The following is a 57,671-nucleotide window of genomic DNA, read 5'->3' on the forward strand; positions in this document are numbered from 1 at the left end:
AGGTGTTCAAGGTAACACAGGCGCTACCGGGCCTCAAGGCATTCAAGGACCAACGGGTGCTACCGGCGCTACTGGCATAGGAGTTACTGGACCTACTGGACCTTCTGGTGGACCTACCGGACCTACTGGGCCTACTGGACCTAGCTTCCCTATAGCAACAATTGTTGTAACAAACAATATTCAGCAAACAGTACTGCAATTTAATAATTTTATTTTTAGTACTGCAATTAACGTAAACAATATTATCTTCAACGGCACAGATACAGTTACTGTTATTAACGGTGGTATTTATGTAATTAGCGTATCCATTTCTACAACTGCGCCAGGATGCGCTCCACTCGGAGTAGGAATTTCAATTAATGGAGCAGTCGCAACTGATAATTTCTCTTCAAATTTAATAGGCGACTCACTTTCATTTACTACAATAGAAACATTAGCAGCTGGTGCAAGAATCTCTGTCCAATCTACACTTAATGAGATTACGATCCCTGCAACAGGAAATACTAACATCCGCCTTACTGTATTTAGAATCGCTTAAATTTCACTATATATTGTTTATGACAAATAAAAAAAGAGCGAGGAAACTCGCTCTTTTTTGTTATGTACAATAATTCATTACTATTCTAATTCAATTGAAACATTTTTTTGTGGTACAAATGTAGAAATTGCATGTTTATAAATAAGCTGTTGCTTACCTTCTGTTTCCAGCAGGACTGTAAAATTATCAAATCCTTTAATTAGTCCACGAAGCTGGAAACCATTTAATAAGTACAGCGTAACAAACGTATTTTCTTTACGGAGTTGATTTAAAAACTGATCTTGAATATTGATTGATTGCTTCATGTCGAATCCTCCTCTTTTTCTCTACTTACTATTATTCGACTTTACTTGTAACTTTCCTTCTATGTATCGTAAAATTTCTGACGTTTTTTCACCGTTTGTAACATCAAACCACGTGACATCCATTTTATTACGGAACCACGTTAATTGACGCTTTGCATAACGACGCGAATTCGTCTTTAATTGTGATACCGCATCTTCTAAAGAAACTCGATTCTCAAAATAATCATAGATTTCTTTATATCCAATCGCTTGAATAGATTGACAATCTCGTATCCCTCTATTATACAGCCCTTCTACTTCCTCTAATAGGCCTTGTTCCATCATCAAATCCACTCGTAAGTTAATGCGATCGTATAGCATTTCTCGATCCATTGTCAAGCCAATTAATGAAACATCATAGAGTAACTCTTTTTCTTGTTTCTCAATTTGTTCACTCATTTTTTCACCCGTTGTGCGAAAAATTTCTAAAGCCCGAATGACACGTCGTACATTATTTGCATGAATACGCTCCGCACTTTCTGGATCTACTTCTTGCAATTTTTTATGTACATATTCCACACCGCGTTCTAAAGCTAACTTTTCCATTTGCTCTCGGTATATCACATCACCAGCATCATCTGTAAACTGATAATCGAATAAAACAGATTGTATATAAAGACCGGTCCCACCAACTATAATTGGTAATTTACCACGTTCTGTAATTTCTCGAATATGCTTGCGAACACGTTCTTGAAATTCCGCGACAGAAAATGAATCTTCCGGATTTTTTATATCGATCATATAATGTGGAATTCCGTCCATCTCTGCTTTTGTTACCTTTGCAGTTCCAATATCCATCGTTCGATAGATCTGCATGGAATCACCACTAATAATTTCACCGTTCAACGCTTTGGCAAGATTGATACTTAACTTCGTCTTTCCAACAGCAGTTGGTCCAATGATGACAGCAACTTTTTCACGTTGCACTTCTCCCATATCATTCAACTCTCTTTATGTAATATACTCCATCTATTGATTATACCCAATCTTACCAATTTTAACGGCATGATTGCAAGTTCTTTCATTTCGGTACATGAAATTATACAGAAAAAAGAACATAGTTTGTCCAATTCTGCATATACATGATAAAAATAGTTTCGAGAGGATGAGTTAACTATGAAACAATCCACCCTCAATTTTTCATCTTTGACAAAAGACCTCATTTTAGCTACTTCTATAAAAGAACAAAATTGTTCACAAGAGGAATTATATTTCGCCCTAAATTGTTTACTACGGGCTTTTCATTCTACCCTTCATGAAACAACATTACATCCAGAAAATAAAAATACAGAATATATACAAACGCAATTTTGCAGTGCATATAAAATTATTACAGGTAAAACTATTTATCCATTTCAATAATCCATAAAAAGCGGCTGCTTACATAATTTCAAGCAACCGCTTTTTATATTAATATCGATAACCTATTGTATAACTTTCACTTTTACAGATTTGCGCCCCCAGCTATTAGCACTACCATCTGAACCGACTAATACATCAATACGATTTCCTTTAATCGCACCACCAGTGTCTCCAGCAATCGCTTCTCCATATCCTTCTACCCATACTTTTGATCCAAGCGGAATTACTTTCGGATCAACAGCAATTACTTTCATATTTGGATTTGCTGTTAAATCATGCCCCATTGCAGTTAATACACGACCACCATACGAACCATTCTCACTCGGATCTGCTGTATATGCCGTCGCTTCTACTGTAATTTCACGACCACCAGTAGGCGCACTTGTTTCAGTAGATTTTGCAACTGGTTTTGCAGCCGGTTTTTCTTTTACCACAGGTTTACTTGATTCTACATTCTTAATAGAATCGTTACTCTTAACAGACTCTTTATTCTTAACTACTGTATTATTTTTAACCGGCGTATTTGTTCTAGCTGGCGCTTCTTCTTGAGCTACAACCTCTTTCTTTTCGATTACAGGTGCTGTTCCTGTTAAAAATGGCACGTGAACATATCCAACTTTTCCATTGTAGTCAAATTGCAACCATTCATTTTGAACTTGATTCGTCGTTTCAATCACATCATTTTTATTAAGTTTACCTAAAATTTCAGAATCAGTATTCGCTCCAGCACGAACATTTAATACGCCCGCCGTTACATAATATGTGCTCTTTGTAAAATCGGCACTTACAAACGCTTCCTTACCGTTCAACTTAATTTTTGTCCATCCATTTTCTGTATTTATAACATCTAGTGTATTCCCACTTAACACTTTACCTACAAGCTTTGACTCTACATTTGGGTTTTCTCTAACATTTAATACGTCTGTTGTTACAATTGTTTCCGCTTTAGCAGAACCCGCAAAAATCCCAAGACCAAAAACTGCTGCTGTTGCTATACCTAATAATTTTTTCATGAATAGCCTCCATTTGCTTTGTTTTCGTATTTTCATTATAGCAACAGATTTTTAGAATTTTTAGAAATCACACAATTACAAAGCATTCGTAATATACGATTAACGAGTTGTAACATAAATTTCCATATTAATAAAATGTATTTCTCATACAATCTCCAGTGGTTTTCATATATTTTTCATATACGAGCACAAGAACTTTTTTCCAGAAAAAATTACAGTGTTACTTTTTTGTTACAAAAAATTCACAATTCGTTATATCTTTTACCAAAAAACATCAATATTTAATTGTTAACCTATTTTTTTGTAATAAAAAGAGAGCAGCTACTAAAAGCTGCTCTCTTTTCATTTGTTATTGAACTTTCTTTTTCCAAACACCTAGCATAATAGCCGAGACAATCGTTCCAATTAATATAGAGAAAATATATAGTAACGGTTTATTTACTAACGCTATTACAAATAATCCACCATGCGGTGCTGGTAATGTAATTTGGAATAACATAGATAACGCACCTGCAATACTTGAACCAACAACACAACTTACAATTACTCGAACCGGATCTGCAGCTGCAAACGGAATCGCACCTTCTGTAATGAACGATGCTCCCATAATATAATTTGTTAAACCAGATTTACGTTCCGCTTCTGTAAACTTTGATTTAAAGAATGTAGTTGCAAATGCAATCGCAAGTGGCGGTACCATACCACCAGCCATAACTGCTGAGTGCACTCCAAAATTCTGTGCTTCTATTGCAGCAATACCAAACGTAAACGCCGCTTTATTAATTGGACCACCCATATCAATTGCCATCATACCACCTAAAATAAGACCTAGTAATATAGCATTCGTACCGTTTAAACCATTTAACCACCCTGTCAACATTTCATTTAATGCTACTACAGGCGGAATCACTGCTTTTTGCATTACAACTCCTGTAATCAATAATCCAAAGACTGGATATAACAAAACAGGTTTAATTCCTTCTAATTGTACTGGTAGTCCTGAAAATAATCTTTTCAACCCTAAAACAACATATCCAGCTAAGAAACCAGCAATTAATCCACCTAAAAAGCCAGCATTCGCATTCGCCGCTAAAAATCCACCTACAACACCAGGCATAAAACCAGGACGATCAGCAATAGAACTTGCAATAAATCCAGCTAAAATTGGTACAAGGAATAAAAACGCACCTGTTTTTCCTCCACCAATTGACATGAACAATTCAGCTAAAGGACCTTCCGCCTTTATACCACCAAACGAAAACGCTAGCGCTATTAAAATCCCGCCGCCAACAACGAATGGAAGCATATTACTTACGCCATTCATTAAATGCTTATAAATTCCTAATCCTTTTTCTTTTTCCGTACTTTCTGCCTTTCCATCTTCTTTTACACCTTTAAAGATTGGTGCATCTTGCTTTACAGCTCGATTAAGAAGCGTTTCCGTTTTTCTAATCCCATCAGCGACTGGTACTTGAATGACATGCTTCCCAGCGAAACGGTTCATTTCTACTTGTTTATCTGCTGCTACGATAATAGCTGTTGCTCGTTCAATGTCTTCTTTTGTTAAACCGTTTTTTATACCTGTTGATCCGTTCGTTTCAACTTTAATTGCGATTCCTAGCTCTGCTGCTTTTGCTTTCAAGCTATCTGCGGCCATATACGTGTGAGCGATTCCAGTTGGGCAAGCCGTAACTGCCAATACGTACGGTTCATTTCCTTCTGGTTTGGCGACTTCAATCTCTTCTTCTTTTTCATTCTCTTTTTCATCAAATAGTTGAAGAAGCTCACTTTCATCCTTCGCTTCTAATAGTTGCTTGCGAAGCCCTTCATCCATTAATAATGTCGATAAACGAGACAACGTTTCTAAATGAGTATTATTCGCTCCTTCACTTGCAGCAATCATAAAGAATAAGTGTGCAGGCTGTCCGTCGAGCGACTCATAATTGATACCGCTTACACTTCTACCAAAACAAATCGATGGTTGTTTAACAGCCTTTGTCTTCGCATGAGGTATTGCAATACCTTCCCCTATTCCAGTCGTACTTTGGGACTCCCGCTTTAAAATAGCTTCTTTAAATTCCGTTTTATTATTTAAACGATTTGCCCCATTTAATTTCTCAACTAATTCATCTATGACAGCTTCTTTATTTGAAGCTGTCAAATCCATAATGACTGTATCCCTTTTTAATAGTTCTGTAATTTTCATATGTTGCTTCCCCCTATCGCTTAGCTACAATTACTTGCGACAATAATTCTTCTACTTTTTCCTTCTTACATAAATCAGCTGAAAATGCTGTTGCACTCCCTGTTGCAACGCCGTATTGAAATGCCTTTTCAATATCTTTTGTCTGTTCATATTTGCCTACAAACCCTGCAACAAGAGAATCTCCGGCCCCAACTGAATTAATTACAACACCTTTTGGAACAGTCGCTTCATATATACCTTCTGCCGTAAATAATAAAGCTCCCTCTCCAGCCATCGATACGATAACGTGTTTTACACCTTGTTCAATTAATTTTCTTCCATAAGGTAAAACGTCCTCTACTGTTGAAAGCTCCACATCAAACAACTCACCAAGTTCATGATGGTTTGGCTTAATTAAAAATGGCTTATTTTTAATTACATGCTGCAGTGCACTTCCGCTCGCATCAACTACTACTCGAATACCTTTTTCAGCTCCGAGCGCTGCGATTGATTCATAAAAGGTAGTTGGGATAGATGCAGGTACACTTCCAGCTAGCACAACGCAATCTCCCTGCTTCATACTTTCGATTTGTTTCATTAATTGTTCAAATTGCTCATTTGTCACATTAGGACCTTGCCCATTTAATTCTGTCTCTTCTTGCTCTTTTATTTTCACATTAATTCGGGAATCTCCGTCTACTTGGATGAAGTTTGTCATTACGCCTTCCGCCTGTAATACACTTTTAATAAATTGACCGGTGAATCCACCAGTAAATCCAAGTGCTACATTTTCCACGCCTAAACGATGGAGAACGCGAGAAACATTAATCCCTTTTCCCCCAGGAAACTTCATATCTTTCTCTGCTCGATTGACTGCGCCTAAATCAAAGGAATTAACTTGTACTACATAATCAATAGATGGGTTTAAAGTAACTGTATAGATCATTGTTTATCAGCCTCAATTACATTGGTTTGTCTTTTATATTTTTCTAAATCAATTTCTAAATGGTTTGTAATAATATTTGCTTCTTCAACATTTGCAATTTTCGTAAATGCAACTTCTGAAAACTTACTTTCATCAATTAAGAAATATCCTTCGTTTGCTAATGTTAATGCCATTTGTTTTAAGAGCGCTTCTTCTGGATCTGGCGTTGTAAAGCCAAGCTGTTCATGTACACCATTTGCACCTAAAAAACATTTATCAAAACGATACTTCTGCATACTTTCCTGTGCCATAGCACCGATTAAAGCTTTCGTCCTACTCTTCATCATTCCACCTAGTAAATACGCACGAATATTATTTTCAACTAAAGCTTCAATATGCATAAGTCCATTCGTAACGACAGTCACATCTTTATTTATTAAAAATGGAATCATTTCAAATGTTGTACTTCCTGCATCTAAATAAATACAATCACCTTGTTCAACAACGCTAGCCGCATAATTAGCAATTTGTTGTTTTATTTGAATGTTTTTGGATGATTTTTCAACCATCGTTGGTTCTTGCCCTTTTCCTGTTAAAACAGCGGCACCACCATGAACTCTCTTTAATAACCTTTGTTTTTCCAATTGCGCTAAATCACGACGAATTGTTGATTCAGAGCTTTCTGTTCTTTCCACCAATTGTTGTAATTTAACAATCTTCTGCTCTTTTACAAGTTGCAATATCATTTGATGACGTTCAGGAGTTAACATTTTATTCACCTCTTCTTTGATTACAGTATAATGAAAACGATCACAAAAATCAACCATAAACATTCATAAATAACCAAAATCAATCACAAACAGTTATAAATAACAAAAAAAGAAACCCATTTGATCGTTATATCAAACGGGTTTCTTTACTCGATTCACTTATAAAGAAGATTTATATATGCTTAAAACATCGTCTTTATTTAATTTTTTAAAGTTACCAAATTCACCATAAGCCATTGCTTTATCCGCCATTAAATCAATTTCATTTTCTCCAATAGCATAATCAGATAATGTTACTGGTGCCTCAATTGAAGTCCAAAATTGACGTAACGCCTGAATTCCTTCTAACGCAATTTCTCGCTCAGTCTTTCCATCTGTTTCTACATTGAATACGCGAATAGCAAACTGTTTAAAACGACTTACATTTTCATCTACGACATGCTTCATCCAGTTAGGGAATAGAATTGCTAAGCCGCCTCCATGCGGTATATCATGAACAGCAGAAACTGCATGCTCAATATTATGAGTTGCCCAGTCTCCTTTAACTCCCATCGCTAAAATGCCGTTTAACGCCATAGTACCACAATATAAAATAGTTTCTCTATGCTCATAATTTTCTAAATCACTTAAAAGCTTAGGAGCTGTCTCAATTACTGTTTTTAAAACAGATTCACAATAACGATCTTGTAGTTCTGTATTCGTTCCGTTGTGGAAATATTGCTCTAATACGTGCGACATAATATCTACCATACCGTAAATTGTTTGATCCCTCGGCACAGACGCAGTATGAACTGGATCTAAAATTGAAAACTGCGGGAAAGTAACCGGGCTACCCCATCCATACTTTTCATTCGTTTCCCAGTTTGTAATTACCGAGCCTGCATTCATTTCAGATCCTGTTGCTGCAAGAGTAAGTACAGTACCAAATGGTAATGCCTCATTAGCAAATGTTTTTTTCGTTACAATATCCCATACATCTCCATCGTACTTACTACCAGCTGCAATTGCCTTCGTACAGTCGATCACACTTCCTCCACCAACTGCTAAAATAAATTCAACACCATTTTCTTTACAAATTTGAATCCCTTTCTTTACAGTTGATACACGTGGATTCGGTTCAACACCTGTCAATTCAAATACTTCTGCATTTATATCCTTTAAAATAGAAATTACATTATCATAAATACCGTTTCTTTTAATGCTGCCTCCCCCGTATACGAGAAGAACTTTTTTACCGAACTGTGGAATTTCAGTTTTTAACTGCTCTAATTGACCTTTACCGAAAATAAGTTTCGTTGGATTACGAAATACAAAATTTTGCATATTCCTTTACCATCCCTTCTATATGAAAAGCAACTATACTTTTGTATACCATATTTTTTTCATTTCACAAAAATATTTGCTTAATAAAAAAATCCCAGCCTACAGGCTGAGATTTTTTATTGGTAATAAGGTGAGATCATTAAGTAAACAATAACACCAGATAAACTTACATATAACCAAATCGGCATCGTCCAACGTACAATTTTACGATGACGTGTTAATTGATTTGTAAAACCAAATACAAGTGCAAACAATGCAAGCGGTACAATAATTGCTGCCAGGATAATATGTGTAATTAAAATGATGAAATACACATATTTAATGAATCCTTCTCCGCCAAAATGTGTTGCTGGCGCTAAGTAATGATACGATAAATAAGAAACACAAAATAGCAACGTCGTTGTAAATGCTGCCAGGATGAAACCACGGTGCATTTTCACATTCTTCTTAATAATAGAGTATAGAGCTGCTAATAAGAATACGAACGTAAAGCTATTAAAAATTGCATTTAACATTGGTAAAATTGTTACATCAAAATGTAATTCTCCTTCATAGCCAACAGGTCCAAAGAACAAAAATAAAATAATCGCATTTACAATTACAGAAAGCGTTATCACAATAGGAGCATAGCTTTTCTGATTTGTTGATTGATCCACCAAAATGGTCACTCCCTCTTCCTTCAAATATGTATACGTAACCTCACTATTTTAACATACTATTCACAGTGTAAATGTGACAATAGTTTGACACAGCAAGATAAGACAAAGAAAAAATCCTTCTTAATAAAACTTCTTAAGAAGGATTTTATCGCTTTATTATTCAAATAGCAACGCGATTAGTTTTTGTTAAAAAATGTATCGCTATATGCTTGAAAAATTTCAGACACTTGATATCCCATTAAAGAAATTGCTGTTAATGAAAAGAAACCAATCATAAGAAATCGAAACCACATATAAATCTCCTCCTTGTATTTAGCTTAAAAAACATTCGCTATATTACAAGTTGAGTGGCACTCTTCATCGTCACTTTCCTTTTTCCTTACAATTGCTGTAATAAATCGAATCATAAAGAAAATAACAAAAGGAATTTGTTCGTAATTCACATTGGCATAGTTTAGCAACGGCTCGCGCTGCATATCGAACGGGGATGAGAAGGAATAGAACATACCTTGCTCTTCCATATATACAATTACAATTTTCATGCAAAATACGATTCCTAGAAACGAAACAATATCTTGCCATTCTGTCGTATATAACAGGTTATACAGCTCTAATACGTACTCTTCCATTATCATCCCCCCTTCCTTTTTTACCATTTTGCTCGCCTTCGTATAAAAAGTCAAGAAAAAAGTTTATATCCACTATGACAATAGTAATTACTTGTTTCTATGATTATATATGATTCTTTTATAGCAATGACTGGGTGTAACTCTCTTCGAAAATTAGAAAATTAGAATCGAACAGATTCCTCATTCTTACTTTTAGGATTCAAAACTGTGCTATTTTTATTTCTATTAAAAATAAAATAAGAAAGTATGATAAGAACAGTAACAAACATTGTTAAAAGTGCTTGTGAACGTAAAGTATCAATTGCGAACATCGCAACTAAAACTGCTATAATAGCAGCAATTGTAACATACGTTACATACGGAAAAAGCCACATTTTCACTTTCAAATTTTGTTGTTCTACTTTTCCCATTTTTTTACGCATCTTTAAATGCGAAACTGCAATAACGAGATAAACTAGTAACGCAATCCCGCCAGATGCATTCACTAAAAACAAAAAGACTTTATCTGGAGAAATGTAACTAAAAACAACGCCAATATAAGCGAAGAACGTTCCGAATAAAACGGCCCGAACTGGAACACCACTACTGTTCAATTTCAAAAACGCCTTTGGAGCATCTCCTCTTTCTGCCATCGAAAAAAGCATTCTTGAGTTTGTATATAAACCCGAATTTAAACAAGAGAGTACAGCTGTTAAAACGATAAAATTCATAATTTGTGCCGCAGCTGGTATTCCTATATGTTCCAGTACAGCTACAAATGGACTTTTTAATATGTTTGCTGAATTCCATGGCAGTAGCGTAACAACTACCGCTATAGACCCAATAAAAAATACAAGAATACGCCAAATCACACTGTTTGTTGCTGTTTTTACTGCTTTTACAGGTTCTGCAGATTCACCTGCGGCTACTGCTACAATCTCTGATCCCATAAATGAAAATATAACGACAGTAATTCCAAGCAGTACCGAACTTATACCGTTTGGCATAAATCCACCTTGTCCAATTAAATTCGAAGTGCCGGGTGCTTCTGTTCCTGGAACAAATCCTAAAATAACAGCAAGACCTAGACAAAGGAACAAAACAATACTTATTACTTTAATAAAAGAAAACCAATATTCAAACTCTCCAAATGATTTCACCGAAAAAACGTTCGTCAGTGTTAATAAAATTGTTAATATTAAACTTAATAACCAAAGCGGTATTTGTGGAATCCAATATTGGATAATACCAGCACCTGCTGTGGCTTCTATTGCAATAACAATTACCCAAAAAAACCAGTATAACCAGCCTATTGTATAACCCGCCCAAGGACCAATCGCTTCTCTTGCATACGTTGCAAATGAACCACTTGTCGGATTAACAGCTGCCATTTCTCCTAGCATTCTCATGACGAAAATGACTAGAAGTCCTGCTAATGCATATGAAACGATAGAACCTGGTCCTGCCGAATGTACAACTGCACCACTTCCAACAAACAAACCAGCCCCTATTACACCGCCAATTGAAATCATTGTAATGTGGCGTATTTTGAGGTCTTTCTTTAGATTTTTATCCAAATCTTGTACATCCCCTTCCAAACTAAATTTTGAAATTTATGTAAGAGTACTGTGCGAAAGATTTTGTCCTATACTTTAAAATGTATCAAAATATTCTGAATTAAACAATTAAAATTCAACCTCCTTCAAAAATTATTACATTAGGTTTAATACTTTCCCATACACAATTGTTGAGAAAATTATAGTCCCTTTACAAAAGAAAGAATTTTCAGATATTATTAAATAAACAAGATTATACATCTAGACAACTTTTTGTATAGGAGTGTTGATATGTTAAACAAGTTCAAATTTTTTTGTTGTATTTTAGTAATGTTCTTACTTCTACCGCTATCCCCTTTCCAATCACAAGCAGCAAACAATTTAGGTTCAAAATTACTCGTTGGATACTGGCATAATTTTGATAACGGTACTGGCATTATTAAATTAAAAGACGTTTCACCAAAATGGGATGTAATCAATGTATCTTTTGGTGAAACTGGTGGTGATCGTTCCACTGTTGAATTTTCTCCTGTGTATGGTACAGATGCAGAATTCAAATCAGATATTTCGTATTTAAAAAGTAAAGGAAAGAAAGTAGTTCTTTCAATAGGTGGACAAAATGGGGTCGTTTTACTTCCTGACAATGCTGCTAAGGATCGTTTTATTAATTCCATACAATCTCTAATCGATAAATACGGTTTTGACGGAATAGATATTGACCTTGAATCAGGTATTTACTTAAACGGAAATGACACTAACTTCAAAAACCCAACTACTCCCCAAATCGTAAATCTTATTTCAGCTATTCGAACAATCTCAGATCATTATGGTCCAGATTTTCTATTAAGCATGGCTCCTGAAACAGCTTATGTTCAAGGCGGATATAGCGCATATGGAAGCATATGGGGTGCATATTTACCAATTATTTACGGAGTGAAAGATAAACTAACATACATTCACGTTCAACACTACAACGCTGGTAGCGGGATTGGAATGGACGGTAATAACTACAATCAAGGTACTGCAGACTACGAGGTCGCTATGGCAGATATGCTCTTACATGGTTTTCCTGTAGGTGGTAATACAAATAACATTTTCCCAGCTCTTCGTTCAGATCAGGTAATGATTGGACTTCCTGCAGCACCAGCGGCAGCTCCAAGTGGCGGATATATTTCTCCGACTGAAATGAAAAAAGCTTTAAATTATATTATTAAAGGAGTTCCGTTCGGAGGAAAGTATAAAATTTCTAACCAGAGTGGCTATCCTGCATTCCGCGGCCTAATGTCTTGGTCTATTAATTGGGATGCAAAAAACAACTTTGAATTCTCAAATAACTATAGAACATATTTTGATGGTCTTTCCTTGCAAAAATAACAAAGTAAAACTATAATTAGCCCTCATCAATCGGACATTTATGGGCAATCCATGCAGGATAAAAACAACAATAGGTCCCTTTATAGGTCCTATTGTTGTTTTTTATTTATGAAAATTACTTTGTCACATCTAAAGTTTTAAGAAACTCTTTTCCATCGACCAACATCGCACGTTCCTTGGAATCATATTGTTAAATATTCTAGTTACTATTTTGCTTCAACACAAAAATTGAAAGTTCAGGTACACTACAAAATCTAACAGGCATCCTAGTAGTCCCAATGCCACGATTTACATATAAATATAACGGCTTACTCTTCCCCTCTACTTCATACATACCTTCAACGTAGTGCTCAGCTAGTTTGGTAGTAATTAACGGACCTACAAAAGGAATTTGGACTTGTCCTCCGTGACTATGTCCTGACAGTTGAAGATCAACTGGGTAACGATTTATTTTGGTTACAACATCCGGCTCATGTACTAATAACATGTTGAAATCATTTTGTTTCAAGTTTTTTAAAGTTGAATCTATTTTCGGCTTCCCTAATAGAAAATCATCCAAACCTGATATTATAATATATTTGCCGTTTTCCACTTTAATTTTCTGCACTTCATTTACTAATACAGAAAAACCAGCTTCTTCCATATATTTTTTGTAAAATAAACTACCGCCCCCGCCCCTATCATGATTCCCAAACACAGCATATTTCCCTAAGGGAGCGTAAATTTTCTGCAAAATAACCTTCGCTTCTTCTCTTTCCGCACTATAAGACCCAAATTTATCTATTAAATCTCCGGTAAAAACTACTATATCCGGATGTAATTCATTCATCTTCTCCACTAAATGTTCAAGTTGTTTCAGTGTAAACTCTGGTCCTAAATGTACATCTGAAAACTGCAATATTTTTTTATTATTAAATTCTTTAGGAATTGCAGAAGCTTCTATTTCATTCCACGTAACTGTTACTAGTTTTCGTTCTATTTCTGTCGCATAATAATACAAACTTACTGGTATCATTAATATACTTATAAAACTAATAATAAATATCTTTACGATTGATTTTTTTCGTTCTTTTTTTACATGATTCGTATTCATGTTTTCACCTCTAGAAACACTTTAAATCCTTATTGTTACATTCATGTGACAACATGAACAATATTATCAATATGTAATTCCCTCTCTATTCACTTTGACAATTTTATACAGAAGTCATAACATATTTTTATAATACATAGATTTTCGAAATTTTTTCTATTCATTCCATCATTTGATTACGGAGGGGTTATTCATGTCTGTATTTACACCAGAAGAAATTACGGAACTTGCTGCGAATTCAGGAAGGAAAAAAGCTCATTTATCATTGCTCCCTATGCTAATTCTTGGTTTTTTTGGTGGCGCTTTTATCGCATTAGGGTATTTACTCGATATTCATGTTATTGGGACAATGCCAAAATATTGGGGATCATTTTCTAGTTTTCTAGGCGCTGCTGTATTTCCTATTGGTCTTATTCTCGTTATTCTTGCAGGCGGTGAACTAGTAACCGGTAACATGATGACAGTTTCTATGGCCTGGCTCCAAAAGAAAATTACTTTATTTTATTTCATACGAAATTTAGTTATTGTTACATTTAGCAATTTCATAGGGGCTGTATTTGTAGCCTACTTTTTCGGTCATATCGTTGGCTTAACTGAGGGAGCTTTTTTAGCGAAAACTATTTCTATCGCTCAAGCGAAACTACAAGATACGCCATTGCAAGCATTTATTTCTGCAATCGGATGTAATTGGCTCGTTTGTTTAGCTGTTTGGCTCAGTATGGGAAGTAAAGAATTTATCGGAAAGATTATCGGTATTTGGTTCCCGGTTATGACTTTTGTTGCGATTGGATTTCAACACGTTGTAGCCAATATGTTTGTCATCCCAGCCGCGATTTTTGCCGGTCATTTCACTTGGGCTGAATATTTTCCAAACTTTATTTTTGTTTTCTTTGGAAATTTAGTAGGAGGTATGTTATTTGTAGCACTACCTTACTTCATATCTTATAATAAGAAACTACCTGCTCATCAAGAGAAGACTGAAATGAAGAACAAATCTCTGTCCGCTTAAATGGATGTCTATAAAGTGCCCTAAAAAATATTACAAATTTCATTTTTTTTGCGAATATATGTACGTACACTTGTTCTCGAATGTTTTATACGTTATAATAACAACTTAAATAGCATTATTTACATATGAGGTGAAAAACATGAACAAAACAGAATTAATTAAAAACGTAGCACAAAATGCTGAGATTTCTCAAAAAGAAGCTACTGTAGTTGTACAAACTGTAGTAGAATCAATCACTAACACTTTAGCTGCTGGTGAAAAAGTACAACTTATCGGATTCGGTACATTCGAAGTTCGTGAAAGAGCTGCTCGTACAGGCCGTAACCCACAAACTGGTGAAGAAATGCAAATCGCAGCTTCTAAAGTACCTGCTTTCAAAGCTGGTAAAGAACTAAAAGAAGCTGTAAAATAATGAAAAATATCCTTCTCATTTATGAGAAGGATATTTTTTTCATAACATAATTAATAAAAATCTGACCATTATGTTGTTTCTTTTGTTCTTTTATGCAAATAAAATCTTTACTTTCAAAAAAAGGTTTTGCGGTAATGCTCGCCTCTGTATATATCTCCCTATGCCCTAGGTTCACTGCTTCTTTTTCTAACTTCTGTAGTATGTATGAAGCGACTCTTTTCCCTTGATAATCTTTATGCGTAAATAAACGATCTATGTAACGATCATCGTTATAATCCCCAAACCCCACAATCACACCTTTATGATCCGCTACATAGCTAATATTCTTTTCTAAAGACTGTATAAAGACTGTAACCAATTTTCTCTATCTAGTCGCTCCGGTGCCCACGCCTGTAGCTGTAACTCATTATAATCTTTTGCATTAACCGTATGAACTGTTTCATAGAACAATTGTAATACTTGATCTAAATCTTCTTTCTGGAATGTTCTAATTATAATATCTTTTAACATATATAAGTCTCCTTACGAAACTACCTCTTAACTTTTCTACTACATACGATTCTATATTTCTGCTTTATTATATCGTTTTAATTTCTATACGAACAAAAAAACAATACTTATTCAAGTATTGTTTTTTAATTCTATTCAATTACTTAATGTAGCTTTTTAAGGTTTTAATTTAACTCTTTGTAATCGTAATGCATTTAATACAACGGATACAGAACTAAATGCCATTGCTGCTCCAGCAACCCAAGGGGCTAAGAAACCTAATGCCGCAATTGGAATTCCTAACGCGTTATAAGCTAATGCCCAGAATAAATTTTGTTTAATATTTCTTATCGTCATTTTACTCATAAAGATCGCATCAGCAATACTATTTAAGTCACCGCGGATTAACGTTATATCCGCTGCTTCCATCGCTACATCCGTTCCCGTTCCAATTGCCATACCAATGTTCGCTGTAGCAAGAGCAGGAGCATCATTTATCCCGTCTCCAACCATCGCTACTTTCTTACCTTGTGCTTGGAGTTTTTTCACTTCTTCTGCTTTTCCTTCTGGTAATACTTCTGCAATTACGTGATCAATACCAACTTGCCCCGCAATTGCCTGAGCAGTTTGTGTATTATCTCCTGTAATCATAACAACGTCTAGACCCATTTTCTTAAGTCTTGCGATAGCTGCTTTTGAAGTATCTTTTACAGTATCTGCAACGGCAACTATACCAGCATATTCTTTATCGATTGCAATAAGCATTGCTGTTTTTCCTTCTCGTTCTAGCTCTTCCATTGATTTTGAAACTTCTTCAATATCAATATTGAATTTCTTCATTAATCGACGTGTGCCAATTAATAATTGTTTTCCTTCTACGACTGATTCGATACCGAATCCAGGAATCGCTTCAAACGTCTCTGAACTTGGAATATCAATTTTCTTTTCTTTAATTCCTTCCACAATCGCTTCTGCAAGTGGGTGTTCAGAATTTTTTTCTGCCGCACCTACTAAACGTAGTATTTCTTCTTCATGGAATCCATCTGCTACAATTATATCTGTTAACACAGGCTTTCCGTTTGTCACAGTACCTGTTTTATCTAGAATAACTGTATCTAATCGGTGCGTTGCTTCTAAATGCTCTCCACCTTTAAATAAAATACCATACTCAGCCGATCTTCCTGATCCTGCCATAATAGATGTAGGCGTTGCAAGACCTAATGCACATGGACAAGCGATAACAAGTACTGCTATCATTTTCTCAAGTGCTCCGCCAAAATCACCAGGTGTAACAAATATCATCCATACTGCAAATGTGATAATCGCAATCACAACTACAACCGGTACAAAAATACCTGAAATTTGATCCGCTACCCTTTGAATAGGAGCTTTTGAACCTTGTGCCTCTTCTACTACTTTAATGATTTGAGCTAATGCAGTATCTCTGCCTACTTTAGTTGCTTTCACTTTTAAAAAACCATTTTTATTTATTGTCGAACCTATTACTACATCCCCAATTGACTTATCAACAGGAATACTTTCACCCGTTAACATCGATTCATCAATCGCTGATTTTCCTTCTACAATCTCACCATCTACTGGTATTTTTTCACCAGGCTTTACATAGACGATATCACCAGCTACTACTTCTTCAATCAAAATTTTTATTTCTGTTCCATCTCGCACAACTGTAGCTGTCTTCGCTTGTAAACCCATCAATTTTTTAATTGCTTCTGATGAGCGCCCTTTTGCTTTCGCTTCAAATAATTTACCTAAAATAATTAATGTAATAAGTACCGCACTCGTTTCAAAATATAAATCTGTCATATGTTCCGAAGAACCAATAGATTGAATACTTAAATATACACTATAAAAATACGCGGCCGACGTTCCAAGTGCCACGAGAACATCCATATTCGCACTTTTATTGCGTAACGCTTTATAAGCCCCAACATAAAACTGTCCACCAATGATAAATTGAACAGGAGTTGCAAGTGCTAGTTGCACCCAAGGGTTCATTAACATATCTGGTAAATAAATAAACGACGTAAATGAGAAATGACTAACCATTGCCCATAATAATGGGAAAGATAAAATAAACGAAATAATAAACTTCTTCTTTTGTCTTTCAATTTCTTGTAATCGATGATCAGTTGATGCATCTTGATCATCTGGTTTCACTTCTAATTTATATCCTAGCTTCGTAATCGCGCTCTTCATTTCATTTACATTAACTTCATCATGATTAAAGTCTACTGTAGCTGATTCTAAAGCAAAATTTACTGTCGCTTTGTTCACACCATCTAACTTATTTAAACGCTTTTCAACTCTATTTGCACATGCTGCACATGTCATTCCTGAAACAGTAAATTCAGCTTTATCACTTACAATTCCATATCCTAACGCTTCAACTTTTTCTTTAAATTGTTGTAGATTTGTTTTAGTTGGATCGTACATTATTTTTGTTTTTTCAAGCGCAAAATTTACATTTGCCTCATGAACACCTTCTACTTTTTTTAGACCTTTTTCAATTCTATTTGCACATGCCGCACATGTCATTCCTGATATTTGAAGATTGGCCTCTTTTTGTTCATTCATGTCTCTCACCTCTATATACCCTTATGAGGTATAATTATTAGCAAAATAAATCGTACTTCGTTTAAAGTACGATTTATTTCCATATCTAAAAATAATTATTGAACATCGTATCCTTGGTCTTCGATTACAGCAACGATATCTTTTAATGTTACGGCAGACGAGTCGATAGTAACTTCAACAGTTCCTTCTGCTAATTGAACCTTCACTTGTTCAACACCGTTTAGCTCTTTCACACTGCTTTCGATAGCATTTACACAATGTCCACAAGACATACCTTCAACTTGTAATGTTAACTGTTCCATTTAAAATCCTCCTCTTGTTTCTTCATTCTTTGTTAATCACAATTACATCTTACCATACCCCCCTAAGGTAATCAATGGTTTTGTATCATGATTTTTCAATTATTTTCTAAAAGTTTATTTTACACACACTTTTTCACATCAATACCCCGAAATCTTATTATGAAGGTAAACAAAAAAACAAGCCAGTGACATACTAGCTTGTTTTTACGCTTTTGAAAAACGTTCAAATACAGTCATTAATTCTTCAATTGCTTCGTCACCATTGCCATCTTTAATAGCACCTGAAACACAATGACTTGTATGGTTTTTTAATACACCCATTCCTACTTTTTTCATCGCTGCATTAATCGCTGAAATTTGCACTAAAATATCCACACAATAGCGATCATTTTCAATCATATTTTGAATACCGCGGACCTGTCCTTCAATCCTCTTTAATCTATTTATAATTTGTTCTTTTTCTTTTTCTGATCTATGTGTTACCACTTCATGCTCTTTATGCCCCATATTATCACCTTCTTAAAGTTTCTCTTCATCCAATAAAACAATTGCTTTTACGAGTATACCAATTATAGCATTAATTATCTATGTATGATACCCCATATGAGTATATTTCCGCTCTAAGCTTATTCTTAACAATTTATTAGCTTCTCAGTCTCAATTTTCATGATACCCTTTCTTTTTTCAAAAAAACATTACATTCTCCATCAGAACTTAATAAAGTAAAATGTTTAATCACTTTTGTGCTATGTTCTTCAACTAAAGCCTCCATTAATGTACATTCCCTAACCATTTCTCGTTGCAAATATAAAAGGGCTACCTTAGTAGCCCTTAATAAAATAATTAATTTTCATCAGTTATAAAATACGTAGTTGTAAAGAGTACAATTTCTTAGTTTTCAAAGTTATTCTTTTACAGGAATAACAGCACCGTTATATTCCTTATTAATAAAATCTTCAATTTCTTTCGAATGTAATACTTCTACAAGTGCTTTAATTTCTTTCTTATCTTTGTCACCTTTACGAACTGCAACTACGTTTACATATGGCGAATCCTTACCTTCAATCGCAATTGCATCTTTTCTTGGATTTAATTTTGCATCAATTGCATAGTTAGCATTAATTAAAATAGCATCACCTTCTTTATTTTTATACATTTGTGTTAATAAACCAGGTTCAATGTCTGTTTTGAATTTTAAATTTTTCGGATTTTCTGTAATATCTTTTACGGTTGCTTTTACAGGATCTATACCATCTTTAATTTTTAAAATACCTTCTTTTTGTAAAATTGCTAAACCACGTCCATGATCAGTAATTGCATTACTCATAATAATTGTTGCACCATCTGGAAGCTCTTTTAGATTTTTATATTTTTGAGAATATAAACCGATTGGTTCAATGTGTATTTTTCCAGCTACTTCAAAATCATATTTTTTGTCTTTCATTTCTTTCTCTAAGAATGGAATACCTTGGAAATAATTTGCATCTAATTCTTTATTCGCCAATGATTTATTTGGTAATACGTAGTCTTGGAATTTTTTAATTTCTAGTTCTACACCTTTTTTCTCAAGTAATGGTTTTGCTTTTTCCAAAATAACTGCATGAGGTACATTAGAAGCACCGACAACAAGCTTATCTTCACTTTTACCTCCACAAGCAGTTAAACCAAAAATTGCCGTTGTAATAAGTCCTGATAGTAATAGTTTTTTCATGTTGTAAACACCCTTCTTCTTTTATGTATTTATTTATTAATTCACGCTGTAACAAATCAATAATCCATTTTATTAGAACAACACTAGGACATGCACAAATTGGTTCATTGATTTTCACATCGTTATTCCTCCTGCACACGGACTGTATAAATCTCTCTATTTTCCTCCAGAATAGTCTTTACTCACAGTCGAGAACAATAAAAAAACCTTTCTGCCCTTAGAATGAGCAGAAAGGTTTGTATGCATATATCGATACTATCCCTTTCTCTCATCTCTCAAAGCATTTGCTTTGCAGGAATTAGCACCATTTCAATGTAAAAATTGATGGTTGCTGGGTTTCACAGGGCACAGTCCCTCCACCTCTCTAGATAAGAGAAATCAGATTTAATTTTCATCTGATTCGAAATCTATTAAATTATCTATATTTTATGAATTGAATTTTATCAACATAAACTCGTTATGTCAATAATTGTTTATGAAAAAACTTCAATCACAAATATAAAAGTCTCAATTCACATGTGTAAATTGAGACTTTTTTCTTCCTATATATAGTTATTGCTGATCGCATACTTTTGTATCATTCACTACTGAAGTTCCTTCAACGGTTACCGTATGAAAACAGTCATTTACTCGAACTGTTACAACATTATCTTGCCGATCAATGATATGATATTCATTAAAATTTTTATTCAGAGCACTGCGAATTTGTTCTCCTTCATAAATTGGGATGCCATGCGATAAAACCCAAATAAGTCCAGCGATAGCAAGAATAGTTTTCATACGATCTACCTCCTTGGGAATATAGTGAACTTTTAATCCATACTTTTTCAGCTCTACAAATCATGATCGGAATAAACCAAGCCTTTTTGGAAATAAGTTCATTTCGTCTATTTTATGTTTATGCTAATTGTGACCGTTTTGTGACAACTTTTTGTCTCTTTAGACGAAAAGTTGAAACAAAACTTTCAAAAAGGACAATTCTACATATCAAAAAAGGTTATGGAATGTTTCATCCATAACCTTTTTTCCTATACGTAACTAATAAATCTCAATCCTTTACTTAAAGAAGTCGGCACAACAGATGCATGATTCTCCCCTTCAGCTTCATAAAACTTAAATTTAAGTTTATCGTGGTTTACTTGGAGAAGGCGCTCTGATAATTCATTTGCGCCTACAACCATATGCTCTCGTTCTAGTGACCCAACTGTAAGGAACACTCCTGTTTCAAACTTAGCATTGTTTAATTCATGTATAAGGTTCTCTTCTTTTTCAAGTACGGATTGGTTATTCCACCATATAGATGGACTACTAATAAAATAATTTTGAAAAGCATTTAAGTTTGTAAATAGTATATAAAGAGCAAATAGTCCACCTAAAGAATGTCCAAATAACGTTTGCTTACTTTTATCGATCTCAAAATTCTTTTCAATTTGTGGTTTCAGTTCTTCTTCAATAAAAGTAAAGAAATTATGTGCTCCTCCTGTTTTAGGCCACGGTTTACCGTCTGGTTTTAAAGGGGCATCTTTTGAAATTACGCTAGGCGTAAAATCATAACATCTTTCTTCCCCTGAAAATGCGCCTTCAATTGGATAACCCAATCCTACTATAACAGCTGGTGAAACACCGGTTTTTTCCGCTCTTACTGATTGTATTTTAACTGCTTCATGAAATGTTTGAAAAAAGGCATTGCCATCTAATACATAAATGACAGGATATCCTGAATCCGGTGCTGGTTGCCTCGGCTTTGAAATATGAATTTGATATTCCTTACCTTCTAATTTTGAATACATTTTCCACTGTTCTGTATTAGATGTTATAATCTGCTGTTTTTCAACTGTAGTATTCACCCTATCCCCCCTTTTTAACTTGTTACATATATTTCGATTTTTTCTTCTTGAGATACAACGCTATCATAACCGAAACAAACAGGAGCCCCGTTATACGGATCTATCATGACACGTGCATCAATATGAAATACTTCTTTTAACACTTCATTTGTAATGATTTCTTCTGGGCTACCAGTTGTAACAATTTCTCCTTCCTTCATTGCAATAATTTCATCTGAAAACCTTGCTGCATGGTTAATATCATGTAATACCATAACAACCGTACAATTATGTTCTTTATTTAACTTCTCCACAATTTGTAATACATCTAATTGATGAGACATATCAAGGTATGTAGTTGGCTCATCTAATAGCAACACTTCTGTCTCTTGTGCTAATGCCATCGCTAGCCATACCTTTTGTCTTTGACCACCTGATAAATTTGCAATTTGTCTCGTTCGAAATTCAGAAGTTTTCGTTATATTTAATGCCCAATCAATCATTTCTTTATCTTTTGTCGTTAACTTATTTACGTTATTTCGATGTGGATAGCGTCCATAAGAAATTAATTCTTCCACTTTAAGTTCACCTGGTGCAATTGGAGTTTGCGGTAGTAAAGCTAACTGCTTCGCAATTTCTTTCGTTGAAATTGTATGTAAATCTTGCCCTTGTAAATATACTTTTCCGCTTTTTTGTTTTAAAATTCTTCCCATTGTTTTTAACAATGTTGATTTACCGCAACCGTTCGGACCTATAATTGTCGTTACTTTTCCTTCTTGTATTTCCACATTTAAATCGCGAAACACTGTAAGCTTTTCATAACTTGTTTCTAAATTTTTTGCACTTAAAATACTCACTTTTATTCCTCCTCTTACGCTTTCGCCTTATAAAGTAAATATAAGAAATACGGTACACCGACAATAGAAATAACGATTCCAACTGGTAACTCTACAGGTGTGAAAACTGTTTTTGCAATAAAGTCTGAGGCAACTACAAGAAACATTCCGATTACGCCGCACGTGGGAATTATATACTTATGTTGAATACCGACAAGTCTTTTCGCTATATGCGGTGCCATTAAGCCAATAAAACCGATACTCCCTGAAACAGCAACACATGCACTCACAAGCCCGATACTGCTTAATAATAAAATCGATTTCTCTCTTTCTACTGAAACACCTAAACTTGTAATACTCGTTTCTTCCAATTGAAATAAATCTAGTAAATATGCTTTCTTTTGTATAAGTGGAATTAAAATAATAAGCCATGGTAACATAGCCACAATATACTTCCAGTTCGCACTATATATGCTTCCAGAAACCCACACTGCAGCCATCTCGAAATCAGTTGACTTCATTTTGAGTGATAAGTACATAGAAAAGGCCCCAAATCCTGATCCAATTGCAATCCCTGTTAATAAAAGTCGCTGCGAATCTAACTTACCGTTTTTCCAAGAAAAAAGATAGATGATAATAGCAGCACCTAATCCGCCGACTAAACCAAACATTGGCATCATCATAATAGAAACCCAGTCTGTGCTTTTTAATTGTCCTTGAAAGAAAAACATAAAAATGACGATCGCTGTTCCCGCACCGGCATTTACTCCTAAAATACCTGGGTCTGCCAATCCATTTCTCGTAATCCCTTGAATAACGGCACCCGCAACACCAAGGCCTAATCCTACTAATCCAGCAATTACGATACGTGGAAGACGAAACTCAAAAATAACTAAATCATGTTCTGGTACTGGATCAATTCTAAAAAGTGTTTTAAACACATCTGTAATCGTAATGTCGAACGTACCATTTGTTAAACTAATATAAATAGCACATAGTATTAAAAATATAATAATCCCCATCGTCATTCCGAAACGTTGACTTGAACTTTTAAGCATGTCTCTCTCCTCCTCTTGTACGGATTAAATAAAGGAAGAAAGGAATTCCAATTAAAGATGTTACGACTCCAATTGGCGTTTCAAATGGATAATTTACAAATCTACTTAAAACATCACATAACGCTAAGAAAACCCCACCAATAACGCCTGCACATGGCAATATCCATTTATAATCTACTCCAATTATAAAGCGGGTAATGTGCGGAATAATTAAACCTACAAAACCAACTTTTCCTACTAAAGCAACTGCTGTTCCTGTTAAAAAAATTACCGATAAAATTGCCATCGCTTTAACTAGTTTTGTACGCTGTCCTAAATTAATAGAAACCTCTTCGCCTAATGAAAGAATGGTAATAGATTTTGATATTAACAATGCTAAAATTATTCCAATTATCCCAAACGGTATCGTAATTTTAATTATATTAGGATCTACTTGATCTAACTTTGCATTAAACCAAAAACTAACATTTTGAGAAATTTGGAAATACGAAGCCATGGCAGCCGATACACTGCTTAAAAATGTTCCAATAACTGTTCCGATAATTGCTAACCTAACTGGTGATAAGCCATTTTGAAGGAGCGAACCAAAACCAAACACGATACCGGCTCCGAGTGCAGAACCAATCATTGAACATACAACCATACCAATTGATGACATTCCTGGAAGAAAAATCATACAAAGTGTAATAACAAAGGCAGCACCATCCGTCACACCCATAATAGAAGGGGATGCAAGATAGTTTCTTGTCATCCCCTGCATAAGTGCTCCTGATATGGCTAGAAATGCTCCGACTAAAAGAGCTGCAACTATCCTTGGTAAACGTGAAGTAATAATAATATTATGATTTACATCACTTGAATCAAAATGAAATAATGCGTTCCACACTGTTTCAGCATCAATACTTTTCGCCCCATACAAAATCGAAAGTATAACTGTAAATAAGATGAGTATGGGTGCTATACATAATATAGTTACTGGTACTGCATTTGTTTTCTGCATATCATTCAACGCACCTTACTTATTGTATTATTTAGATAAATTTTTCACTGCTTCTTTTAAGAAGGCAGTTTTACTCCAAGCAGTACCACCTTGTGCCATTGGATCTACAACGTTTACAAATACTTTCTTTTCCTTCGCAGCATTCATACTTTGCCAAATTGGATTACTTTCAATTTCTTCTAACACTTTTGGATTTTTATTTTCACTTGCCTCATATTGTAAGAAAATATAATCTGGGTTAAGTTCAGCAAGTTTTTCAAATGAAATTTTCTCTTGTGCTTTTACAGTTTTCAATTGTTCTGGAGCAGTTAGTCCAAGATCTTTATAAATTACAGGGTTGAAGTATACTCCTTCTGGATATAGGAATAATTCGTTTGCTCTTAGTCTAATGACAAGTACTTTTTTATCTTTTAACTTATCTCCTAGTTTTGCTTTTGCTTTTTCAGCGTCTGAATTGTAGTCTTTAATAATTTTTTCTGCTTTATCTTTTTTACCAGTTAATTCTCCCATTAACTTTAAGTTATCTTCCCAATTTGTTGAAACGTGTGATACCGGGAATGTAGGAGCTACTTTCGTAAACTTTTCAGCTGTTTCTGCTGGAAATTTCGTACTTGATGTAATCACATCTGGTTTTAATTGTAGTAATGTTTCGAAATTGGGTTGCATTTTCTCACCAACAGATTTCGCACCTTCTAACTCTTTTTCCAGGTACTTTGGTAGTTTACCACCTACAGTAATGGCACCAACTGGTTTAATTCCAAGTACTGCCGCATCTTCCATTGACTCTAAACTAGCTGTCGCAATTTTATCTACTTTTGCTGGCACTGTATATTCTTTACCTAAATATGTAATTTTTCGTTTTTCATCTTTTTTCGTTTCCGTAGCTTTTGTCTGTTGTTTTTGCTCGCCTGAAGTTTTATCCGCACTATTACATGCCGCTAAACCTACACTTAAAACTGTAACCATCCCTAAAGTAAATAATTTCTTGTTCATCTTTATATGTCTCCTCTCAAATTTTCAAACTATATTCTCAATAGAATTTAACTATATGAATCTTATCCCATATATATATTTCATTAGATTAATAATTTTATCCAGAACTCATTCACGTTCACTTCCCCTAGACTATAATTCTTTTACGCCTTCATCACTTGATAATCATTTTCACTGATAATGATTATCGTTACTAAGTATATATTTAATATGAAATTATTTCAAGAATGATTTGAAAAATTTTAACAAACTGAATTAAAAAAAGAAGTATCTCCCTAATATTAGGGAGATACTTCTTTTTTTAGAAATTTATATGCAATTCAACTGGACAATGGTCTGATCCCATCACTTCACTATTAATTTTCGCTTCTGTTATCTGGTCTTTCATTCTTTCCGAAACAACAAAATAATCTAAACGCCATCCGATATTTTCACCTTTGTAATCTTGCTCTTACATTTATGAATACATACATACGCACTTTATTCAGGTTATACTAATTTCAGAGGTGATGTTCTTTGCACAATGAAGGAGTTATATTAACAAATGAGTATTGGCAAGCAATTATTCATAATGATTCTTCCTATGATAGCAAATTCTTTTATGCTGTGAAATCAACTGGAATTTTTTGCAGGCCATCATGCAAATCAAGAATACCGAATAGAAACAATGTACGAATTTTTCATCATGCAGAGCAAGCATTAAGCGAAAACTTTCGCCCGTGCAAACGTTGTAAGCCAAATGGGATCACTTTACCTAATGAAGAGTGGGTAGAACAAATTAAAGACTATATCGAAAAGCATTATGACGAATCCTTAACTCTCGACATGCTTGCGGAAATGTGTCACGGTAGCCCTTTTCATTTACAGCGTACTTTCAAAAGAATAATAGGGCTAACTCCTATAGAATATATACAACAATTCAGGGTTCTTAAAGCAACCAAATACCTTTTACACACAAATCAATCTATTAAAGAAATTAGTACTGCTGTCGGGATAGAAAACCCAGAGTATTTCGCAACTTTATTTAAAAAGAAAACCGGATTTACTCCTACTGAATATCGAAAAAAGAACGAAATGAAAGAGGGATACGATAATGAATTCCTACAAAAATAATTATATATATTGGACGCTACTTACACATAAAAATTGGCGATTTCATATTGCTGCAACTGAAAATGGACTATGTTTCATTGGATCACAAGACGAAAACTTTGAAGAATTAAATATATGGGCTAGAAAAAAACTGCCCCAACATATATTGATTCATAGTCCAGATTACTTGCAAATATATACGCAAGAAGTTATCGAGTATTTAGAAAACAAGCGAGAAACTTTTACATTTCCTATCGATGCTTATGGAACTAATTTTCAATTATCTGTTTGGAATACGGTACGTGAAATTCCTTATGGAAAGACATATTCTTATACAGAAATTGCTGAAAGAATTCAAAAACCTAAAGCTGTGCGCGCCGTTGCTTCTGCTATTGCTGCTAACCCTCTCCTTATTACTATTCCTTGTCACCGTGTTATTGGGAAGAATGGGAAACTAACCGGATTTAGGGGTGGATTAGAAATGAAGAAAAAATTGCTTACATTAGAAAAGTTACAGGTGGAATTCATATGACAGCAGAATATAATAGCGCATTATCTGTAGCAGTTCCGAAAGAATTTTGTTTTCAAGAAAATTTACGCTATCTATCACGTTCTAACAATGAATGTATGTTCCATATTGAAGACAATAAAATTTATAAAGTTATCCCTGTTCAAGATGTAAATCCTTTAGTTGAAATTAGTTTGAATACTGATGGCAATATTCAAATACGTTTTTTAGGAGAGTTATATACTCATGAAAGATGGGTAAGCGATGCTGTAGCTAACTATATAAAAGAATGGTTTGATTTAACTACTGATTTAGCCCCTTTTTATACATTAGCGAAACATGATTTACTCCTTCAAGGACCAATTGAACAATATTATGGCCTTCGTAATTTAGGTATTCCAGACTTATTTGAGGCACTTTCCTGGGGAATTATCGGTCAACAAATTAACTTAACATATGCTTATACGCTAAAAAGGAGATTAGTTGAGCAATTTGGAAGTTATGTAGAATGGGACGGTAGAAAACATTGGATATTCCCATCACCTGAAACAATTACAAATCTACATGTAGAAGATCTCCAACAATTAAAAATGACGACTAGAAAATGTGAATACTTAATCGGTATTGCGAAGCTTATTACAGAAAGAAAACTATCAAAAGAGGATTTACTGCAAACACAAGATGTAAAGGTTGCTGAGAAACAATTAACCGCCATCCATGGTATAGGACCATGGACTGCCAACTATGTTTTAATGCGTTGTTTAAGATTCCCTTCAGCTTTTCCAATTGATGATGTTGGTCTCCATAATGCAATTAAATTTATAATAGGCTCCGAAAATAAACCGACTAAAGATGAAATAAAAGACTTTGCAGCAAACTGGGCTAATTGGGAGTCTTATGCGACTTTTTATTTGTGGCGAGTACTATATTAAAAGAACCAAGTAGCACATTTGTACTACTTGGTTCTTTTTTAAGCTTGCTCCTCAAAACGTCTTGCAATTTCTACAATAACTTGAACAGCTTTTTCCATAGTATCTACCGAAACATACTCAAATTTACCGTGATAGTTTTCACCACCAGTGAAAATATTCGGCGTCGGTAATCCCATATATGATAATTGTGATCCATCTGTTCCTCCGCGAATCGGATGAATATTTGGTTCAATGTCTAAACTTTTCATTGCTTCATATGCAATATCAACAATTTCTCTTACTGGTTCAATTTTTTCAAGCATGTTATAGTATTGATCATTCATTTCTAAAACGACTGCATCTTTCCCATACTTCTCTTGCATTTGTTTCACAATATTTTCAATGGTATTTTTACGTGTTTCAAAATTTTCACGATCAAAATCTCGAATAATATAATATGCTTTACTTTGCTCAACATCACCATTTAAAGAGAGTAAATGGTAAAACCCTTCGTATCCTTCAGTATACTCTGGTGCCTCTTCTACTGGTAAATACCCGTTAAACTCCATAGCCAGTTTAGTTGCATTGCGCATTTTATTTTTCGCTGTTCCAGGATGTGTATTCGTTCCGTTAAACGTTAACTTAGCACCTGCAGCATTAAAACTTTCATACTCTAAACCACCTAATGGACCTCCATCCATCGTGTAAGCAAATGATGCACCGAACGCCTCTACATCAAAATGCGCTGGCCCACGACCAATTTCTTCATCCGGTGTAAATGCTACTCTTATTTTCCCGTGCTTAATTTGCGGATTATGTATTAAATGGTTCATTGCAACCATAATTTCTGTAAGACCAGCTTTATCATCTGCTCCTAGAAGTGTTGTACCATCAGTTGTAATAATGGTATGTCCTTTATATGATGGTAATTCTGGGAACTGCTCTGGTGTTAACACAACATTTAGCTCTTCATTTAATGTAATTGCATTACCATCAAAATTTTCATGAATTTGTGGTTTGACGTTTTTCCCTGTAAAGTCTGTTGCCGTATCTAAGTGGGCTAAAAATCCGATTACAGGAACATCCTTGTCCGTATTAGCAGGAAGTGTTGCCATTACATAGCCATTATCATCCATCGTTACTTCTGTTAAACCAATTTCTTTTAGCTCTTCCACTAATAACTTACCAAACTCAATTTGTCCTGGTGTTGTTGGTACTGTATGGCTTTCTTCATTTGATTGCGTATCAATTTTTACATATCTCGTAAATCTTTCAATAAGTTCTTGTTTCAAGTTCATTCACTCCCTTTTATGTTTCTCCCTCCATTATAATCCTTAAAACGAAATATTTTAACTTTTTTGACTGTGAAGATGTATATTTCATTTACATTGTTAACACTTTTAAACGCATGATAAAAAGACATAATATTTGTACATTAAGACCGTAACAGGTAACATACATAATTATAAAATATGGGAGGTTTTAAAGATGAGGCTAACTCTCTTTCGCTATTTTCTTTTTTTCTTAGGATTAATTTTCTTTGGCCTTGGAAACGCTCTCGCAGTCAAAGTTAAATTTCTCGGCTTGCACCCCTGGGAAGTTTTAAATATGGCTCTCTACCAAAAGTTTGGATGGACCATCGGTACGTGGAGTGTCATATGTGGGTTATGTCTCGTTCTAATATCTTTACTAGTAGATCGAAAATATATAAATGTGGGGACATTTTTGAATGCACTACTTATCGGTCCCATTATGGACTTTTTCTTACAATCAAACATGCTTCCAGAAGCTAGTAATTATTTATGGATAAACTTACTCATTTTATTTTCTGGTATTGCCATTACAGGTATCGGTGGAGGTATGTACGTTGCAGCTGGGATTGGCGCTGGACCCCGTGATGGATTCATGCTTACTATTTCAGACAAAACAGGACTTTCTATTAGCCGTGCTAGAATCATAGTAGAATGTATTGTACTAGTTATTGGATTTATGCTAGGAGGTCCTGTTTTCATCGTAACTTTTCTGTACACCTTTATTCAAAGTCCAATCTTTCAGCAATCATTTAAGATGTTTCAAACACTTTTACATACTTTACATGGCAAAAAGAAAATTAGTGAACATCTTTAAAGTACAGCTTAATACAAATAAATCCACCCTATTTACGACTCTCACCGTAAATAGGGTGTTTCTGTTTTTATCTCGCAATTTAAGAATATATACTACTCATTTACAATAAAAGTATATACATCATCATAAATACAGCCATTTACTTTAATCACATACTTCCCAGGTTTATTAAAACTAATTGTGTATTTATTTAACTGAATTGCTTCTTTATCTCCAGAAAGAATATCAATACTTCTGCCACTTAATACATACAATTCATTTAGATTCATCGTTACATCAATTGTATTGAAATTTTCTACTTTCACTTGCTGTGCTTCCGCAACGCTTACACTTGGTTCTAAAAACAGTAGTCCACTTAATCCAATCGTCCCCGCTAAAGCAACTCCCGCAAACTTTTTAATCTGTTTCATTACAATGACCTCCTTATAGATTTTGCGTAAAGGCAATGTCTCCCTTACACCACAAAGCCTATATGTAATGAAATGAAAAGTAAACGGGGACTGTAAGACAAAATTCTACATCTTTTTCTCCTATTGAATATAAATCCAACGTTTGGAGTTTTGACACATTTAAAATTGTTTCCCTAAACCAATTTCTCCATAATTTATTCAAAGACTGAATAATTACTTATTGATTTAACATTCTAAAAATAGTTGATAAAGATGCTTTCTATTCAAAAAAAAGACTTTGCTATAAAAGTAACTTTTACAACAAAATCCATGCAACTAATTTTATTCCTCTTTCCATAATCTCTCTACATTCATTAATTGTTCTTCTTTAAACTCCATCTTATATATATCCGGTTTTGACGTATTCATTAAAAATTCAAAACCATATTGTTTATCAAAATAGTTCATCATTAATGTCATGACAAGCCCATGTGTACCAATTACAATTTTGCATCCTTGAAAATCCATTAAGATTTCTTTTAATACTTTCACTACTCTTCTCTGGCAATCTGCATATGACTCTCCTTCCGTTCGTGCAAAGTCCGGATTAGAGAACATCTTCTGTACAAGTGGATACACCTCTTTGTCTGATATAACCTGATCCTCACTTGAAAACATACACTCTTTAAGATTTTCATATACTACTATTTCTTTTTCATGGAAATTAGCTGACTCCTCTATCGTTAGCATAGCCCGATTATAAGGACTTGAAATAAAAGTATCAATCCTCTCCGCTTTTAATATGTCAGTTACTCTACGGGCATCCATATGTCCCCTCTCAGTTAACCCGCGCATTCTTTCATTTCCTTCTAGTTTTGGTGATTCACCGTGTCTAACCATATAAATATATGTGCTCATAATTTCTCCTTAAAATTTTTTATAAAGTGAAACTTTAATTAGCCCTTACTAATCGGGCTTTTACAGGAAAATAGCGAGATAAGTTAATAAATCACGTTCATTTATCCCATTTCAACACTTAGGCGTAATACTAAAATACTTTATAAACTGTGCTGATTTGTTCGTCTAATCCATTCTCCTACTAAACTCTCAAATAATTCAGGCTGCTCAATTTGCAAATTATGCCCTGCCATATCTAACACTGCTAATGTTGCCCTTGGATATTCTTCAATAATTTCTATAATATTTTGATAACCTACTGATATATCTTGTCTTCCAGTCAGTAAAAGAACGGGATTTTCATATTTTTCACGCTGAAAATCCATAGTAAGAGAGTAATTCTTTTGCAACCTTTCAATAAATTCATCATTAGCAACATCTAACCCAGGCTTAATTTCTTCTTTAAATCGCTTATATGTATATTCATTTGCTATTACAGCTAACTCACAAAATTCCTCTCTTTCTGTGGAAGTGAGCGTATTTAAAAATTCCTCATCTTGTACAATTACCTGTTTATCTGGAAGAATCCTTTTTTCTGGCTCCGCTACAACAACAGGACATACTAATAGTAATCCGCTAACTCTCTCAAACATCTTTGCAAGTATACCTTTAGCTAAATAGCCTCCATATGATTCTCCTACCAATAAAAATTTTTCAGTAGAAATGATTTCCTCAATAAATGTGATAAGCACTTCTACTATACGATCTGAACTATTTATCCAATTTGGAGCATTCGATTTTCCCATTCCAGGTAAATCAATATATATTCGCTTATAACCTTCATATTTCTGAAATACTGATTCCATACATTTCATCATTAACCTATGGTCAGGGGCGCAGCCATGTATGATAATGACCGGTTTACCCTCTCCCACAATTTCATAGTATATTTCTGCATCTTTAATTCGATATATCATAAAAAAGCCTCCCTATTTAGTGGCAATACTATTCCACTCTGTAAGAATACACGTTCTTATTTTATATCCTTTCTCAACATTTTCACAAATGTTAATTTTCAGATTAAAAAATAAAAAGCTCCCCAAAAAAGGATACTCATCATTTTATATGCAATTTTGCATCTCCACTTACAAATCACTAAAAAAACTTTACAATTCAAAGGATGACTAAATATACAATTTCTATTTAAAGTCTTGATGCAGTCTATACTATCAACCGCAATATTTTTTAAACCTTAAGAATACTTACACTCTTTAACACTTTCCTTATAAACATGATTTTTATAAGGAAATCTGATACAATTCTTAAATAATATTATTATGTATAGATATAACGAACATAGTGCATAATTAAAGAAGGTGATTTCATTGAAATTAAATAAAAATTTACAATTATGTATATTAATCGGAACATTAATATGCTATTCAATCTATTTTATATTTTTCTATCTGTTCCCTACTCATTTTTCAAATTCAGATGTACGCTTCGCTTCACTTGTCGTTGAAGCCATTACATTTGTATCACTGATTTACTCTATATATTCTAAAAAAGTCAGTTCAAATCCGTTTTGGATATGTATTACAATAGCAATTGGTAGTTTTTTATTAGGGAAAATAGTATATACATATCAAGATAGCTTCTTCGAAATTCCAATACATCGTTTTACGGTTTCTGATGTATTTTATATGTTTTTTCTATTTTTCTGTCTTATCGCTTTCTGCTATAAAATCTTAAAGGAATGCAATAAATGGGAAAAAGCGTTCTTTATTTGTGATATATGCATAGTGCTTACTTCCATATTTACATTAGAATGGTATTTATTTAATCAACCAAATTTAAATATATTCGCTCTTTCACTAGGAGATGTTTTCCTTTCATTTTTATACCCAATTGCAGATTTATTATTTCTACTACTAGGTGTTAGTCTCTTTTTCCGTCCAACAATTTTTAATTCCAAACGGAAAATTTATATCTTTATTTTTGTATTAATAAGTTCTGCAACTTTTAACTATATTTATTTTTACTTAAATAACCACTTATCAACTGAAACGATAATATTATTACGTCTTTTATATAGAATACCTATATTACTTATTGCAATAGCTGGCTCTATTTCAGAAGATCATAATAGCCATAAAAATTATTTCCTTGTAAACCCTATAATAGGAAAAAAAGCTTTAGTTGTATTTCCCTATCTTGCTGTTGCAATACTAATCGGGTTTACATTAAAAGAACAAACATCATCTTCAACTCTCATTACAGGAAATTGTATTACTTTTATTTTCGTACTCATTCGTCATTCTATCGTACGTATGCAAAACAATTCCTTAACAAAACGTTTGCAGGCATTTAATGCCCAACTAGAAGAAAAAGTTACTTTACGGACGTCTGATTTAGTTCATAAATCAGAGGCTCTTTCTCAAAAACAGCAAAAGTTTAAATCATTATATGAATATCATCCTGACCCTATCTTCACCATTGATTTAAATGGAATATTCTTAAATGTAAATAAGGCTGGGAGTGTACTACTTGGGGCACCAACAGATGAGTTACTAGGTGAAACTTGTTTTTCGATCATTTTAGATGAAGATAAGCATAAGCTAGCAATGGCATTAGAAAAAGTGAAACAACAAGAATCGGCATTCTTACAACTTAGTTCTCAATATAAAGATGGCTTTACTTATTTTTTATACGTTACAATCATTCCTATTATAATAGACGGACAAATTTCAGGAAGCTATATTATGGTGAAAGATATTACTGCACTAAAAAAACAGCAAGAAGAAATAAAATATTTAGCATTCCATGACACTGTAACGAAAATTGGGAACCGTGCCTTTTTCCATAAGAAATTAAAGAGAGTTATAAAAAATGCTAAAATAACAGAAAGCGAGTTTGCATTATTATATTTAGATTTAGATCGCTTTAAAGCAATTAACGATACACTTGGACATTCATCAGGAGATTACATATTAGAAGAAGTAGCAAAGCGATTCCAATCATGTCTTCCATCACATACTCATCTTTCAAGAATCGGTGGCGATGAATTTACAATCATAATTGAAAACTATACTGACGAAGATTACTTATTCCAATTATGTAACCAATTATTTAAATGCATGAAAAAGTCATTTATCATACATGAGCATAAATTAACTTTATCACTGAGTATCGGCATCGCTATTTATCCACATTCCGGAATCGATACCGCTACACTTCTGAAAAACGCTAATGTTGCAATGTATGATGCAAAAGCAAAAGAACTTAACTCTGTATCTATTTATGACGATGTAATCGCTAAAAAAATTGAAAGACGATTACGATTAGAAAAAGATTTACCAAACGCATTACAAAATGAAGAATTGTTCCTTTTGTATCAACCTCAAGTTGATAGTGAATCTAATAAAATTATCGGTGCAGAAGCTTTAATTAGGTGGAATCATCCTGAATTAGGTATTATTTCTCCATACGAGTTTATTCCGATTGCAGAAGAAACACTACAAATTATTTCAATAGGTAAATGGACATTAGAGCAGGCTTGCAAGCAAATGAAACGTTGGCACGCACTCGGATATTCACATTTAAAAATAGGTGTAAATTTATCTGCTAAGGAATTTGAACAAGAGGATTTTGTAAAATCTATTTCTTCTACTTTAACAAATACAGGTTTACCAGCAAACTCTCTTGATCTTGAATTAACAGAGCGAATTGCAATGATGGATGAGCGAGAAACATTGATAAAACTGCGTACACTAAAAAGTTTAGGGATTCACATTTCTATCGACGATTTTGGTACAGGTTATTCTTCGCTAGCCTACTTACCTTTGTATCCAATTGATACGTTAAAAATCCCGCGAGAATTTATTACAATGTCTGAAACATGTGATGATGGAATGGAAATTATTAAAACGATCATCACATTAGCAAATACATTAGGAATGTCTGTCATTGCTGAAGGTGTAGAAACGAAAGAGCACGTAAATTTCCTTCAAAAAAATAAATGTCAGTTTATTCAAGGTTATTATTACAGTAAACCTATTCATATTCATGCATTTACTGAGCTATTAGAAAACGGCATTCACCGATAGTACATAACTAATTAGAATAAATAATAATGAATTTGAACAAATATAGTAAAAAGGAAAGAAGATACCTTCTTTCCTTTTGTTTTTCTATTTACATTTCTATTACTTCACCACTTCATTTATTATATCTATTATTTGATGAATTCCCTCATCATTTGTTTTCTTATATCCATTCATGTTTTGAATATATTTCTCCTTATTTGTATACAACTTATTTACTGCATGTATAAATGTATTCCTACTTACTCTGTCTTGGAGTATAACTTCAGCATATCCTTGCCGTGAAAAATATTCAGCATTTAAAACTTGATCTCCCCTACTGGAACTGTTAGTTAACGGGATAAGCAACATCGGTTTCTTCAAAAATAACAATTCAGAAATAGCAGTAGAACCCGCTCTAGAAACTACAACACTTGCCATATTTAGTATATGCAGCAACTCGTCGCCTATATATTCAAATTGCATATACCCCTCCATGCCAATAGATGGGTCTACCTTCCCTTTACCACATATATGAATAATATTAAAGTTTAATAGTATTGTATCTAAACATTCCCTTACCATATCATTTATCCACTTAGCACCTTGACTCCCACCCATAATTAATAATACTGGTTTATCTTGCTGAAATTCACAATATCTTCTTCCTCGTAATACGTTACCCTTCTCAATTTCTTCCCTTACAATTGGTCCTACATAAACCTTCTTCTCATTCCTTACATTTTCTCCTGTCTGAGGAAATGTTGTGCATAGCTTTGTAGCAAAAGGTAATGCTATTTTATTGGCAAGTCCTAATGTGCTATCTGGTTCACGTATAATTATAGGCACACGATTTAACCATGCTCCTATAGCTACAGGAACTGAAACAAATCCTCCTGCTGAAAAGATAACGTCAGGCTTTGTTTTCTTAATTAATTTATAACTTTGTAAACAACCTCGTATAATTTTAAAAGGATCTTTAAAATTTTCCCAATCCCAATATCTCCTAAGCTTGCCCGTTGAAACACTATTGTATTTAACATTTTGCACTAATGATTTTTCAATTCCATTTTTGGATCCAATATACTCGACTCTCCAGCCTTTCTCTATAAATTTAGGAATTAATACAATATTAATCATAACGTGTCCGGCTGTACCGCCCCCAGTAAAAAGAATCGTTTTGCTCATAACTTATACCCACCTTTATTATTAAAAATCTAGCTCTATATTTACCTTTTAAATGTAAATAAAATTATTATTTTTTATATAAATCTTTAACTCCACCTCTATATCTTGTAAAAGATCTTTAATGAGTTCATAAAAATCATTTCCATACTCACTACACTCGTATTGAGCAAAGATTTGAATCACATATCTAGTTTCCGTCTCTAATGCTGACTTTATTTGATTAACCCTTTTTTCTTCTACATACGCTTGATATTTATGTATTGCCTCATAAAGACGCAATACATGCGCTTCTTCATCTCTCCAATCCAACGTATCAACAATTGAAAGAAATAGCGTATTTTGATTATCTATTATTTCATAATCATTCATATATTTCTTACACCCTTTTTTGTTTTTCATTGCATGCAGATGTCACTACACTTCGCATACTCAAGTACATCTTTTAATGATTGATGAAATTCAATTTCTGGGATCCAACCTAACCTTTTTATTTCCTCTATTGCTAAACTCTCATTTGAGTCGCTCCCACTCTTCTCTGTTTCCTCTATAAAAAAATTTAGCTGTGTTAATTCTTTATATTGTTCTAGTACATTTAATAAAGATCGTTTTACTCCTGATCCGATATTATATTGTTTTCCATTTATTCCATCTCGTAATAACACATGATACGCTTTGACCGCATCACGTACATCTAGAAAATCTCTACTATCTTTCAAACTGTTTACTTCAATAACGGCTTTACTTCTACCTGATTCTATATCTATCATTTTCTTTGCGAGAATCGAACAAATGCCATTCGATTCCCCTGGACCAATTAAGTTTGAGGGCTTTGCAATGATAATATTTGAATCCATTAATCCTCCCCAAGCCTCTGCAATAATGACTTGCATCGTTTTACTTAAACTATATGGATTTGAAATTTTTATTTCGTTCATACTATTTACTTGCAAAGCAGATCCTATAACTAATGTTCTACAATGCGAGGCTTCTTGCTTAATTGCTTCTAATAAATATAATGTTCCTATTACATTAATCTCTATATATTCAAGGGCAGCTGTCCAAGATTCTATAACCGAATTCCTTCCTGCTAAATGCAATACGTAGTCTGGCTTTATTTGTTTCATTACCTTCATTACTTCGCTCTTATTAGTTAAATTACAAGTAATACCATTTCTAATTTTTTCTCCATATGCACGATTTTGAAACATAGGAATTACATGAAAGCCCTGCTGTAAAAAATATTGGCAAGCATGGCGTCCTGTGAAACCATTTGCACCAGTTATTAAAAGGATCGCATTTTTTTTCATCGCAAAAATCCTCCTTTTAATAGCATTTGTTTCACCTCATGTTTTTCAAGTAAGTCTTGTTGAGAACTAAAACTCTTCACATCCACTAGAGGATAGCTAGAATAATATTCTTGAAGTCCTTCTATAGGAATAGTCGGTAGTACCACAAAATAATTTTGATCAAAACTTATACTTGTTTTACTCTCTACCTCAGATAGAAGCATTTCACTTAATTTTTCACCCGGTCTTATCCCTACCTCTTTTACCTTAACTTTTTCTTTTCCAGAATATTCAATTAATACTTCTGCTAAATCTGTTATTTTACATGCCGGCATTTTCATAACAAAGATTTCCCCGCCTCTACCTTGAGATACGGCTTTAAATAACAATCCAACAGCATCCTCAACTGTTAAGAAAAATCTAGTCATATTCGCATCGGTAATCCCTACTTCTGAAGATTTTTTAATTTGTTGTTTAAAAAGTGGTACTACACTTCCACTCGTTCCTAAAACATTTCCACCACGAACACAAATGAATTTTGTTTTCTTCGTTTGTATATTCGCATGAACCATTAATTTTTCACCAATTGCTTTTGTCATCCCATACGTATTTGATGGATCAGCTGCTTTATCCGTTGAAACATATATAACTTTTTCAACTTGCATCTGTATAGAGGCTTCAATTACATTTTGCGTACCATGTATATTGGTTTTTATAGCTTCATAAGGATAATACTCACATACTGGAACATGTTTTAAAGCTGCAAGATGGAACACATAATGTACACCTTGGCAAGCATAGACTAGTTGATCTTTATCACGAATATCTCCAATAATAAATTTTAACCTATCATCATTTATAAACTGTTGCTGCATTTCAAACTGAACCGTTTCATTTCTTGAAAAAATTCTAATTTCTTTCGGTGATTTTTCTAATAGTTGTTTTATAAGTTCATGCCCCCACGAACCTGTCCCACCAGTAATTAAAATTATTTTATTTAACATTCTTTTTCCTCCTACGAAACATCTCAATTTAAATAATATTTATTGAATTATTTTCAATTGATTCAAATCATAATCGTCGTTTGTTACATTTAATTGACAAAATAAAAAAACAGAAACTATTAAACGTAGTTTCTGTTTTTCATTTCATCTCACAACAGTAAGATTTTCTATACGGTTTTCATGATAAATAAATTCCTTGTAAAAAACACCGCTCATTTATTTCTTATACTCGTAATAAAATAAATAGAATGATTCATAGCCAATAATCATGTTTAAATTTATGAAAAAGGGAGGTAACGGAATGGACCGAAGCAATTCAAATCATACATATAACGGACCTTCCAAAGCACTGCCTCTCTCCCTATTCGACGTAAAAAATGAATTGAAACAAAAAAGCAAACTTATTCCTTCTGGCACCATGTATAAATTAACGAAAGAAGAACAACTCATCATCAACAAAATAAAAATACAAACAGAACAGCTAAATAAAAATAATGTTACAAGAACACGCGCATACTACCAATTTTACATTCAATATCCAGAAATACATTGGGCACTGCTTGGGCATATGGTATCACGTAACGGCGGTTGGAATATGACTGATTTAAAGGGCGATTTATATACGAGAATTTTATCAGAGAAAGATCAATTCATATTTTTTTCTTTTTTAGAAAGAGGGAATTGGCTTATTTTCCAAGATGTATACCCTCAATTTTTACTTTACGAACAAAGTGTAAAGAGATCACAAAAGTTATTTCACCTTCTCCCTCACCTAAATGTTTCTACATTTATGGAAACGATGTGGAACCATTTTTGGAAAACAGGTAACAAAAAAACTTTAGCAATTGCAACTATTATTAATGAACAAAACTACTTAGAAAAAAGAGTGATTCAAAATGTACAATTTAAAAAGACTGTACTAAATAGTATTGGATTTAAACTCTTTGATTTCTTTCAGTTTAATCATATCCTTTTCCCATTCTACGAAAATGATAAGAAACAAAAAGTATTACTATTTGGTGATACAATGAAACATTTCACTTCCTTACATGAACGGATATTAATTGGAAAAAGATTGTACTCATTATTATTTCGAGATACACATGTTTTATCTCAAATAATAAGTTGGGCTCAACACCATCCGCATACAGGATCTAGGAAAGATTACTGGCCCCATTTATTTTCAAGTGTAAATGAATCTTTTTCCCGTGAGTTTTATAAGCGCCGAATAAAGAAATGCCAGTTACGAAATGATGCTTATCGCATATACAGCCCTGCACTCATCTATGCATGGCGCGATATGAAGCATGAAGAAGTTGACAGTGCAGATTGGTTTACTGATTGGCAAGTTGTAAATTACTTAGTTGATAAGGAGGAAAATATAAATGGACAAATTACAGAAGACTACTGCAAAACACTCGAAAAAATTGAACTCGCCATTCTCGCAAAGAAAAATGTCCTCCTCCGAGAAGAAGAATGAGTTTCTAGCATTAGTAGTTACAATCTTTCTCTCTTCTATTATTGCAACTTGCTTAGATGCCTTTTTTGTTCATAAACAAATATATTCCTTTCCGGCTAGGCCCTTCTCATCCACATTTTCGGTTAATATAGCTTTTACATTGTTCGTACTGCCGATTTTAACAGTTATCTTTATACACATTTCAAAAAAATTATCTAAAGTTTCTATAATTTTATTTATTATTTCAATCGGTATTTGTGCTAGCCTTTTTGAACAGATTGCTGAAAGTTTAGGTTTATTTGTACATAGTGCGAATTGGAACCATACATATTCTTTATTTGGTTATATGATTTTTCATTCTTTTATTTGGAACGTATATAATTGGATAAAAAAATAAAGAGACCATTATAGGTCTCTTCTTAAGCATACTCTTCCGTTATTACTAATGGTGCCAATGTTTGAAGGCTTTTAGAGCGTAAACGATAGGCAACGACTTTCTTCTTATATTGCTTAATGACATCAACATGTTCCTCATAGCTATATAGCGAAAATCTAATCTCTTTACTCCCTTTCTTCGTATCAATGACTATTGGTGTTCCTTCTCCGTGCGGCGGGAAATAATGTTTATCTAAAAACAACGCCTCATTAAATTCATGAATAACTTGTAGTTTCATTTCTCCCTCTATATTTTTTCCATCTATCGATATAGAAGTATTTTCCACCTCAAGCTTTTGATGCAATTCAAATTTACTAATAATTGATTCTACAACAGAAGTGGGCATGCTAGAAACTAATACTTTAATAGCTCCAAAAACAAATAATGTAACTATAAACCATGTTGTCATTGTTATCATCTCCATTACATTTAAAAAATAAATTTCGTTCCATACGGTATTAGTATACTAATAAGTATTCCAGTTACAATCATCGTTACCGAACCGATAGTCGCTTCTTTCTCGCCTTCTTTCACTAAACGACTCACACCGATAATATGTGATGCACAGCCCATTCCAACTCCTTTTCCAATCGTACTTGTTATACGGAAAAACTTAAGTACTGTTGGTCCCATAATAGCGCCTGTTATTCCTGCAACAACTACAAAACTAGAAGTCATAGATGGAATACCACCAATTTGATCCGCTATTGAAAGGGCAATTGGCATTGTCGCTACCTGTGGTAAAGTAGTTAATATAAGTTCCTTATCTATATTTAAAATTCCGCCAATCACTACATTCATGCTCGTTACAGCCACTATACCTATCACTACTCCGATTAGTATCGATGAAAAATTTTTCATCAGTATCTTTCGCTCTTTAAATAGAGGTATGGCCAATGCTACAATTGCAGGGCTCAATAAGCTTGAAAGAATGTTTCCCCCATTTTCCCTATACTCATGATGAGAAATACCAAAAATCAAAAATAAACAAATCATAATTGCCGTAACTGTTAACACTGGTAACGTAAATGCAAACGTAAATTTTTTATATAGCTTTGTCGCCAAGAAATAAATTGCTACAGTAATAATAATTAAGACCATTTGAATCGTGCACCTTGTCGATTTTATTTTTTTGATGTGACTAATAATTGACTTATATACCCTGAAACAATCAAAGTTACTACAGTACTTGCAACTACTAAAAGGAATATAATACTTCCCTTACTGAAAAGAAAAGACCCGTATTCCATGAGCCCTGTTGTCGAAGGGATTAAAAATAACGGTAAAAATACGATTAACTTTTCCGAACCTAACTCAAACCATTTTAACGGTAAAACGCGAGTGGAAAGGAGCAGGAACAGTATTAACATCCCTATTAAATTCCCCGGTATTGATAGATGGAATATTTCCTGAATCCACGTACCCACTAGGCTAAATACATATAGCACGCCTACTTGAAGTAAAAGCGTCACGTACTTCATTTCTTTCCCTCATTTCACTATCACACATCCATATTATGAAATCTCATTTAGCGTGTCGGCAAACCGTTTAATTCCAAGTTGAATTTGTTCTATATTCGCTCTACCAAACGTAAATCGTATATATTCATTTTTCGAACCTAAAACACTGCCCGGAACAAATGCGACACCATTCCGTATAGATTCACCTAATAAGTGATATTCATCAAACTTTCCTGTTACTTTACACCATACATGTATTCCACCCTCTGGCACGAAACATTCAACTCGTTCTCCCAATGTTCCTTCAAGCTCTGCAATTAATTCATCTCTTCTTTGCTTCAATTGTCCACGAAGTATCGTAATATGTGTATGGAAATCCTTTGATTCTAAAAATTGATTTGCTACCCACTGCGTAAATACACTATGGCCAAAATCAACTTGTTGCTTTGCATCTGCTAAACGCTCAATTACGCGTGTAGGACCAATTATCCATCCAATACGTAATCCTGATGCAACAATTTTTGATAATGAACTTATATAAAGAACATTTCCATTTTGGTCCATTGATTTTAATGTCGGGTTCACTTCTCCATTAAAAGAAATTAAACTATACGGATCATCTTCTACAATTGGTATACCGAACTCAGAAGACAGTTCTAAAATTTTTTTACGTCTCGCTAATGAAAGCACAGTACCCGTTGGATTTTGATAATCTGGATTCAAAAACACCATACGAATGCGATGCTTTTTGTGCAAATCGATTAAGTCATCTGGATTCATTCCATCCTTATCAACAGGTAAATGAAATATGTTTAAACCGGCCGATTTAAACATTGGGAGCGAAAAACAATACGAAGGATCTTCAATCGCAATCGCATCACCAGGTTTTAATAAACATTGAACGATAAGATTAAGCGCCTGTTGTGCTCCTGACGTAATAAGAATAGAGCTTGAATCTGCTTCAATTTGTTTATATTGCTGAACATGTGCTGCAATTGTTTTTCTCAACATCTCATTTCCAAGTGGATGGTCATAACCGAGGTTTTCCATAAATGTTTTCTCCGACAAAATTGTTCGAAATCTATCACTTGGAATTAATTCTGGTGACAGTTCACCGCTTGCTAAATTAATTAAATCATCTTTTTGTGTTTCCGTTCGAATTTGTTGAACGAGTGGTACGTTAGGTAAGAACGATCCATCCTCCACGTACCTACCCCAGTTCGGTATTCGTTTATGTGAGACACCCCATATGTCCGTATTGACCCGTGTTCCGCTTCCCTTTTGTCGTTCTACTACTCCAAGTGATTTTAATTCTTCATACGCAGCTACTATTGTACTCCGGTTCACCTGTAATTCCTTTGCTAACATACGCTCAGAAGGTAACTTACTATCAGAAGGAAATTCGCCTGAAGAAATGCCTCTTTCAATATAATCAGCAATTTGTTTATATACTGGTGTCTTATCTGCACGATTTGGTTTCCATTCCATATAGTTGCCCCTCTCAAAACAAACTAATCTCAATTTATTACTAACAGTATTCACTCTAAAAATAGTATTAATTAGTCACATCTTCTTATCCGCAAATAGATATATCCAAAATGGCTCTCTTTCTGATTACTCGATAGCTTCTAAAATTCCAACTTCATACTCTCATTTCAGTTCTTTTACAAACTATCAAATCATTACCGCATACCATGTTACCCCAATCAGTAGAACAAAAAGAAGAAGAATATAGATTGCAGATAAGTTTTTCACATTTCTTTTTGTAGACTTACCATAATTATCCTCCACGTTTCTTGCAACTAGTACAGTCCCAAATAGCGATACAATTACAATAATAACGACTAGTGAAATTGCAAAACTCATTGTCTTTTCACCTCTCTAAGCCCCATCAATTTTAATTAAAGAACTTACATAAAAACCTTCCTCTTTAAAACGTTGATAACATACTACCTTTCTTCTCTTATCATAATAGATGTTTGTAAAAAGCGGACCAACCACTTTCGTGTTTTTTTGCTCATCCACTTTAAAAATAAAAAGCAACTGGTCACTTAGGACCAGTTGCTTTTTTTACACGATAATTTTTCATTTAAAATTAATTCGATTTAAAAGTTTAGTCTTTTCATAATGAAACATCGACTGAGATAACTCGAAAATTGTTCCATTTACAAGATATACTGTATTTTCAATAAGAAGCGCCGGATCACCTTCATTTAATTCTAAAAGCTGTGCATTTTCTTTATTTACTTTTTCACAACTAATAACTTTATCAGCAAAACCAATATTTAATCGTAAATCTTCAATGAAATAACTGTATACAGAGCTTAATGCTATTTCTTCGTTCAAATATGGAATAATATCTTTTTTGAAATAATTTACTTCAATAGAGAATGGTTTAGCATCTACAATTCTTAAGCGCTTCAAAAAATGCAACCTAGTTCCAACTTCGCATTGCATTCGCTTTGCTATTTCTTCGTCCGCATCTATTACTTCAAGCTCTAACACTTTCGTTTCAATATTTTGTGAAACAAGATTTTTCGTTAATCCACGTAAACTTCCTAAATTAATGTAATCTGTTACAGAAGTTTCGCGTAAAAACATACCACTACCTTGTACTTGAAAAATATAACCTCTATTCACAAGCTGACTAATTACTTTACGTATCGTATTACGGCTTACTTCAAATCGATTCATCAACGCTTCTTCTGTAGGTAGTTTTTTCGTTTCATTAAAAAGCCCATCTCGAATGTTTTGCTCTAACACATCTGCAATTTGTTTATACTTTGCACTCATACACTTTCTCCTAAAATACTCTTTTATCTGTTATAACTCTTCCCCTCTCGTTTCGATCACACGTTTATACCAATGAAACGAAAGTTTCTTCTTACGTTTTAAGTTATCATTATGATCGACAAAAATAAAGCCATATTGCTTTTTATATCCATTTAACCAACTTAAAAGATCAATCACTGACCATGCATAATAACCTTTTAAGTTAATTCCCTCTTCAATTGCACGCTTCATTACTTTTAAATGCGCTTCAATAAATTTAATTCTCGGAACATCTACAATTTCTCCGTCAATGATTAGATCTTCATCACCAAGTCCATTTTCCGTTACATACATCTTTATGTCACCGTAACGCGCTTTCAACATATGCAATCCCTCTAAGAAACCTTCGGGAGATATTTCCCATCCCCATTTTGTATATGTTTTATCATCCATTTTAACTGTTCGATAAAAACCATCAAAAGAAGGATTACCTGGAGCAAGCGTTGAGTTTTCTCGAGAATGTTCCTCACTCTTTATATCCATATCGTATCTTTCTACTCGTATTGGTTGATAATAATTCAAACCAATAAAATCATTTTCTTCTGCATTTTGTTTAATAATTTCTAATTCTTCAACCGTCCAATTAGGAGTCCACCCTTTTTCCTTTAATTGTTGTACAACATAAGACGGATACTCACCTTTTAAAACTGGATCATAATACCAATACGTTTCATATTCATTCGCATGATTTTCTGCTTGTATATTTTCTTTTTGGTTATCCACACTATAAGCAGGTAAGAAAACATGTGTAATCCCAATCTCACCATATTGTTTCAGCTGCTTGTATACCGCAACTGTTTTCGCATGTGCATAAAATACATAATGAGTCGCTTGAAAATACTTTGGAACATCATTTTGTATTCCTGGTGGATGTGCACCTTTTAAATAACCTAATCCACAAAACATTACTGTCTCATTAAAAGTAATCCAATGCTTAACTCTGTCACCAAATGCCTTAAAACAAGTTTCTGCATATTTTACGAAAGCCTCTGCTGTTCTTTTATTCGTCCATCCACCATCTTTTTCTAACGGTAATGGTAAATCCCAATGATATAAAGTGACAAACGGCACAATCCCGTATTTTAAACATTCATCAATTAAGTTGTTATAAAATTCAATCCCTTTTTCATTTACCTCTCCATCTCCAGTCGGCAATATTCTTGCCCAAGAAATAGAAAAACGATACGATTCTAATCCCATCTCAGCCATTAAGCGAACATCTTCCTTATATCGATGATAATGATCAACCGCTACATCACCATTTGTTCCATTGTATGTTTTGCCAGGAATTTTTGAAAACTCGTCCCAATTCGTAACACCTTTTCCATCTTCATTCCATGCACCTTCTACTTGATAAGAAGCTGAAGCAGCTCCGAATAAAAAATCATGTGGAAACCTCATAGTATATACCTCCATTTCATTACAACAAATTAAATTCAATGATACATATATAATTTATTGGTACAAATTTTATATGTATGATTATATCTTATGTTTTTATTTTTTTCTATTATAAAAGTACAATTTCTAATGTTGGTTATTGGAAAATAAAAAGAAGCGATATATTTTATCGCTTCTTACTCTCATCATCTTTATTCTTTTATTAATGACTTATTCGCTCTTATAACTTCTTGATACAATAATGGTGACCACTTTTCATTTATATAGTCTTGAATTACCCAGCCTACTCTCGCAGGATTCTTTTGTTTTATATGGTTTGCAATTTCAGGATTTATATAAGAGGCATAGTAATATGGACTATTCCATGCTGTACCACCAGAAGACAAGCTTGTAAAATTTATATATAGATGATTTAAATCCTCACTATTGTTCATCGTTTCATTCATCGTATCTTTAATAGATTTTACTTTCTCATCATAACTCACTTTATATTTATCTTGTACTGTTACATTTACATTTTGATTTACAGTTGTGGTAAACGTCTCATTATCTGGCCAATAAAAATTATTATATCCTCCAGATTCATTACTACCACTATATCTTTTTAGTAGTACAATTTTCCCACGAGCATCTCCAAGTTTTATATTTCCTTCTGTTTTTAAAAAGATAGGATCAACAAAATAATTTTTTTCAAACGTACTACTAAATGGACCTTCTGCCCCTTTCATATCCTCATACTCTTTTTTTAAAGACATAATAATCGTTTCACTCGGGTTATCTCTTAAAAATTGTTTCGCTTCGTTTATGAATTCATGCAGTGTTACATAAAGATATAATGGCCCATGATGAAGAACTATCGTATTATCATCTGTTAAACGTCCTCTTATATCAAAAATGCGAGCTCCATGGTCCATTTGATAGCGAAAATCATATTCTTGCGTCATTCCCCATACTTGCTTAATCGGATTTTGCAACTTGAACGTCCCACTATCGTGTGTTCCTGGAATTGAAATTCGTGCTAACGGGATACTATCAGGTATAGGTTGCATCCATTTTGATAAATTTTCAAGCTCATTAACAGAGCTAGCTGCAACTACTCTCTTATCATGTAAAGCAAATACAAATGTGATAAATATTGTACTACATATGAATAATTTCAAAATTAACTTCTTATTGCTCATTATTATCCCTCTCTTTTTCTGTTTTTACATCAAACTTATTGAATATAATATAAGCTAGTTCAGAAAAAATAAATAACATTTCATCAATATGAAATATTGCATAGAAGTAAAGTTAAAAAATCATTCACATATACTAAATTAGAAAAATTTAAAGGAACTTCATCTGAAGTTCCTTTTACTTATTTTATGTTCAATACGTATGAACCATCTTTATTCTCATATTTATAGACGTATAAATAATATTTACCTGGCTTTGCATTATAAGTTCCTTTAACTACATTGCCTTCATTTTCACCATATGCTACATAGTTATTTAAATCTAATTCATGATGAAGTACCCATGTCATTCCGATATTTTGTTCATTTAGTAAAGAAATATTAATATTTTCCGGCGAATCAATTTGGAAAGTAAATACATCTACTCTATCACTATTATGTAGCGTTCCTTTCACCGGTGTATGAAAGTTAACTTTATTTGCCTGTCTAGGCTCATTATTTGGTTCATTTTCTGTTACTTGTAATTCATTCCCACCGTTTGGTTTTCTTTGTTCATAGCCTAAGTTTACTAGTATAGACTTCAAATCTGGTAAAACACCAATTTTATCTGCATATGGATCTTTAGATTTTGTTCCTGTGCTCTGGTTACTTAATATTGCTCTTAGTTCACTTGGTCTATATGGTTGTCCTAAATTTTCTTTAGCAATGCTTTGTACTAAAGTCGCTGCCCCAGCAATAATTGGCGAAGCACTAGATGTTCCGCTAAAGCTTGAAGTATAAAGATTTACAGCACTTCTACTTTGCTCAGCTGTAGTTGTATCTACATTTTCTCCCCATCCGTACACATCAATACGGCTTCCATAATTCGAAAACCACATACGTTCATGAGGGAAAGATGAAGAGCCAGCTCCTACCATAATTGCACCCGAATCTTTAAAATCTTTACTATTACGATTTAAGACTTGCTTACCCTTTCTATCTTTGAACTCATCTAAATCATTCCACCCATTTGCTCCAGCCTCTATAATTACAATCCCTTTATCTGTACCAGCACGAATTGCATCAAAGATATCTGGTTGTACTTCAACAGGTAAATATTTATCACCATATCCATCGAAAGATGCTTGCGCCTCTAACAATAAAACATCCCCAGCTTCTAACTGATTTACAGCGCTTAATATTGCATCAGCCGTATTATACTGTCCATTATCTCTTATTTGAGAGATAACCTTTGCTTTCGCTTTTGGCGCAATCCCAATATTCCCAACTTCATTGTCCTCAGAGGATACAATTCCTAGTACAGACGTCCCATGACCGACATGCTGATCTATATTTCTTCCAGACATTAACTCAATTTTTTGATGTAATAAATCCTCATGATTTAATAACCATCCGTATTCCATATCAACAAAAGTGATACCATTTCCATTACCGCCTTGAATTCCCCAGGCGAAAGGCGCATTAATACCGTATGGGGCCGCTTCAAGATAACCTTGTTTTTTAAATCTAGGATTGTTACTAGGATTAAGAGCTACACTTGATGATTGCACTTCAGGTGGCATTATTTTCTCTTGTTTCTTCATATACGCATCTTCTATTAAAGAAGATGCCTTTAACTTATCTACTATTTCTTCTTCATACCCACTATTTTGATTTTGCAGAATATAGTAGTTTAATAAACTTGTAGATACATGATTAGGTGCTTTCACTTCAAGGTTTTGTATTTGTTCCGGGCTTACAGATGTGAATAAACGAGTAAATGTTACATCTGGATATTCTGTCAAAAGATCTTTTATTACTTTATCATTCGTTTGAGATTGTATTTGTTTTTCAATACCATCTTCATATGGCAAATCCAAATCCGCTTTAAATTTTACAATGATTTGCTTATCTGTTTCTTGTTCTATCCCTGATTTAATCTGCTGTTCTATAGAATCAGCATGTACACTATTAATAGTACCTCCTGTTCCTAAAAGTGTTGTAATGATTACAGTTGACGCACACATTTTTTGAAATATTTTCATTACATTAATCCTCCTATTAATAATTAATCATTATATTAATCTATAATGATTTTATTTCTATAACGTATTCCCTTTCTACTAAATAGATTATAGTAATCAGAAATATGAACTTCAATGTATTTTCATATGCAATATTTCATATTCGGACTCTACACTACACGAAGATGAAACTTATAGTGATTATTTATTTTATATGTGCTAATATACTTACATTAATATATTACGCATATATACATTTCAAACTACATTACTTAATAGTTTAACCTTAATTTTTTCTTAGGAGGATTTACAATGAAATTACTAAAACTAAAACATATAATCCCTTTATCTGCAGCTGCAATTACATTCGTATGTAGTCAAAGCACAGCTGAAGCTTCTACCATTCATACAGTAAAAAAGAACGATACACTTTGGGGCATTAGTAAACAATACGGAGTTTCAATACAATCCATTAAACAGGCTAATAATAAAGGAAACGATCAAACCTTTATTGGCGAACAGTTACATATTCCAGGGTCCGTGAAATCAAATGAAATCACTGTTCCTCAAAACACCAAGCCAGCCAACATTTCTGGACAAATTATTTATCAAGTACAACCGGGAGATTCATTAGAAACGATAGCAAGGCGTTACAATGTCACTGTCCAATCTATAAAACAAATGAACAATACAGTCGGAAACAAGCTTTATACAGGACAACATTTAAAAATCAACTCAAGCATTTCACAAAAAGAAAAAGACTTAATGGCACGCTTAGTTACCGCTGAAGCAGGTGGCGAATCCTATAAAGGAAAAGTAGCAGTAGCGAAAGTTATACTAAATCGTGTAAATGCAAAAGGTTTTCCAAATACAATAACAGGCGTTATTTATGAACCTATTAAATACGGATATGCATTTACTCCTGTTACAGATGGAAGAATTAATCAGCCTGCAAGCGCAGAAGCAAAAATGGCTGTAGAAGAGGCTATCTCCACAAATGGAGTACATTCTGACTGGCTTTATTTCTACAATCCAAAAACATCAACAGACAAGTGGATTACGACACGTCAAACAGTAGCAGTAATTGGTAACCATGTATTTGCTAAATAAGATTTAAAATCATTAACAGACCTCTTCACTTAAAAGGTCTGTTTTTTTCTATGTAAGATGTTATTAATCATATGACATAGTTATTTTTTAAACTGTTTCTTCTTTCAAATAAAAATTTTTGTATTTACTCCACCACTCGTAGAAATTAATAAAGCATCAAGTTCAAAAACTCCCACTTTATTAATAAAAGCTATTTCTTAACTTCATAAAATTGTTATACACTAGAAAAATAAAAAACAAACTATTCGTTAGCAGGTGGAAGAATATGTATGATGTTACGATTATCGGCGCTGGAGTAAGTAGCATTTTTATGGCTTATTCACTAGCTAAAAGTAACAAAAAAGTTTTAATTCTTGATAAAGGTAAAGCGCTAGAAGATCGCCATTGTCCTTTAGACGAAGGAAAAGTGTGTAATTGTACTACATGTGATAAATATTTCGGGTTTGGTGGTTTAGGAAAATCTGAAGGGAAATTTAATTATACAAACGGATTTGGCGGAGAACTTGAGAAAAAAGTCGGTAAAGAGGGTTTTATACAACTCATGGCTGAAGTAGATGAAATTCTATGTCAGTTTGGTGGAAGTTCGGTTTCAAAATATTCTACTGAAAATTCAAGTCTCACTAAGAGAGCTGAAGCGTGTGGTTTACAAATGCTAACAACAGAAGTAAGACATCTTGGTACAACACTTTCCAGTAACATTTTTCAGCAGCTCTATGAATTTTTACTGACGAAAATAAAGATCCAATTTCATATAGATGTACAACATATTCTGAAACAGGAAGATCATTTTACAATAGAGACAAATCAAGGAACAGTTCAAACTAAGCAACTTGTATTTGCAACTGGGCGCTCTGGGGCCGATTGGTTAAAAGAAATATGCAGTTCCCTAAATATTTCTCAGGAGCAAACACGTGTAGATTTAGGAATTAGAGTAGAAATGAAAGAACATCAATTACGTTCTATATTAAAAGATACTTTTGAAACAAAACTTTCTTATCAAGGTGAGCATTTCACAGCAACTACTTACTGTATGAATCCACAAGGCCGCATCATTCGAAAGTACGAAGAAGGTTTAGTTATGCCTGACGGTCAAAATTTTCGAGAACAAGGAACTGGCACTTCTAACTTAAATTTCACTTTATTTATTCCTCGCTATTTTCCTACTCTCAAAGAAGCAAATGTATACGCAAGTTCAATTATTGAAGGCATTAACCAAGGGCGAGATCGGATTGTTATACAGCGCTTAGAGGACTTACTAAAGAAACAACCTACGGTGGAAAACAGCATGGAGCATAATCGTATACACCCTACACTACAGGGGGATTATGGAGATTTGAATCAAGAAATCCCTCAATTATATATTGAAGGGCTCAAAGAGTTTTTATTACGCTTAGAACAATTTATACAAGAACCGATTGATAAAGATACTTTGTTATATGGAATTGACGGAAAGTTCTATGCTCCTACGATAAAACTCAATAACTATTTTGAAACAAGTGTGCATGGGCTATTTTTAATTGGAGATTGTTCAGGCGTTACGCATTCATTATCTCAAGCAGCTGCAAGTGGTCTGTATGTTGGAAAGTACTTATCTGACATTTAATTTCTATCATTAAGATTCTAGTCAAATATTCCTAATTTCAAAACACTTTACTCATATATATTAAAAGTATATTAATAAGCCCCCTATCCTTCCCGGCTAATGATTAACCGACAAAAAATCAGGATTTTACAAAATACATATGTAATATAACTGTATATTTAAAATGATTGGCATTCAATTCTAATGAATTGAATGCCAACAGTTTTAAAAGTCTCTATCCATTTTCACTTTCATTTGTTCGATATTTTGTAACATCATCATAGTGTTTAATATGGTAGGATGTCTATAAGTCAATTTCACTACAACTATGACTTTTTCTGCCTGTTTCTCAAAAAAGAGTTATATTTATGCTACTACGCTTTAAAAATCCCCATTGTATATATATGAATACTTCAAATTATTCCCTTTAGAAAACAAAGTCTAAATGGTTCATTACAGTCTAATAGTTATAAAAACATAATATATAACTTTAGTTAAATAAATTATATAAAGAAGGTGTAAAAATGAAGAACAAAATAAATTTACAAATGCAAAATATAAGTTTTGTTATAATAATGGCTTTAGCAGTATGGTTAAAAACATATCTTATTACGCGATTCAGTTTTGATTTAAAAATCGAGTCTTCAACGCAAGAGCTCATTTTGTTTATTAGCCCTCTAGCCGCATCATTAGCATTTGTTGGATTAGCATTATTTGCAACTGGTGAAAAGCGAAATTATATAGCGCTCTGTATTAATTTCTTATTAACAATCGTGCTTGTTGGAAATGTAATGTTCTATGATTTTTATAGTGATTTCGTTACATTACCAGTACTTGGACAAACCTCAAACTTTGGCCAATTAGGCGGCAGTATTATAGAAATATTAAACTACAAAATTATACTCGCATTCGTAGACATTGTTTTCTTCTTTATTTTATTAAAAAAGAAATCATTGGTCTTTAAAACAGAACGTGTAACTCATTCTACGCGCTTGTTATACTTTCTTTTAGCGATTGGTGTATTCTTTGCGAATCTACATCTTGCAGAAAAAGAGCGCCCTGAATTATTAACAAGATCATTCGACCGAGTCATGCTTGTCAAAAATTTAGGCTTATATACTCACCAAGTATATGACTTAACACTGCAAGTAAAAGCTGGGTCACAAAAAGCACTTGCTGATAGTAGTAAATTACAAGAAACTGAAAACTACGTAAAAGCAAATCAAAGCGAGCCAAACCCTAATATGTTTGGTGCAGCGAAAGGAAAAAACGTAATTGTCGTCACTCTTGAATCCTTGCAGACCTTCTTAATAGGCGCATCAGTGAACGGGCAAGAAGTTACACCATTCCTAAATGAATTCATAAATGAAAGTTATTACTTTGATAACTTTTTCCATCAAACTGGTCAAGGGAAAACATCCGATTCAGAATTTCTAATCGATACGTCATTGTATCCATTAAATCGAGGAGCTGTATTCTTCACACACGGTAACAATGATTATACTGCAACTCCAGAAATTTTACGTCAGCAAGGTTATTTCACTTCTGTATTCCATGCGAATAACGCAACATTTTGGAATCGTAATATCATGTACTCTGCTCTTGGTTATGATCGTTACTATAATGAGCTTGATTACAAAATTACACCAGAAACAAATTTAAATTGGGGATTAAAAGATATCGAATACTTTGATCAATCAGTAGATATATTAAAAACTGTTAATCAACCATTCTATGCTCGTTTCCTTACTTTAACAAACCATTATCCATTTACGTATGATGAAGATACAAAATTCATTGAACCATACAACTCTGGTAATGGCGTATTTGATCGTTACATCGTAACAGCACGTTACTTAGACGAATCCATTAAAAAATTTATTGAACGTCTAAAGGCCGAGGGGCTTTACGATAATTCTATTATTGTGTTATACGGTGATCATTATGGAATTTCCGAAAAACATAATCGTGCAATGGCACAGTTTTTAGAAAAAGATCAAATAACAGAATTTGATACTTTAAATTTACAACGTACACCTTTATATATTCATATTCCTGGACAAACAGAAGGTCAAACTATTTCAAAGCCTACGGGACAAATCGATATGAAACCTACAATTCTAAATTTATTAGGTGTTGATTCTACGAATGATATCCGTTTTGGCCATGATATGTTTTCAGATGAATATACTGGCTTTGTTGTTTTACGTGATGGTAGCTTCGTTACAGATAAGTATGCATACAAAAACAACACTTTCTACGACCGTATAACAGGTGAAATTGTAGATTTACCAAAAAAAGAAGCTCAAGCCCTCATTAAACGTGCACAAAATGAATTACGAATGTCTGACAAAATTATTGAAGGCGATTTATTACGTTTCTCAGAAAGCAATAAAATTAAAACTGGCGAAGTACAAACTAAAATTAAAGAAACAGAAAAATAATCTATATGAAAAAGGAGCAACTTATTACAGTTGCTCCCTTTTACTTTTATTCTACACTTGTTTCTAAAGCTACATCTGTATAGGTATTATCATCACCTATATTTAAAATTACTTCACATTGACGCAATCTCAATTCAAAGAGCATGATAGAATCATGATAAACTTCAGGATTTGATTTCATTTTATGTAACATCTCTTGTTTTTCTTGTATTTCTAATTGCGTATTTTCTACAGCTTGCTTTAAGGAGTTAAATGGATTCCTAAAGAATATATGAATATCCCTCTCTTGTGTGTTTTCAAACAGCTCAAATTGCAAGAAAAATTTCTTCATAATAGAAGCCGTTACTTCAGTATAATCTTCATTTTCTACATACTGTTTATATTTGTTATATAGCATAGATTTATTTTTAGGAAGAACTCCAAATAATTTACCGGCACTTTTTAGTAAAAATTGTGCTGGCGTAAATCGACGTAAAATATTTACTTCATCCATTTGTATTCTAGTCGTCATCCTGTCAGTATCTCTGCGCCAGTCATCAAGCACTTTAAAGTCACATTCTAACTGTATTTTATTTTCTCCAAATAGTGAATTAAGCCCTTCACTAAGTTCTTCTAAATACGTTTGACTTTGAAGAAGCTCATTATTAGAAGTTGCAATCCAATTTTGCATAGAAAGAGCAAGATTAGGTAATACAGTTTGTTCTAAATATTTATGCACTCTTTCATTCATTGCTTTATTTAGTTCCGTATCCATGTGCCCGAAATCACTTTCTTCACTAATTAAATTAGAACAGCTCTTTAATATCTTCGGAATATTTTCGGTAAGATCATTTGTAATTTCAGTCTTCATTGAACGATATGATTGTGTAATGAAATGAATTTTTTCCCTTTCAAATGCAGTAAGGTTATTAATGCTACCGTTTAGTTTCACTAGCATATCTTCATTCCAATTAATAGCATCCACCAGGTTATTTTCTTTCTCAACACGTTTCTCCAAAAGATATGTAATTGTTTTTCGAATGAAAAATAATAACTTTTCAGTACGTTCTGCATCGATATTTTTATGATTAAAGTTAAAATGAATAAACTCGATTAAACCATTTAATTGTTGACTACTTGTATATAACGAGGAATAAGGGAAAATTCTCGCATACGGAAAATATGTATTTATTCTCGTTGCCGTATCATGTAATACCCTTTTCACTTCTGCTTCACTGTAAATGTTATCGATTTTATTTAATAAGAAATGAATTTGTAAATTTGGCGTATGTTCTTGAATACTTAATAGAATGTCACGTTCTTTATCAGTAAAAGGTGAATCCGCATTCAATACGAACAGTAATTCGTCTACAGAATTTAAATATTCGAATATCTCATCTCTAGTGTCGTTATTTCTATTAAAGCCAGGTGTCACTACAAATGTAAGTTTATTTTCATTTAAAAATCTGCATGGTAATTTAAATTCAACACACGCTCTATCTCTATATGTTTGATGGTGCTGAGACATCATATTATGGTAATCAGTGATATCTTCCGTTGTTGTAATTGCTGAGTCTGTTATAGCGTTTATTTCTATATGAGCATCATTTTTTAAAACTACTACATTTGAAATTGATTTTTCTAATATATTTTCTCCTAATATAGAGTTAATAAATGTAGTTTTTCCGTTCCCTGAAGTTCCCGTTACTAAAATACGATTTGTTCTTAAATCTGCGAGCTCGTCAACTAACCATTTAAATCGGTGACCTATTTCTATATTCTGCTTTTGTGCCCACTGTGTAATAGATTCAAAAAGGTGTAAGCTGTACTCTAAGCCATTTACATGATTAATAGAATGTGACAGTAAGTTTTCCGCATGTTCTATATTTGCTGAATCTATTTTGGAAGGGAAAATCTCATCCCATGCCAATACAGCTGCAGATGGAAATACAGCATAAGATGGATTGACTACCTTTAACCAGTTTGCTAACAGATTTGGTATGATATCGTCTAATTGTCTAAGCGTATATTGACCTTGAATTAATGTAAAGTACGTTTCTTCGTAAAGAGCAGAAACTTTGTTCCATATATCGGACGAATGTATTTCAATATGTAAGAAAAATTCATTTATTGTATTAAGCCATAATAAATAATTTGGTTCATCTTTATAACTGTTCCAAAGTGATGAAACCATTTGTGTAAATTGTACTTGATCTACATTATTTAATGTAGCTAATGCATCATAAAAATAGTCTGGTGAAATATGTTTAGTAAACCCTTTATCGATATATCCTTTTAACACCTCAAACCACGGATACG

Annotated in this window: 55 protein-coding genes, 2 pseudogenes and 1 riboswitch (1 of these 58 running past the window's edge); of the genes and pseudogenes, 15 read left to right on the forward strand and 42 right to left on the reverse strand. The window is 33.5% G+C overall.

The annotated features are described in order from the left end of the window. Positions 1-538 (forward strand): Gly-Xaa-Xaa repeat protein (locus HMPREF2590_RS04400; RefSeq protein WP_137026407.1); only part of this gene is annotated, 538 nt, incomplete at its 5' end. Between the two features lie 80 nt (positions 539-618). On the opposite strand, the gene hfq is transcribed toward HMPREF2590_RS04400, so the two are convergent. Then, positions 619-843, reverse strand: a complete 225-nt coding sequence (gene hfq / locus HMPREF2590_RS04405) for an RNA chaperone Hfq (protein WP_000813896.1) — start codon at positions 841-843, stop codon at positions 619-621. A gap of 21 nt (positions 844-864) precedes the next feature. After that, on the reverse strand, positions 865-1,818 hold the full coding sequence (gene miaA, locus HMPREF2590_RS04410) for a tRNA (adenosine(37)-N6)-dimethylallyltransferase MiaA (RefSeq protein WP_000504958.1): 954 nt from the start codon (positions 1,816-1,818) through the stop codon (positions 865-867). Between the two features lie 180 nt (positions 1,819-1,998). Here miaA and HMPREF2590_RS04415 point away from each other — a divergent pair, with 180 nt between their 5' ends. Further along, on the forward strand, positions 1,999-2,244 hold the full coding sequence (locus HMPREF2590_RS04415) for a hypothetical protein (protein WP_000814435.1): 246 nt from the start codon (positions 1,999-2,001) through the stop codon (positions 2,242-2,244). A gap of 62 nt (positions 2,245-2,306) precedes the next feature. On the opposite strand, the gene entD is transcribed toward HMPREF2590_RS04415, so the two are convergent. From entD to gabP, 8 genes are all read right to left on the reverse strand, one after another. Next, positions 2,307-3,257: a cell wall-binding protein EntD gene (gene entD, locus HMPREF2590_RS04420; RefSeq protein ID WP_000734613.1), complete on the reverse strand. Its 951-nt coding sequence runs from the start codon at positions 3,255-3,257 to the stop codon at positions 2,307-2,309. Positions 3,258-3,606: 349 nt separating this feature from the next. Continuing rightward, entirely contained in the window at positions 3,607-5,463 is a 1,857-nt protein-coding gene (locus HMPREF2590_RS04425) for a PTS fructose transporter subunit IIABC (RefSeq protein ID WP_000704593.1), read from the reverse strand. Positions 5,464-5,476: 13 nt separating this feature from the next. Continuing rightward, positions 5,477-6,388 (reverse strand): 1-phosphofructokinase, encoded by a 912-nt coding sequence (gene pfkB, locus HMPREF2590_RS04430; protein ID WP_000640835.1) that lies wholly within the window; start codon positions 6,386-6,388, stop codon positions 5,477-5,479. Next, entirely contained in the window at positions 6,385-7,137 is a 753-nt protein-coding gene (locus HMPREF2590_RS04435) for a DeoR/GlpR family DNA-binding transcription regulator (protein WP_070861368.1), read from the reverse strand. The genes pfkB and HMPREF2590_RS04435 overlap by 4 nt, the downstream gene beginning before the upstream one ends. A gap of 159 nt (positions 7,138-7,296) precedes the next feature. Next, a complete protein-coding gene (locus HMPREF2590_RS04440; protein ID WP_050822053.1) occupies positions 7,297-8,460 on the reverse strand; it encodes an iron-containing alcohol dehydrogenase in 1,164 nt (387 codons plus the stop codon). A 116-nt stretch (positions 8,461-8,576) separates the two neighbouring features. Next, positions 8,577-9,119: a DUF420 domain-containing protein gene (locus HMPREF2590_RS04445; protein WP_000228314.1), complete on the reverse strand. Its 543-nt coding sequence runs from the start codon at positions 9,117-9,119 to the stop codon at positions 8,577-8,579. Positions 9,120-9,436: 317 nt separating this feature from the next. Next, positions 9,437-9,775 (reverse strand): hypothetical protein, encoded by a 339-nt coding sequence (locus HMPREF2590_RS04455; RefSeq protein WP_002005644.1) that lies wholly within the window; start codon positions 9,773-9,775, stop codon positions 9,437-9,439. Between the two features lie 134 nt (positions 9,776-9,909). Beyond that, positions 9,910-11,304 (reverse strand): GABA permease, encoded by a 1,395-nt coding sequence (gabP, locus tag HMPREF2590_RS04460; RefSeq protein ID WP_000360108.1) that lies wholly within the window; start codon positions 11,302-11,304, stop codon positions 9,910-9,912. A gap of 270 nt (positions 11,305-11,574) precedes the next feature. Between gabP and HMPREF2590_RS04465 the strand changes: the two genes are divergently transcribed. Beyond that, on the forward strand, positions 11,575-12,657 hold the full coding sequence (locus HMPREF2590_RS04465) for a chitinase (RefSeq protein WP_000932443.1): 1,083 nt from the start codon (positions 11,575-11,577) through the stop codon (positions 12,655-12,657). A gap of 199 nt (positions 12,658-12,856) precedes the next feature. On the opposite strand, the gene HMPREF2590_RS04470 is transcribed toward HMPREF2590_RS04465, so the two are convergent. Further along, the gene (locus tag HMPREF2590_RS04470) at positions 12,857-13,750 is read right to left on the reverse strand and encodes a metallophosphoesterase (RefSeq protein ID WP_001095341.1); all 894 of its coding nucleotides are present in this window, start codon (positions 13,748-13,750) and stop codon (positions 12,857-12,859) included. 193 nt (positions 13,751-13,943) lie between these two features. On the opposite strand from HMPREF2590_RS04470, the gene HMPREF2590_RS04475 reads away from it, so the two are divergent. Beyond that, the gene (locus tag HMPREF2590_RS04475; RefSeq protein WP_000110537.1) at positions 13,944-14,759 is read left to right on the forward strand and encodes a formate/nitrite transporter family protein; all 816 of its coding nucleotides are present in this window, start codon (positions 13,944-13,946) and stop codon (positions 14,757-14,759) included. Between the two features lie 139 nt (positions 14,760-14,898). Next, entirely contained in the window at positions 14,899-15,171 is a 273-nt protein-coding gene (locus HMPREF2590_RS04480) for an HU family DNA-binding protein (RefSeq protein WP_001043904.1), read from the forward strand. Between the two features lie 19 nt (positions 15,172-15,190). Here HMPREF2590_RS04480 and HMPREF2590_RS04485 read toward each other — a convergent pair. The 12 genes and pseudogenes from HMPREF2590_RS04485 to HMPREF2590_RS28545 form a co-directional block, all read right to left on the reverse strand. Continuing rightward, positions 15,191-15,681 (reverse strand): annotated as a pseudogene (locus HMPREF2590_RS04485) (GNAT family N-acetyltransferase). A gap of 156 nt (positions 15,682-15,837) precedes the next feature. Beyond that, positions 15,838-18,258, reverse strand: a complete 2,421-nt coding sequence (locus HMPREF2590_RS04490) for a heavy metal translocating P-type ATPase (protein WP_050822054.1) — start codon at positions 18,256-18,258, stop codon at positions 15,838-15,840. Between the two features lie 95 nt (positions 18,259-18,353). Next, a complete protein-coding gene (copZ, locus tag HMPREF2590_RS04495) occupies positions 18,354-18,560 on the reverse strand; it encodes a copper chaperone CopZ (protein WP_000436973.1) in 207 nt (68 codons plus the stop codon). Positions 18,561-18,764: 204 nt separating this feature from the next. Continuing rightward, positions 18,765-19,067, reverse strand: coding sequence for a metal-sensing transcriptional repressor (locus HMPREF2590_RS04500; RefSeq protein WP_000509879.1), 303 nt, complete (start codon positions 19,065-19,067; stop codon positions 18,765-18,767). A gap of 397 nt (positions 19,068-19,464) precedes the next feature. Then, entirely contained in the window at positions 19,465-20,271 is an 807-nt protein-coding gene (metQ, locus tag HMPREF2590_RS04505; protein ID WP_000735072.1) for a methionine ABC transporter substrate-binding lipoprotein MetQ, read from the reverse strand. A gap of 265 nt (positions 20,272-20,536) precedes the next feature. Continuing rightward, positions 20,537-20,646, reverse strand: a riboswitch (SAM riboswitch). 177 nt (positions 20,647-20,823) lie between these two features. Next, a complete protein-coding gene (locus HMPREF2590_RS04510; protein WP_000849103.1) occupies positions 20,824-21,051 on the reverse strand; it encodes a hypothetical protein in 228 nt (75 codons plus the stop codon). A gap of 248 nt (positions 21,052-21,299) precedes the next feature. Then, positions 21,300-22,118 (reverse strand): alpha/beta hydrolase, encoded by an 819-nt coding sequence (locus HMPREF2590_RS04515; protein ID WP_001098703.1) that lies wholly within the window; start codon positions 22,116-22,118, stop codon positions 21,300-21,302. 14 nt (positions 22,119-22,132) lie between these two features. Then, positions 22,133-22,954 carry an ABC transporter ATP-binding protein gene (locus tag HMPREF2590_RS04520; RefSeq protein ID WP_000025773.1) on the reverse strand — a complete coding sequence of 274 codons (822 nt, stop codon included), beginning with the start codon at positions 22,952-22,954 and terminating at the stop codon, positions 22,133-22,135. Positions 22,955-22,968: 14 nt separating this feature from the next. After that, positions 22,969-23,991 (reverse strand): FecCD family ABC transporter permease, encoded by a 1,023-nt coding sequence (locus tag HMPREF2590_RS04525; RefSeq protein WP_000920451.1) that lies wholly within the window; start codon positions 23,989-23,991, stop codon positions 22,969-22,971. Continuing rightward, positions 23,984-24,991, reverse strand: a complete 1,008-nt coding sequence (locus HMPREF2590_RS04530; protein ID WP_001173049.1) for a FecCD family ABC transporter permease — start codon at positions 24,989-24,991, stop codon at positions 23,984-23,986. The genes HMPREF2590_RS04525 and HMPREF2590_RS04530 overlap by 8 nt, the downstream gene beginning before the upstream one ends. A gap of 27 nt (positions 24,992-25,018) precedes the next feature. Further along, positions 25,019-25,984, reverse strand: a complete 966-nt coding sequence (locus HMPREF2590_RS04535) for an iron-hydroxamate ABC transporter substrate-binding protein (RefSeq protein WP_001035506.1) — start codon at positions 25,982-25,984, stop codon at positions 25,019-25,021. Positions 25,985-26,285: 301 nt separating this feature from the next. After that, a pseudogene (locus HMPREF2590_RS28545) lies at positions 26,286-26,423 on the reverse strand (exodeoxyribonuclease III); the annotation flags it as partial. Positions 26,424-26,500: 77 nt separating this feature from the next. Here HMPREF2590_RS28545 and HMPREF2590_RS04540 point away from each other — a divergent pair. From HMPREF2590_RS04540 to HMPREF2590_RS04550, 3 genes are read left to right on the forward strand one after another with little or no spacing between them, the layout of a single operon-like run. Continuing rightward, entirely contained in the window at positions 26,501-27,097 is a 597-nt protein-coding gene (locus HMPREF2590_RS04540) for a bifunctional transcriptional activator/DNA repair enzyme AdaA (RefSeq protein ID WP_000551300.1), read from the forward strand. Then, positions 27,078-27,608, forward strand: coding sequence for a methylated-DNA--[protein]-cysteine S-methyltransferase (locus HMPREF2590_RS04545; RefSeq protein WP_001089839.1), 531 nt, complete (start codon positions 27,078-27,080; stop codon positions 27,606-27,608). Before HMPREF2590_RS04540 ends, HMPREF2590_RS04545 begins: the two co-directional genes overlap by 20 nt. Further along, entirely contained in the window at positions 27,605-28,516 is a 912-nt protein-coding gene (locus HMPREF2590_RS04550) for a DNA-3-methyladenine glycosylase 2 (RefSeq protein ID WP_000123515.1), read from the forward strand. Before HMPREF2590_RS04545 ends, HMPREF2590_RS04550 begins: the two co-directional genes overlap by 4 nt. A gap of 38 nt (positions 28,517-28,554) precedes the next feature. On the opposite strand, the gene pepT is transcribed toward HMPREF2590_RS04550, so the two are convergent. Continuing rightward, entirely contained in the window at positions 28,555-29,787 is a 1,233-nt protein-coding gene (gene pepT / locus HMPREF2590_RS04555) for a peptidase T (protein ID WP_002098141.1), read from the reverse strand. Between the two features lie 196 nt (positions 29,788-29,983). Between pepT and HMPREF2590_RS04560 the strand changes: the two genes are divergently transcribed. Next, on the forward strand, positions 29,984-30,622 hold the full coding sequence (locus tag HMPREF2590_RS04560) for a YczE/YyaS/YitT family protein (RefSeq protein WP_001241259.1): 639 nt from the start codon (positions 29,984-29,986) through the stop codon (positions 30,620-30,622). A 92-nt stretch (positions 30,623-30,714) separates the two neighbouring features. Here the strand turns inward: HMPREF2590_RS04560 and HMPREF2590_RS04565 are convergent, their stop codons facing one another. The 3 genes from HMPREF2590_RS04565 to HMPREF2590_RS04575 all read right to left on the reverse strand — a co-directional run bounded on the left by HMPREF2590_RS04565 (position 30,715) and on the right by HMPREF2590_RS04575 (position 32,885). Continuing rightward, positions 30,715-31,032: a hypothetical protein gene (locus tag HMPREF2590_RS04565; RefSeq protein ID WP_000809495.1), complete on the reverse strand. Its 318-nt coding sequence runs from the start codon at positions 31,030-31,032 to the stop codon at positions 30,715-30,717. Positions 31,033-31,353: 321 nt separating this feature from the next. Further along, on the reverse strand, positions 31,354-31,929 hold the full coding sequence (locus HMPREF2590_RS04570) for a histidine phosphatase family protein (protein ID WP_000109178.1): 576 nt from the start codon (positions 31,927-31,929) through the stop codon (positions 31,354-31,356). A 140-nt stretch (positions 31,930-32,069) separates the two neighbouring features. Beyond that, on the reverse strand, positions 32,070-32,885 hold the full coding sequence (locus HMPREF2590_RS04575; RefSeq protein ID WP_000640332.1) for an alpha/beta fold hydrolase: 816 nt from the start codon (positions 32,883-32,885) through the stop codon (positions 32,070-32,072). A 408-nt stretch (positions 32,886-33,293) separates the two neighbouring features. On the opposite strand from HMPREF2590_RS04575, the gene HMPREF2590_RS04580 reads away from it, so the two are divergent. Continuing rightward, positions 33,294-36,014 carry a bifunctional diguanylate cyclase/phosphodiesterase gene (locus HMPREF2590_RS04580; RefSeq protein WP_050822056.1) on the forward strand — a complete coding sequence of 907 codons (2,721 nt, stop codon included), beginning with the start codon at positions 33,294-33,296 and terminating at the stop codon, positions 36,012-36,014. A gap of 99 nt (positions 36,015-36,113) precedes the next feature. On the opposite strand, the gene HMPREF2590_RS04585 is transcribed toward HMPREF2590_RS04580, so the two are convergent. Genes HMPREF2590_RS04585 through HMPREF2590_RS04600 form a run of 4 tightly spaced genes read right to left on the reverse strand, consistent with a single transcriptional unit; the run spans position 36,114 to position 39,468 of the window. Beyond that, positions 36,114-37,178, reverse strand: a complete 1,065-nt coding sequence (locus HMPREF2590_RS04585) for an undecaprenyldiphospho-muramoylpentapeptide beta-N-acetylglucosaminyltransferase (RefSeq protein WP_050822057.1) — start codon at positions 37,176-37,178, stop codon at positions 36,114-36,116. A gap of 48 nt (positions 37,179-37,226) precedes the next feature. Further along, positions 37,227-37,577: a DUF6572 domain-containing protein gene (locus HMPREF2590_RS04590; protein ID WP_003315123.1), complete on the reverse strand. Its 351-nt coding sequence runs from the start codon at positions 37,575-37,577 to the stop codon at positions 37,227-37,229. Then, positions 37,574-38,485: an SDR family oxidoreductase gene (locus HMPREF2590_RS04595; protein ID WP_050822058.1), complete on the reverse strand. Its 912-nt coding sequence runs from the start codon at positions 38,483-38,485 to the stop codon at positions 37,574-37,576. The genes HMPREF2590_RS04590 and HMPREF2590_RS04595 overlap by 4 nt, the downstream gene beginning before the upstream one ends. Further along, on the reverse strand, positions 38,482-39,468 hold the full coding sequence (locus HMPREF2590_RS04600; RefSeq protein WP_000932588.1) for a UDP-N-acetylglucosamine 4,6-dehydratase family protein: 987 nt from the start codon (positions 39,466-39,468) through the stop codon (positions 38,482-38,484). The genes HMPREF2590_RS04595 and HMPREF2590_RS04600 overlap by 4 nt, the downstream gene beginning before the upstream one ends. A 301-nt stretch (positions 39,469-39,769) precedes the next feature. Between HMPREF2590_RS04600 and HMPREF2590_RS04605 the strand changes: the two genes are divergently transcribed. Together HMPREF2590_RS04605 and HMPREF2590_RS04610 are read left to right on the forward strand one after the other, a co-directional pair. Next, entirely contained in the window at positions 39,770-40,948 is a 1,179-nt protein-coding gene (locus HMPREF2590_RS04605) for a DUF2515 domain-containing protein (RefSeq protein ID WP_000376168.1), read from the forward strand. Continuing rightward, positions 40,923-41,324 (forward strand): CBO0543 family protein, encoded by a 402-nt coding sequence (locus HMPREF2590_RS04610; RefSeq protein ID WP_033685728.1) that lies wholly within the window; start codon positions 40,923-40,925, stop codon positions 41,322-41,324. The genes HMPREF2590_RS04605 and HMPREF2590_RS04610 overlap by 26 nt, the downstream gene beginning before the upstream one ends. 22 nt (positions 41,325-41,346) lie before the next feature. On the opposite strand, the gene HMPREF2590_RS04615 is transcribed toward HMPREF2590_RS04610, so the two are convergent. The 10 genes from HMPREF2590_RS04615 to HMPREF2590_RS04655 form a co-directional block, all read right to left on the reverse strand. Then, complete coding sequence (locus tag HMPREF2590_RS04615) at positions 41,347-41,772, reverse strand: YfmQ family protein (protein ID WP_000214643.1); 426 nt, start codon at positions 41,770-41,772, stop codon at positions 41,347-41,349. A gap of 20 nt (positions 41,773-41,792) precedes the next feature. Then, complete coding sequence (locus tag HMPREF2590_RS04620) at positions 41,793-42,464, reverse strand: LrgB family protein (RefSeq protein WP_000242945.1); 672 nt, start codon at positions 42,462-42,464, stop codon at positions 41,793-41,795. A 23-nt stretch (positions 42,465-42,487) separates the two neighbouring features. Next, a complete protein-coding gene (locus HMPREF2590_RS04625) occupies positions 42,488-42,844 on the reverse strand; it encodes a CidA/LrgA family holin-like protein (protein ID WP_000878485.1) in 357 nt (118 codons plus the stop codon). A gap of 33 nt (positions 42,845-42,877) precedes the next feature. Further along, positions 42,878-44,311 carry a MocR-like pyridoxine biosynthesis transcription factor PdxR gene (gene pdxR, locus HMPREF2590_RS04630; RefSeq protein WP_000454968.1) on the reverse strand — a complete coding sequence of 478 codons (1,434 nt, stop codon included), beginning with the start codon at positions 44,309-44,311 and terminating at the stop codon, positions 42,878-42,880. A 186-nt stretch (positions 44,312-44,497) separates the two neighbouring features. After that, positions 44,498-44,689: a hypothetical protein gene (locus HMPREF2590_RS04635; RefSeq protein ID WP_000006451.1), complete on the reverse strand. Its 192-nt coding sequence runs from the start codon at positions 44,687-44,689 to the stop codon at positions 44,498-44,500. Between the two features lie 15 nt (positions 44,690-44,704). Beyond that, entirely contained in the window at positions 44,705-44,848 is a 144-nt protein-coding gene (locus HMPREF2590_RS30540; RefSeq protein ID WP_000344279.1) for a hypothetical protein, read from the reverse strand. Between the two features lie 60 nt (positions 44,849-44,908). Beyond that, the gene (locus HMPREF2590_RS04640) at positions 44,909-45,616 is read right to left on the reverse strand and encodes a GntR family transcriptional regulator (RefSeq protein ID WP_001274917.1); all 708 of its coding nucleotides are present in this window, start codon (positions 45,614-45,616) and stop codon (positions 44,909-44,911) included. Between the two features lie 30 nt (positions 45,617-45,646). Continuing rightward, positions 45,647-47,056, reverse strand: a complete 1,410-nt coding sequence (locus tag HMPREF2590_RS04645) for a glycoside hydrolase family 1 protein (protein ID WP_001212117.1) — start codon at positions 47,054-47,056, stop codon at positions 45,647-45,649. A gap of 191 nt (positions 47,057-47,247) precedes the next feature. After that, on the reverse strand, positions 47,248-48,237 hold the full coding sequence (gene plcA, locus HMPREF2590_RS04650) for a phosphatidylinositol diacylglycerol-lyase (RefSeq protein WP_000066293.1): 990 nt from the start codon (positions 48,235-48,237) through the stop codon (positions 47,248-47,250). A gap of 179 nt (positions 48,238-48,416) precedes the next feature. Then, positions 48,417-50,258 carry a S8 family peptidase gene (locus tag HMPREF2590_RS04655; RefSeq protein ID WP_000689190.1) on the reverse strand — a complete coding sequence of 614 codons (1,842 nt, stop codon included), beginning with the start codon at positions 50,256-50,258 and terminating at the stop codon, positions 48,417-48,419. 291 nt (positions 50,259-50,549) lie between these two features. Here HMPREF2590_RS04655 and HMPREF2590_RS04660 point away from each other — a divergent pair, with 291 nt between their 5' ends. The 3 genes from HMPREF2590_RS04660 to HMPREF2590_RS04670 all read left to right on the forward strand — a co-directional run bounded on the left by HMPREF2590_RS04660 (position 50,550) and on the right by HMPREF2590_RS04670 (position 55,373). Continuing rightward, positions 50,550-51,347: a cell wall hydrolase gene (locus tag HMPREF2590_RS04660; RefSeq protein WP_000771177.1), complete on the forward strand. Its 798-nt coding sequence runs from the start codon at positions 50,550-50,552 to the stop codon at positions 51,345-51,347. 265 nt (positions 51,348-51,612) lie between these two features. Then, positions 51,613-52,950 (forward strand): NAD(P)/FAD-dependent oxidoreductase, encoded by a 1,338-nt coding sequence (locus HMPREF2590_RS04665; protein ID WP_000272402.1) that lies wholly within the window; start codon positions 51,613-51,615, stop codon positions 52,948-52,950. A gap of 503 nt (positions 52,951-53,453) precedes the next feature. Next, positions 53,454-55,373: an LTA synthase family protein gene (locus HMPREF2590_RS04670; RefSeq protein WP_000791024.1), complete on the forward strand. Its 1,920-nt coding sequence runs from the start codon at positions 53,454-53,456 to the stop codon at positions 55,371-55,373. Positions 55,374-55,419: 46 nt separating this feature from the next. On the opposite strand, the gene HMPREF2590_RS04675 is transcribed toward HMPREF2590_RS04670, so the two are convergent. Then, positions 55,420-57,671 carry the 3' portion of a dynamin family protein gene (locus tag HMPREF2590_RS04675; protein ID WP_001235304.1) on the reverse strand. It continues 532 nt past the right edge of the window, so 2,252 of the gene's 2,784 nt are visible here — the last part of the coding sequence; its start codon lies off the right edge, out of view; it ends in the stop codon at positions 55,420-55,422.

It is taken from the genome of Bacillus sp. HMSC036E02 (assembly GCF_001836235.1).
Taxonomy (GTDB): Bacteria; Bacillota; Bacilli; order Bacillales; family Bacillaceae_G; genus Bacillus_A; species Bacillus_A cereus.

Coding starts and splice junctions, on each gene's coding strand:
- HMPREF2590_RS04525 (WP_000920451.1), bottom strand. CDS start 23,991: ATGCTTAAAAGTTCAAGTCAACGTTTCGGAATGACGATGGGGATTATT.
- HMPREF2590_RS04480 (WP_001043904.1), top strand. CDS start 14,899: ATGAACAAAACAGAATTAATTAAAAACGTAGCACAAAATGCTGAGATT.
- HMPREF2590_RS04465 (WP_000932443.1), top strand. CDS start 11,575: ATGTTAAACAAGTTCAAATTTTTTTGTTGTATTTTAGTAATGTTCTTA.
- HMPREF2590_RS04510 (WP_000849103.1), bottom strand. CDS start 21,051: ATGAAAACTATTCTTGCTATCGCTGGACTTATTTGGGTTTTATCGCAT.
- pdxR (WP_000454968.1), bottom strand. CDS start 44,311: ATGGAATGGAAACCAAATCGTGCAGATAAGACACCAGTATATAAACAA.
- metQ (WP_000735072.1), bottom strand. CDS start 20,271: ATGAAAAAACTATTACTATCAGGACTTATTACAACGGCAATTTTTGGT.
- HMPREF2590_RS04635 (WP_000006451.1), bottom strand. CDS start 44,689: ATGAGTTTTGCAATTTCACTAGTCGTTATTATTGTAATTGTATCGCTA.
- HMPREF2590_RS04425 (WP_000704593.1), bottom strand. CDS start 5,463: ATGAAAATTACAGAACTATTAAAAAGGGATACAGTCATTATGGATTTG.
- HMPREF2590_RS04490 (WP_050822054.1), bottom strand. CDS start 18,258: ATGAATGAACAAAAAGAGGCCAATCTTCAAATATCAGGAATGACATGT.
- entD (WP_000734613.1), bottom strand. CDS start 3,257: ATGAAAAAATTATTAGGTATAGCAACAGCAGCAGTTTTTGGTCTTGGG.
- HMPREF2590_RS04600 (WP_000932588.1), bottom strand. CDS start 39,468: ATGTTAAATAAAATAATTTTAATTACTGGTGGGACAGGTTCGTGGGGG.
- HMPREF2590_RS04595 (WP_050822058.1), bottom strand. CDS start 38,485: ATGAAAAAAAATGCGATCCTTTTAATAACTGGTGCAAATGGTTTCACA.
- HMPREF2590_RS04575 (WP_000640332.1), bottom strand. CDS start 32,885: ATGATATATCGAATTAAAGATGCAGAAATATACTATGAAATTGTGGGA.
- hfq (WP_000813896.1), bottom strand. CDS start 843: ATGAAGCAATCAATCAATATTCAAGATCAGTTTTTAAATCAACTCCGT.
- HMPREF2590_RS04470 (WP_001095341.1), bottom strand. CDS start 13,750: ATGAATACGAATCATGTAAAAAAAGAACGAAAAAAATCAATCGTAAAG.
- HMPREF2590_RS04625 (WP_000878485.1), bottom strand. CDS start 42,844: ATGAAGTACGTGACGCTTTTACTTCAAGTAGGCGTGCTATATGTATTT.
- HMPREF2590_RS04670 (WP_000791024.1), top strand. CDS start 53,454: ATGAAGAACAAAATAAATTTACAAATGCAAAATATAAGTTTTGTTATA.
- HMPREF2590_RS04565 (WP_000809495.1), bottom strand. CDS start 31,032: ATGAAACAGATTAAAAAGTTTGCGGGAGTTGCTTTAGCGGGGACGATT.
- HMPREF2590_RS04475 (WP_000110537.1), top strand. CDS start 13,944: ATGTCTGTATTTACACCAGAAGAAATTACGGAACTTGCTGCGAATTCA.
- HMPREF2590_RS04620 (WP_000242945.1), bottom strand. CDS start 42,464: ATGGTCTTAATTATTATTACTGTAGCAATTTATTTCTTGGCGACAAAG.
- HMPREF2590_RS04455 (WP_002005644.1), bottom strand. CDS start 9,775: ATGGTAAAAAAGGAAGGGGGGATGATAATGGAAGAGTACGTATTAGAG.
- HMPREF2590_RS04585 (WP_050822057.1), bottom strand. CDS start 37,178: ATGAGCAAAACGATTCTTTTTACTGGGGGCGGTACAGCCGGACACGTT.
- plcA (WP_000066293.1), bottom strand. CDS start 48,237: ATGAGCAATAAGAAGTTAATTTTGAAATTATTCATATGTAGTACAATA.
- HMPREF2590_RS04530 (WP_001173049.1), bottom strand. CDS start 24,991: ATGCAGAAAACAAATGCAGTACCAGTAACTATATTATGTATAGCACCC.
- HMPREF2590_RS04560 (WP_001241259.1), top strand. CDS start 29,984: ATGAGGCTAACTCTCTTTCGCTATTTTCTTTTTTTCTTAGGATTAATT.
- HMPREF2590_RS04570 (WP_000109178.1), bottom strand. CDS start 31,929: ATGAGCACATATATTTATATGGTTAGACACGGTGAATCACCAAAACTA.
- HMPREF2590_RS04415 (WP_000814435.1), top strand. CDS start 1,999: ATGAAACAATCCACCCTCAATTTTTCATCTTTGACAAAAGACCTCATT.
- HMPREF2590_RS04665 (WP_000272402.1), top strand. CDS start 51,613: ATGTATGATGTTACGATTATCGGCGCTGGAGTAAGTAGCATTTTTATG.
- HMPREF2590_RS04610 (WP_033685728.1), top strand. CDS start 40,923: ATGTCCTCCTCCGAGAAGAAGAATGAGTTTCTAGCATTAGTAGTTACA.
- pfkB (WP_000640835.1), bottom strand. CDS start 6,388: ATGATCTATACAGTTACTTTAAACCCATCTATTGATTATGTAGTACAA.
- HMPREF2590_RS04655 (WP_000689190.1), bottom strand. CDS start 50,258: ATGAAAATATTTCAAAAAATGTGTGCGTCAACTGTAATCATTACAACA.
- HMPREF2590_RS04590 (WP_003315123.1), bottom strand. CDS start 37,577: ATGAAAAACAAAAAAGGGTGTAAGAAATATATGAATGATTATGAAATA.
- HMPREF2590_RS04500 (WP_000509879.1), bottom strand. CDS start 19,067: ATGGGGCATAAAGAGCATGAAGTGGTAACACATAGATCAGAAAAAGAA.
- HMPREF2590_RS04615 (WP_000214643.1), bottom strand. CDS start 41,772: ATGACAACATGGTTTATAGTTACATTATTTGTTTTTGGAGCTATTAAA.
- HMPREF2590_RS04535 (WP_001035506.1), bottom strand. CDS start 25,984: ATGAACAAGAAATTATTTACTTTAGGGATGGTTACAGTTTTAAGTGTA.
- HMPREF2590_RS04605 (WP_000376168.1), top strand. CDS start 39,770: ATGGACCGAAGCAATTCAAATCATACATATAACGGACCTTCCAAAGCA.
- HMPREF2590_RS04440 (WP_050822053.1), bottom strand. CDS start 8,460: ATGCAAAATTTTGTATTTCGTAATCCAACGAAACTTATTTTCGGTAAA.
- HMPREF2590_RS04645 (WP_001212117.1), bottom strand. CDS start 47,056: ATGAGGTTTCCACATGATTTTTTATTCGGAGCTGCTTCAGCTTCTTAT.
- miaA (WP_000504958.1), bottom strand. CDS start 1,818: ATGGGAGAAGTGCAACGTGAAAAAGTTGCTGTCATCATTGGACCAACT.
- copZ (WP_000436973.1), bottom strand. CDS start 18,560: ATGGAACAGTTAACATTACAAGTTGAAGGTATGTCTTGTGGACATTGT.
- HMPREF2590_RS04545 (WP_001089839.1), top strand. CDS start 27,078: ATGAATTCCTACAAAAATAATTATATATATTGGACGCTACTTACACAT.
- HMPREF2590_RS04660 (WP_000771177.1), top strand. CDS start 50,550: ATGAAATTACTAAAACTAAAACATATAATCCCTTTATCTGCAGCTGCA.
- HMPREF2590_RS04640 (WP_001274917.1), bottom strand. CDS start 45,616: ATGAGTGCAAAGTATAAACAAATTGCAGATGTGTTAGAGCAAAACATT.
- HMPREF2590_RS04435 (WP_070861368.1), bottom strand. CDS start 7,137: ATGTTAACTCCTGAACGTCATCAAATGATATTGCAACTTGTAAAAGAG.
- HMPREF2590_RS04550 (WP_000123515.1), top strand. CDS start 27,605: ATGACAGCAGAATATAATAGCGCATTATCTGTAGCAGTTCCGAAAGAA.